Source organism: Microcoleus sp. B7-D4 (genome assembly GCF_036705125.1).
Classification (GTDB): domain Bacteria; phylum Cyanobacteriota; class Cyanobacteriia; order Cyanobacteriales; family Microcoleaceae; genus Microcoleus.
Genome location: NZ_JAUBTT010000013.1, coordinates 1 through 57,671, shown reverse-complemented (window position 1 = coordinate 57,671; position 57,671 = coordinate 1). Strand labels below are relative to the sequence as shown.

The following is a 57,671-nucleotide window of genomic DNA, read 5'->3' as shown; positions in this document are numbered from 1 at the left end:
GTTAAGTTCGTTATCTGGGTCAATGTCGAGGGTCAAAAGGTCGTTGCTGGGGACGAGTTCGTTATCTTCGAGGATGGCGGTGTATATGCGAATATGGCGGGTTGTTGACTTGAGCTGCATGAGTTCTTATGTGTAAAGATTTTTTGCTGAATTAATTGTAATGGGTCACAGACCTTTGCAGGAGAGTAGGTCGCCTGTTGTGCGATCGATCGGGATATCTCACTCCCCCTCCGACTTCAAGGCAAAGACTTGGAATCGGTAGTTTTGAGACCTACTTAATTCAAGACTAAAAACAAAAGCTTTCGTAAAGTATAATAATGCAGAATTGGCATAGGAGGACAACGTGGAAGGCAAGAGATTTATTCACTCCCTGCAACTGCAAAACTTCCTTTCCTATGGAAGTGAGGGGGAAAAAATTGAACTGCAACCCCTGAATGTATTGATCGGTACTAACGCATCCGGCAAATCTAACTTAATTGAAGCGATGGGAGTGTTGAAGGCAACACCTACCGACTTACTTGCTCCGATTCGTCAAGGAGGTGGTATCAGCGATTTTCTGTGGAAAGGTGAAAAAGGTACTCCCACAGCAAAAATTGAGGCTATTTTAGATTACCCAGAACGAACGATGCCACTGCGCTATCAAATTAGTTTTACCGCAGTCGGTCAGAGACTTGAAGTAGTGGACGAAGCTATAGAAGATATGGCACCGCGCCATAGTTCTGAAAGCGGGCCATTTTTCTATTACCGTTATAGCGATCGGGGTCGCCCTGTTATCAATGTTATAGAGGACAACGAGCAACAAACAAGAAAGCTGCGGAATCTGCGACGAGAAGATATCATTCCCGATCAATCTATCTTATCTCAAAGAAAAGATCCCGAACAATATCCAGAACTCTCATATCTGGGAAATAAATTTGCCGACATTGGTTTATATCGTAACTGGCAGACAGGGAGAGATGCAGTATTTAGAAAAGCTCAGCAAACTGACTTGCCAGAACATCCCCTCCTAGAAGATGGTGGCAACTTAGGACTGGTTTTAAATAACTTACAGTATCAATTAGGAAGTAGGCTGATTATTGAAAAATTACAACTGTTCTACGATGCAGCCGAAGAACTGAGTATCAAGATTTATGGCGGTACTGTCCAGATATTCATCCGCGAAACAGGATTAACTCAGCCAATTCCCGCAACTCGTTTATCAGACGGTACGCTGCGTTATTTATTCTTAATAGCTTTACTTCTAGATCCAACTCCCCCGCCACTTATTTGTATTGAAGAACCGGAGATTGGCTTGCATCCCGACATTCTGCCTGCTGTTGCTGAAATGTTGATCGAAGCCTCACAGCGCACACAATTGATTGTGACAACCCATTCCGATGCTTTAGTGTCGGCTCTGAGCCCTGAGTCAGTGTTAATATGCGATCGGGATGATAGAGGAAGTCACCTGAGCCGTCTCGATCCCGAACGACTGAAAAAATGGCTGGAGAATTACAGTTTGGGAGACCTTTGGCGGATGGGAGAAATCGGGGGCAACCGATGGTAAAAGAGGTTCGCATTTACATCGAAGGCGGCGGCGATGGCAAGAATACAAAGCAATTACTTCGAGGAGGATTTAGCTTTTTTTTCAAAGAACTTGTGGAGGTTGCCCGCAGCAATAAAATTAAGTGGAATATCACTGTTTGCGGTTCCCGGAATAATGCTTTCAGGGATTTCAAGAATGCTTTGGCAGATCACCCAAATGCTTTTATCATCCTTTTAGTTGACTCAGAAGCCCCTGTAAAGCAGCCGCCTTGGGAGCATTTGAAGTCGAGGGATAAGTGGGATTCGCCGCCTGGGGTTGATGAGACTCATTGCTATCTCATGGTTCAAGCAATGGAAGCTTGGTTGATAGCTGATATTGATACTTTAAAAAGATTTTACGGGCAGGGATTTAAAGAAAATGCGATTCCTAAAAATATTAATGTAGAGACGATTGAAAAGGATTTGTTAGAACCAAGTCTGAAAGCAGCTAGCCGCGACACAAAATCGAAAGGCGAATATCAAAAGATACAGCACGCTTCCAAGCTGTTAGAAATGTTGGATGTTGACAAGGTTCGCAAGGCTTCTTCAGAGTGCGATCGTATTTTTACCACTCTCACCAAACTCATGGAGGATTGAAGCGATGAAAGTAGCCAAGGGCGCGAAGCAAGACAGGGAGAAAGGGAGGGTGGGCGATCGTCAATTTCTCGGAATTCCGAAATTTTTCAGTTGTTCGGCAGTCCAATTTTTGTAATATTCAGTTTTCTCTAAAGCATCGGAAGCTGGCTTCAGCTTAGAATTTACTTGAACAGTGAAGCCCGGATAGGGCATCCTCCTAGTATGAAGCCCGTCAATATTAAAATCTTCTTCGGGATGGATGTGAAAAGCCAGCAAGCCCAACTCTGAAATCTGATTATTCAATTTGTCTATCAATTCTTTAGTTTCTGGCGCACTAATTGCAGTTTTTTCAGGATTAATTACTACCATTATTTCAAATTCCGAATTGTAAAATTCATAAATGGATTTCATTATGGCAGAATCGCGATCGAACTCAGTCAGTGCAGAAAACCGCTCGATTTTGAATAAAATTTGATTTGCCAAGCGTGCCTTTTTAGCGAAGGGACAAATCGGTAAATCGCTGAAAACTGGATGCGGCAACTCGACAAACTCGGTCATCCATCTGAGGGTAGATTCTATAATTTCCGTGTCAGATTCATTCATGGAAAATCTATGTATTTGATCTTTAATACTAATCATAATCTATTTCTAAAGCGATGCACACCCCACTCTTGGTATCAATTTAAGACTGAAAGCCATAATAAATGTCACTTCTATCAAAGTCTCGATCCCCCTAAATCCCCCTTAAGAAGGGGAGTAGGGGTTGACTTTGAGAATGCTCTTGTCCCCCCCTTGTTAAGGGGGGCTAGGGGGGATCTCCGGGTCAAGAAAACACGCCCTGCTCCTGCCATTTCTAAGGACTCAATTGGTTACTACAAACATTAATTTATTCGTGAATTGTGCCATCTGGCATAATTGCACCTGCGAGTTTTGCCTTTTCCAGATTTACCGCCCCACTTAGATTCGCTCCCTTTAGGTTGGCTTTTTCTAGGTTTGTATTATCCAACTTTGCCCCGCGCAAGTCTGCCGAAGTTAAGTCGGCTCCACTAAAATTTCCAAAACTAAGGTTAGCCCCACACAGATTTCCTTCACTTAATATTGCTCCGCTTAGATTACATTGTTGAAGAGTTCCACCAACCAGATTAACTTTGCTCAGATTAGCACCACTAAAATTTGCATAACGTGTTTCTGCATTTTTCAGATTCGCTCCACTCAAATCTGCCGCAGTTAGGTTAGCACCCTCTAAATTTGCCTGCATCAGGTTGGCTCCTATCAGGTTTGCTGCCGTTAAGTTGGCACTACTCAAATTTGCTTCGCTTAAGTTGGTTTTATTCAAATTAGCTTGCAGGAGTTTTGCACCCTGCAAATTTGCCTTAGTTAGATTTGCACCACTCAAGTTAGCTTCACTCAGGTTGACATAACTCAAGTTACGACGAGCTAGGTTTGCTTCTTTCAGTGAAACATTAGGAGCAATTAAGCAAGCACCTGCTTTAACAGGGTCAAAGCCTCTGGGGAAGACAGTCTGTGCGTTGTAAAGAGCTTGTTGAAGTTTTGATCCTTCGAGGTTTGCCCCTTCAAGGTTTGCCATTAATAGGTTAGTATCACTTAAGTTTGCATTACTCAAATCAGCCTTCATCAATTTTGATTCCCTCAAATTCAACCCTGTTAAGTTTGCTTTACTGAGGTTTGCCCTGGTGAAGTTGGCCCCCGATACGGAATGAACACTACTGAGATTTACCCCACTCAAATTAGCTTCACTTAGATTTGAGCATTGCAGATTTACTTCACTTAAATTTGCATTTATGAATTTTGCTTTCTCTAAGTTGGCTGAGGTGAGATTGGCTGTGTGAAGGTTTGCATGACATAAATTTGCCTCACTCAGGTTAGCGACTGATAAGTCTACTCCAGCGAGTTCTGCACCGCTGAGATTAGCGCCACTCCAGTTAACTTTGGTCAGGGATTTGCCGCTCAGATTTACTCCGGCTAGATTAACTCCCGTAAAATCTCGTTCTCCCTGATTATACCGTTGTAAAAATTCCTCAGCACCGATCGCTGGTTCCAGATTTTCTAGTGCAGAATTATCTATTTTTTCCTCTTCCTGAGATTGCACAGTATCCGCATTTACAGGAGTAGCCATCGGCTGTTCTACCGCTTCGCTAGATACTGGAATCGGTGTCTCCTCGATCGCCTCTTCGCGCAATAACCGATCCACGCGATCGCTAAACCGCCTCACAACCTCAGCATCATCAACCTTCTCAGCAGCATTCGAGCTTTTCTCAACCGCATTCTCAACATAATACTTGTCTACAAAACTTTGCAACCCAGCATTATATCCCTGTCCTACCGCCTGAAACCTCCATTCGCCATTCTTCTTATACAAACGTCCAAATTCTAAAGCTGTTTCTTGGGAAAAAATCTGATTTAAATTGTACCGAACCAATTCGCTAACAGTTTCTTGGCTGTAAAGCCGGATAAAAGCATTTGTAACTTGACTAAAACTTTGATTCTTTTCCTGCCCCTCGTGAATAGTCACAACAAACACAATTTCCTGAATAGCCGAATTGATTTTACTCAAATCCACATAAACCGTCTCATCATCTCCGTCTATTTGCCCAGTCGCGCTGTCTCCCGAATGTCGCACCGCACCGTCCGGCGATGTCAGATTGTTGTAAAATACAAAATACTTTTCATCAGGAATCCGACCGTCCGCCGCTAACATAAAAACAGATGCGTCAATGTCGCAGTTTTGTGCTGTCTGGCTGACTTGCCACCCCAGGGCGATCGCAATTTTACTGAAATCAGGAGTTTCTTTAGAAAGATTGAACCTTTCACCCTTAGTTAATTCGATACTCATATGCGATAATTCCCTTACCTCATAAATGGTATTAATTATCTCATCTATGTTAACCCGATCGCAAATTGGATTTTATCTCGAAGACATCGAAACCCCAATTGGCAGAACCGTAAATTTAACCCTTACCGGACTAATTCTCCTATCTTCGACCAGCTTCATCGCCGAAACTTACCCGATTTCGGAATCTGTTAGAATTAATTTGCAAACTCTCGATACCGTCCTTTTAATCGTTTTTGCAGTTGAGTATTTATTGCGACTATGGTGTGCCGAAAATCGAGTTAAATTTATTTTTAGTTTTTTTTCAATTATTGATTTGCTGGCAATCTTACCATTTTTACTGGGATTTGTCAACGTTAGTTTTATCCGAATTTTTCGCTGGTTTAGAATTCTCCGACTCATCCGCTTTCTGGAATTGAAAATTTCTATTTTCCGCATCAGCAGCGAAGATGGGGTGATTTTTGCTCGGATTTTGTTTACTTTGCTGGCAATAATTTTTGTTTATTCTGGTTTGATTTATCAAGTCGAACATCCGACAAATCCCGAAAGTTTTGGAACTTTTTTGGATGCTGTTTATTTCTCGGTTGTCACGATGACCACGGTGGGATTTGGGGATGTTACTCCGATTTCGGAATCCGGTCGTTTTCTGACTATTTTGATGATTTTGACGGGAATTGCTCTGATTCCTTGGCAATTGGGGGATTTGATTAAACAATTAGTTAAAAGTGCTAATCACGGAGAAGCTGTTTGTAAAGGTTGCGGTTGGTCTGTACACGATGCTAATGCTAGATTTTGTAAAATGTGCGGCAGTCAATTAGAGAATGGTTGACTGTTGACTGTTGACTACTGCCTCACCCTAGATAATTCATCCGTGTATCCGTGTCAAAATCCGTGTAGTGCTTTCCTTCTTTAAGCCAAGGGTAACAAAATTTCAAATTGAGTGCCCCTGCCTAACTCCGATCGCATTCTGAATGCACCGCCGTGTTTGCCCGTCACTATTTGATAGCTAACTGCTAAACTGGTTTCTTTGAGGGCGCGTTTTTCCGTAGAGAATGATTCTATGATTTTTTTGTACTTGCTAGGTGACATTCCAGGCCCGTTATCTGATATGCAAATCGAAACCCAGCGAACATGAAGTTTGTCTAAATCCGGCGCCGGTTCGGGACAGCAGACTTGAGTTGTGATTTCAATTTTAGGCTGGCGATCGGCGTCTTTGGGTCCTCCACCTTTGAACTCTTTCGCCAATTCTTGACCGACTGCTTCGTTAATTAATGTATGAATAGAATTGGTTAAGATATTCATAAATACTTGGTTTAGCTGTCCTGCATAGCATGGGACTGGTGGCAGGTAGCCGTAGTTTTTCACTACTTGGATTTCCCTAGTCAAACGACTTTTGAGCAGCAAAAGTATGCTGTCTATGTTGGCGTGCAAGTCGGTGGGTTTCGGATAAATATCGTCGATGTGGCAGAAGTTTTGCAAACTGGTTGCCAACTTGCTCAAACGTTCTGCACCTGATTTGATGCTGGCAACAGTTCGGAGAAAATCGCTTTGCAAAAAGTCATAGTCGATCTCTTCTTTGAGCCGTGCTATTTCCGGCGGTGGGTCAGTACAGTATGCGTCGTAAACTGAGAGCAATTCCATCAAGTTTTTGCTGTAGTCGCTGACGTAGGTTAAATTCCCCCAGATAAAGCCTACCGGATCTAAAATTTCGTGGGCGACTCCGTTGACTAAACGGCCTAAACTAGCCATTTTTTCGCTTTGAATCATTTGAGTTTGGGCTCTTTCGTAGCGCACTTGAGTTTCTATGCCACGAATTTGCCAGTACGCGATGTTGAGTGCGTTAGGGTCTAAGAGTCGGTAAGATTGGGAGTCTATTTGGACGACGATCGGTTCTGCCTGCAATTCGGGCGATCGACGCAGAGCTTGTGGGGCTGCTGCCAAAATAGTTGTACTCTCTGCAACCAATAATATTTCGACGCGAGCGTAACTGTAGAGAACTTTTAGTGGCAGGTGCAAAAATAGCTCAGGGCCTTGGGGTTTGAGCAAATATTCCAGCAGTTGCCTGCGAGATATCATGCCAGCAAACTCTCCTGCTTCCATCAAGACGACTCCCGGCACTAGGGGATGCTGTTCAAACATTTCGGCAACTGCCACGGCCAAGCAGCTCGATTTAACCTGAAATTCATACAGGGGCAAATCCCAGAGGGTAGACTCTAGGGAAAGGTCTTGATGACTGCCTTCGGAGAGTGAAGGGCCAATGAGTTTGGAACTGAATTTATTTGCCACTGGAACTTTTAGTTGCCGAAACGCTGGGAAATTGATACTCCCCAGGGCTGAAGCCACGGGGATTCTTGAATGAATCCGAAAACTCTCAAAGGCGTTATCAAAGCACCTCTATACGCTCAAAACAACTACCACTACAAAGGGTATTGCAATTGCGCTTACTTTTAAATTGTGTTTGCTTTCATAATCCATCACAATGCCAGATAGGTACGCTTCACACTCTGCCATTACTTGTCAGTTATACAGGCTTACTACTCCTTAAGGAGTGTGGTGGCTCACTGTGCCGGGATTTCTCCGATACTAGAGTGTTTCAACACGTAGATGGTTGTTTTACTTACAATCTAATTCTAACAATACTCCGGACAGTTTTTGGAACGATACTACAAGCTTACGCGGGGCAAGGAGCCTAAAAAAGTCGAATTAAATGTAAGTCAGGCGTGGAGCTGACATTGATTTAATTATCCACAGGGGCTGCGAAGTCAAGCGAGTATAAGCCATTGGGCCCTATAAAAACTGTCCGGACTATTGATTCTCAAACAACCTTTCAATCAGTTGTATAAAGAAATATTGAAGGCGGTTGAAACCGAAGCCGACTTCCTCCCCGTGTCTAAAGCCAGGGGCTTCCGTCTCGTTCTTCGGTGAATTGAGAACCTACTACTAAGCTAGCCTATCACTTCACTTTTCTGAGCGAACAACCGAGAATATTCTTGAGTTAATCATGTTGTGCCAACTAGAGGCAGGAGAATTTCAAATTCAGTGTTCTTACCTGGTTGCGATCGCATTCTCAGTTCGCCACCGTGCTTTTCTGTGACGATTTGATTGCAGATAGCCAGCCCCATACCGGTGCCTTTGCCTGCTGGTTTAGTGGTAAAAAAGGTGTCAAATATCTGCTGGTGATTTTCTGGGGGAATGCCGGGCCCGTTATCGGCAATGCAAATTGCCACCCGCTTGCCGTGTTCGGTTTCTATAACTTTAGTGGTAATTTCGATTTGGGGCTGCCAGTTGTCCCGGCACGGGGTGTGTGTTTCTCGATCGGCTGCGTACTCTGTCAGGGCGTCTAGAGCATTAACTAACAAATTCAAAAACACCTGACTCAACTGTCCGGAGTAGCCACTAACTAGCGGCAGTTCGCCGTAATTCTTAACCACTTCTATGCTGTTTTTAAAGCGGTTTTTCAAAATTAACAGCGTCATCTCCACGCATTCGTGAAGGTCTGTCTGGGCTGGTTTTGTCTCGTCCATGTGAGAGAAGTGGTGCAGCCCGTTAACTATTTTTAGCAATTGCGAGGCTCCCAACTCCATCCCTTCTAAGGTTATCGGCAAATCTTCTTGTAAAAACTCAAATTCAATTTCTTTTTTAAGGGTCTCAATTCGGGGACACGGTGTCGAATATTCTTCTTCATAAACCGACATTAGCTGAAGCAAGTTTTCAAAATATGACAGCAGAAAAGTTAAATTTCCCCAAATACAGTTCAGCGGATTTCTGATTTCGTGGGCTACTTCTGCTACAATCCTCCCCAAACTCGCCATTTTTTCTGTTTGGATGAGTTTGGCTTGGGTTTGTTTGTGGAGTAATTTATTTGTTAATTGGTGAATTCTTGATTGAGCGACCATTAATTGGTGTACGTCTAACAGCTTGTAGGTCTGGGGGGCTATTTCCACTACTACCGGTTCGTAAATTAATTCGGCTGATCTGTAAAGACATTCCTGGGCTGCTTCTACTATTAATTTACTGGCGGGAAGTACGAGTTCCTCTGGCCTGGCAAACTTGTACAGCACCTCTATTGGTCGCTTGAAAAACATTTCTACTCCGTAGCGGCAGTTAACTTTTTCAAAAAATAGACGCCTGGATATTATGCCGACAAAATTCCCCCCATCTGTCAAAATGACGCCGGGAAGCATGGAATTTTCTTCAAAAGCCTGGGCTACTTCTTTTGCCTGTTGAGTTATTTCAATTTGGCAGTTGGAGAGGGGCAGGTCTAGGAGAGTTGATTCTAAGGAGATGTTCCAAGTACAAAATTCAGGTATATGCAACACTGATAACTCCGAGCTAGTCTCACGCACAGCAAACATAGATGAAACCCCTGTTAAATATTGTATTAATGGACAACTTAAGTTGCTATTAATTCGTAACTGGTAATTGGTAGCGGTAGTTGCTAATTTGTCAAATTACAAGAGCACCCGATGGGAAAACCCGATCGCAGTAGCATTGTCTGCTAAAGATTTTGTTTCTAAGTCAATATTAAACGATCTAAGCTTTTGTGTAACTTACGGAGTAGGCACTTTAAACTTTTTACCATGATATACCTGCGATCGCCTGTTTTCCGAAAATTTTTAATATTTATAACTAATTATTGTGATAAATTATACCATTTTTCCAGTGATAAAAGGGAATTGCAGAACATCTCGCGGGTTATCAGTGAATATACGGGCATCCTGTGATGGTTCGAGGGCCCGGATTAGCCATTGTCCAAGGGGCTTGCAGGCTCCAATTGTCAAGACTAGGGCCCAGCCCAAAGGAAGTTCGGCAACAGATTCGCTTTCTTCGGATGTAACTGAGATGTTGCACCATTCTCAACAAGCTTTTTATGAACACGCTTTCGGGCCTGTTCCACAAGAAAATTCACTCTTTGTGGAACAGGCCCGAAAGCCTGTTAAGCGATAATGGTGCAAGATGTGAGATGTAACTGATATCTTGCACCATTCTCAATTAGCCGTAGGGGCGGGTTCGCCAACAGCCTTAAAGCTTGTAAATAGGTTCTATAAACCCGCCCGACCCCACGAAAAATCCTCTTATTGATATTGCTGCAAGATGTGAGATGTAACCGAATGTAACGGATGGAAGGCTTTAGTTATCTAGGAGAGAAGGAAGAAGCAATGTTCCCCAAGGGTTTGTGGAATTAAGAACATCCTAACCGTCGGCCACAGTTCCTCTACCACTCAAAAGAAATCCAACTTTAGGCAACTTCCGAGGGAGCATCTCATATTTGTAAAAACACTTCTTCTGGCTCCTTCCTTCTTCTGGCTCCTTCCTTCTTCCTCTTTCCTTCTGCCTCCTGCCTCCTGCCTCTTTCCTTCTTCCTCTTTCCTTCTGCCTCCTGCCTCAAAACTCCAATTTCTAGCGGAGGGCTGCAAAGGTGAGATGCTCCCACTTCCGAACCTCAATAGTCATCAGTTTTTTGCAATCTGCAATCTGCAATCTGCAATCTGCAATCGTCTTAGGGTTCCACCTCCGGCCAGAGGCGTTCTAGCTGATACCGCCAAGCGGCGAGAGTATTTTCGCGAGACTCTCGCCCTAGTTCCATTTCACCCATCAATCCCTCTGCGTAGAAACGGTCTAAAGTCTGAAGGGTAGTTTCGACAGACTGTCCCTGCATCTTCGCAGCTTTGATGATTTGACGGATGCGGTTTTCTATCAAACCGTCGAAAAAGTCAGACAAACCTCTCTCTTGCAAAGCCAGCAGTCTGGCGACGGCGGCTGAGAAATCGGCAGCCGCGAGTGTGGCACAACTGTGCTGAAATACTCCCCACAAAACGTTTTGATGTAAGGCGTAGCGAGTTTCGAGGGTGGTGTCAAAGTTAGCTTCTAGCAGTTTATCAAGAAATGGTTGAGCTTCCTGGGCATCGGCGATCGGCAGCAAAATCCGCAGCCAACTCCCGTCTTCTGAAAGGAGGACTAACAGGCGAAAATTGGGGGTTTCTACTTGCCAAGAAGTGGCAGCAGGCATCTCAACAGTGTCACCAAATAAGTCTTTAAGGGTATTGCTAATTTCTTCGGGAGTCATAATGATTTTAGATTTTAGATTTTAGATTTTAGATTTTAGATTAGTCACCAGTGATTAGTCAGCAGTGCGATCTCAAATCTCAAATTGGTTTATGGTAGCCAGCGGGGGTGATAGCCGGCAAAGGGAAGTTCTTCTGGCTGTACTTTGGCGGGAGAACCGTCTGCAGGTATTTCTACTAAGGGTAGCAGCCAGAGGCGGCTGGTGGCGATCGACTGTCCACTATCGTTGCGGGGACTGTCTGCTGCTGAGGGAGTTGCTGCTGTGACTGATTGGTCGAAAATTAATGCCAGCCCGTCGGGAGATAAACTGATTTGGGTATCTAATTGGTTGGGCAAAATCAGCAGCGGTTTGATGGTTCCTACCAAACGAGTACCCTCTTTTTTGAGGTCGATGGTGGCGATGAAAGGCTGTTCTTTGTAGCTTTCTGTTTTGAGGCGTTGGGCTAACAAACAGTAGAGACGCTGAACTTGGTTGTTTTGGTTTTTGCGGGGGTCGAAATAAACGGCCATAATGCTGCCGGGAATACGCAATATTTCTTGTTCTACACCTTGGTTATCTAAGATGAAAAGCGATCGAGTAAAGTCGCTGTTGTATTTAACATAGGCGGCGGCGGAGTTGTCGCGGGCCATGCCCAATACTTGTTCGTATTTTGGCAAAAATTCTACTGGGTCTGCTTCCGGTTTGAGGGGGACGATCGCTAATCCTTGTTTTTGAGATATTACCATCGATTTGCTGTCGGGGCGAATCATAAAATCTCCGCCTTGTTCATTTTCCAAGCGTCGGGGCGGCACTTTTTCTTCCACAATCCAAGGACTGAAATCGCCGGGATTGCGGCGGTTGACGCGCTGGACAACTATGATTTTTCCGTCGGCTGAGAGGTCGAATTTGAGGTTTTGGTAATCTTTGGAGTCTAAGATTTTGTCGATTCTACCGGCTGGGTATTTTTGTTGATTTCCTGATCCCGATTGGGGGTTAAGGCCGGTGGTGACTGTGAATAGTTCTTGATTTAGGGTGCCGCGAGTACGGGCGATCGATCGATCTGTGGCGGAGAATAAAATGCGATCGCTCTCAGGATACGGTTTAAAATCGGTAACGACTAAATCTTTGGGAGTCAGCGGTATCGGTTTCGAGTCGCTGCTGGTGAGATTGACTAGCATTAATCTGCTTTCTGTTTCGCCTTGGACGCCGATGTAAGCAAAAGCTCGATCGCGGCTGCGAAAGGAACTGCTAAACGGTTGCATTAGCGTTCCTTTATTTTGGTTTTTTTCTCCGAAATACTTGTCGGTTGCTCCAGCGAGTTTTAATGTGTAGGTAACGCCGTAGGGTGCTGGATCTTTGAGGGTGTAAGCCATGCGCTTTCCAGCCCAACTAAATTTACCGGGGAGGGGGGGTTCTAGCTTTAAGTTTTCCTCGACGGTGGACTGGTTCATCGGGCGAAAGAATGTGAGGATAAAGCCGGTATCTTCGGCGCCGATTTGTTTGTTTTCCCAGGTAAATTCTCGCACTCTGGGTGCCGTGCGATCGCCGCTAAGCAGCAGCAGCCCTATTAAGACGCTCAGCACTAGCATGAGGAAGATGGCCGTGCGGTCGATCGGCTGTTTGAATGGCCCAATAGCGAAGGGTGAAGGATTAATTTTTTTCTTAAAAATACTCACCAATCTTTCTCTCCTACTTTCTGCTGAAAATTAACTGCCCAATTTTACCTGTTAAATTTTACACTTATGGTCCCATTCCTAACACTCAAAAAGCCATTTTTTTACCACAGTAAATTGCTGCAACGAGTTATTTTCCGTAACAAACCTAGTTTTTGAAACTTGTGGTGCCTCCAGGACTGAATGCAACTTAAGATATTAACTAGGTTGGACACGCGGCACTTTCAACAGGTTTGTTTACTGAAACAGCGGATTGATTGGGATTAAATCCATCGGTGATATTTTATCGATCGGCAGATCCAAACCAAAAGCCACTCTACACCAAATTAGAATAGCTAGCACCCCTACAAACAGTGCTGTTAATTGAATATCCTGCCAAAAACAAGTTAGTCCTTCTCGCCACAAACCGTAGTTAGTTACTGCATAGGTAGGAAGGTCGCCGAGAGCTATAGCAATCACCGCACCTAAATTACCTTTTAAGTGATATCCCAGCGGTATACTTATACATAGATTCACTAAAGTCAGCAGATTGCCCATAGCTTGGTACTGAGACTTTCCTACGGCTAACAGACAAGAACCCATCATATTGTAGAGTGTGGTGTGCCAGATACCTAAAGCCAAGATAGGCATCATCCAAGATGCCGCCGCATACTCTTTCCGATACAGTATTAAAATTAACTGATCTCCGAAGCTCACAAAAATTGCTAAACCTACCGCTAACGGTATTAGAAGTAGCTTGCGGTTTTTCAGTATCTTGGCGCGCAACTCCTCCCGTGGCAACTCTGCTAGCAGAGAAATTGAGGGAAAAATCACCTTGCCGCTAAGGGCGAGGATTACTTGGCGCGGCATATCGCCGAGAGTAAAAGCGATGCCGTAAATGCCCAACATTGTTAAAGTAAATATTTTACCGAGGATGAGTCTATCGGCTTGAGAACACAAGAAAGACAAAGCCGTAGACAAAAATATCCATTTACCATAAGAAAATACTTCTTTAGCTGCTTCTTTATCCCAAGCAAAACGGTTTGACTTGCCAGGAATTAAAAAATGGCTCCATACTAACTCGACCAAACTATTAGTAAAGACCCCGGCGAGGATCGCCCAGATGCTGCGATCAAACCAGGCCCAGACAAGCATCGCTGTAGTAGAAGCGATCTGTAGGCCCAACTCAAAAAATACTACTCTCTTGACTGCCATCTGCCGGTTGAGGCTGGATGTAGCAGTCGAGTTGAACCCTCCTATCACGCAAGTTATACCTATTACTGGAATCAACCACAGGAGACGGTCATCTCCATAAAAAATAGCAACAGGCTTGGTAATTATAATCAAACAAATCCAAACGAAAAAGCTGCGAATGACTTGCAGTGTCCAAACGGTATTGAGAAATTGAGGATCTTCCCCGCGCTTATTTTGGATGATGCTTGGGCCTAGACCTATGTCTGAAAATAAGTTGATCCCTACGATGAAAACGTAGGCTAGACCTACCAGACCAAATAGTTCGGGCAAAAGCAGACGCGTCAGGATTAGGTTGCTGCCAAATCGGATAATTTGACTGCTTCCATAGCTGACGATCGTCCAGGCTGCACCTTTGATTGCTAATTTTTTTCCTGATGACATATACTCAGAATTTATTTACTAATGACGAGTGTAGTTGCTGAATTTGTTTTTGGCAACTCCTACAGGATGGTGTTGCCACTTTTATAGCTGACTGTACCTTGTCTTAATTTGCATAGGGAGGACGGGTCTGGGGTGTCCATCTCACCACAATAAAGGTAAAATTTAATCTCATACTTACTCCACATCTAATAATCATAAGGGTTTTTGGGCTCAGGAATTGGTTTGAGGGAGGATGCTTGAATGATTAATTTGCGCTTGCCTTGCAGTTCTTCTACGATCGTTTCTCCTTCTATTTCTAGCCAACTGTCTGGGGCAAAGGTGGTGCGGCTTTGACCGATCAGTAATTTTACCGGCAACCCGATCGGATAGGCGTCGGCCGCGCAGCAGGTAATGATAAAACGCCCGATCCACATATATTGTTCTGCTATGTTGGGGGGATGAATTACAAATCCTTGAACTTTGACTTTTTGACCTCTGTATATATCCGGTTCGGGGTTGAAATTTAACAGCCGCACCCATTCGACGAGCGATCGCTTTTCTGGTTTTGTATTATTGCGAAATTCTTGGGGTTGCAGTCTGGTGATGGGCAGGGATTCGGTGAGGCCTCGTTCTAATGCTGTCTGGCTGGTAAATGTGCGTGGCGTTGTTAGTAAACCTATTAATGCGACGCTCAACATTAAGGTGCTGCCGATACTGGGGGGAAACAAAGTAACGTGTTCAACTTCTGTAATTCTGAGAGAGTTATTTGCTGGTGATGTCCGCGATTGCTTTGTGGTGCGATCGAGTTTTAAGAGTTCCCAAGCTTTTAAACCGCCAATAACCATTAAGCCGATTCCTCCCGCTAGAGTCAAGCCAAAGTAATTGGGGTGAATGAGAATGCTTAATTTGCCGGTGATCCAATATTTAAGAAGCAGTATTCCCCAGGCTAAGATAGCTAGGGCGTCCAGCCAGGGGCTAATTTTTTTAAGATTCATTAGTTATTAGTCATTGGTCATTGGTCATTAGTCATTAGTTATTAGTCATTAGTCATTGGTCATTAGTTATTAGTCATTGGGCATTAGTTATTAGTCATTGGTCATTAGTCATTAGTCATTGGGAATCTATCGTTAGTTGTCAGTCCGGTTCAATTTATTATTAACCTAAATGCAAGTTGACAGCAAGGGTCATTAAAAAGGTTAACTGAGCGGCCAAGACAATTAAGTAAACTACTGCTCGACCTTTAAAAATTGACAACATTAAACCGATGCCTTTGAGGTCAATCATCGGGCCGAAAACGAGAAAGGCTAACAGCGAACCGCTGGTAAATGTGGAAGCAAAAGACAGGGCAAAAAAGGCATCTACTGTAGAACAAATCGATACGACTGTGGCTAATAGCAGCATGGCTAGAATCGAGGAAACGGGGCCTTGGCCGAGGTTGAGAATTAGTTCGCGGGGTGCGCCAACTTGAATGATGGCTGCGATCGCACTTCCGATTACCAACACTCCTCCCAATTCGCGCAACTCCTGTACCATAGTATCTAAGAGCAGGCGCAAACGCTCTTTAGAAACGCGGTGGAACATGGAGGGACGTTTCGAGGTTTTTTCTGTTTTGCCTGTTTGTAATGGCTTCCAGTCGTCTTGTAGCAAAGATTCGATCGGCACCACCCCCCCCGGCTGACCGAGCATAAATGTTCCCGACTGCAACAGCAGCGGAGTGTTAGCTTCGACGAGTTCTTTTTCGGAAAACTCTGGTTTTGGCAAGGGGATTGCGCGGGCTACAGAAGGTTGCAGCAGAGGCCGCAAGTCTTTTTGGGCGCTGAACACCCAGCCGATAATTGTGGCTATAAACAGAGAAAATACCACCCGCAAAACTACAATTTCTGGCTGATCGCGAAATGCCGTCCAAGTCGCCCAAATTACCACGGGGTTGATGGTGGGGGCCGCCAGCAAAAAGCCGATCGCCGCTGGTGCGGGAACTCCCTGCATCAGTAACCTGCGGGCTACGGGCACGTTACCGCACTCGCACACGGGAAACAAAAAGCCGATCGAACTGCCCATCAAAGCCGCCAGCAGCGGGTTTGATGGGATGCGCGATACGAGTTTGCGTTCGTCTACAAAGCCCAGCAGCAAACCTGAGAATAAAACTCCCAGCAGCAGAAAAGGTATTGCCTCTACTAACAAGCTGAGAAACAGGGTGAAAGCATTATTTAACTGATTCGTCAGGGCGGGTTGCATCGATCACCTACTGGTAGATTGCTATTTAGCTATACGTCTTTGGTAGAACTGCTTGTATATCATACCAAAGCATAGCACTAAGTTAAGATCCCGTTAATTATTTTTGCCTTTTTTTTGCTGGATTTTGTAGATATTATATTTTAATCAATGCTGATGCCTTGAATGATTGGGAATGGTTAAACTTGTTTTAATTTGAATGAATTTCTATTCATATCCGCCTCGTACAGCCAATCAATAATTGACCGAAATTATCCAGGATACAAGCCCCCGAATTTATCCCTGGGGTCAATGCTTCAATTCTAAAATCTAAAATCTAAAATCTAAAATCTAAAATCTAAAATCTAAAATCGATTGACTCTGCCAACCGTCGCCGATTTGATGGATCTTTCGGTTAACAATGGTTGATTGTAGAACAACTGCTAAGGCAGATTTGGCAGATTGCGGGCGAGGATAACTCTTTTATATAACGATCGCTATAAAATTGCTTTGTAGCGATGACTTTAGTTTTCACGACAAACCTATAGGGGACGCACTGGCAGGTGTGCCGCTGGCTGGCCGTTACGGGGGGTTGCGAGTACCGGATCGGGGAGATGGGATGAAATCGCCTCAAATGCCCTAGCTTGCAAGGCGTCCCGCCATCGCGATTGCAAGCTAAAACTCAGGGACGCGATCGCCCTAGCTTTGTGCTTTTAACTTGTCTGCTGACGGGCTACATCGTGTTGGCGATCGGGCAATTCCGATTTTCTTCTATTATCAATCAATTATATTTCTCAGCCTAATAATTTATTAACAAAAGGTTAAGACGATAACTTAAGGTTAATGAATAGTTAAATAGTTAAACCAAGCGTTAATACCGCTCAAGTCAGTATAAAATAAAGTCAGGTATAATTACCAGGGCGCATTTATCTCGGTGATCCTCAATCTTGCCTAATACTTTAAGTGGTAAAATTTTCCTTGCTACAGTCAGTTTTTTGTGTAATTTAAAATGCAGTTTGCCAGGGGGATGCCGGTCAAAACACTCAACAAGTCACCTGTTGACCTTTGGTAGCTGAATGTCGCTGGCAAATAGAACCCAAAAAAGCGTGCTGATAAATTTATGTTGAATACCTCCTGCGTAGAAAGACCCGTCCAACCCATCTCCGAGGCTGACCTAGGAGAACTTTGTTTAGACTCTACTCTCCAACAATTGTCGCTTTACGATTTTCAGGTAGAAGCTACGGATTGGGGAATGCGAATTTCCCAGATGTTAGAAGCTAATCCGCTGTTACCGGGAGTCATTGTCACCCATCAAGGTGAATTTGCCGGTATGATTTCCCGGCGGAGATTTTTAGAATTTATCAGCCGTCCTTTTGGGCGAGAATTATTTTTAAAGCGACCTGTGAGGGCTTTGTACCGCTTTGCCGAAACTGAGAGTTTAATTTTTCCCAGCAATACTTTAATTGTGGATGCAGCGAGGAAGTCGCTGTTGCGATCTAAAGAACTGCTTTACGAACCGATTGTGGTTCAAGTTTCGCCTCAAACTTATAGTTTGCTAGACGTGCACGAACTGCTAGTAGCCCAATCCAACATTCATGAACTAGCAACAAAATTGCTGAGGCAGCAAACTCAATCTCAACTAATTCAAACAGAAAAACTAGCAAGTTTGGGACAGATGGTAGCTGGAGTCGCCCACGAAATTAGAAATCCCGTCACCTGCATCAGCGGAAATCTCGGCTTTTTGTCCAACTACTCGAAAGACATCATGGATTTGCTGTCTGCTTACGAAGACATTGTGGGTGACAGCGAAAAAATTGGCGAACTCAAAAAACACATAGAATTTGATTTCTTGCAAGAAGATTGGGTGGAAATTCTCAAAAGTATGAAAGTTTCATCGCAGAGGCTGACCGAACTCGTCACCAGCCTGCACACCTTTTCTCACATGGACGAAACCCACTTGAAGCAAGCTAACATCCACGAATGTATTGACAGTACGCTGCTAATTATGAAAAACCGTCTGAAGTACGGGTTTAATGTAGTTAAAAACTATGGTGATTTGCCTTTAGTCAAGTGTTACTCTGGTCAGTTGAGCCAGGTATTTATGAATATCATCAGCAATGCGATCGACGCTTTGGAAGAGGCAAAAGCAGAAAAAGATTTTATGCCGGCGATTACTATTGAAACCGAGGTAATAGAGAGTTCTGACGGAGACTGCGTGAATTCGGAATTACTTCAAAATTATGTTATGGGCGATGGCGTCCCGCCCCGCAAGCTACGACAAAATGCCAAACAGCTATCATCCGCCAGCCAAAACGGCGACTTCAGCCTAGAAGCAGCGGAAAAAAATCAAAATAACGCTTGGATAGCCATCCGAATTGCCGATAACGGGCCGGGAATACCGCCAGAAATTCAGCGGCGGATTTTTGAGACATTTTTCACCACTAAACCGGCGGGGAAAGGTACCGGTTTGGGGTTGGCAATTACCCATCAAATTGTTACGGAAAAGCATAAAGGCAAGTTGAATTTGCATTCAACGCCCGGTACCGGTACTGAATTTGAAATTTTGTTGCCATTGATTTGAAGCAATAAGTCATATCACATCTCTCTTCTCTTTATCTGCGTGAATCTGCCTCAATCCCTTGTCATCTGCGGTTAATACATTCTCTTTTTTTAACCGCAGATACAGGCAGATTAACACCGATTAACGCAGATGAATTATATCAATTCCGGTTGCACCATCGGTGATTGTTGACTGTTGACTGTTGACTAATGACTAATGACTAATGACTACTGACTAATGACTAATGACTCTTTTTAAGCTCTTAGCTGCACTGGCATTACCAAGAATGTAGCATTGACTCCGCCCAAAGGCTGGAAAATTACTGGGGCTAAAGCACCGTTTAATTGCAGTTGAATTTCTGGGGATTGAGCAGTTTTCAAAATGTCAATTAAGTATTTCACGTTGAAAGCAATATCTATGCTATCTCCCGAAATCTGTGCGGGCATTGACTCTTTGCCACAGCCGACATCTTTAGCATCTACAGACAAAGTAATTTCCTGATTTTCCTCGTCGATGCTGCATTTGAGAATATTATTTTTTTGGTCGGCAAAAACGGCAATTCTTTCTACTGCTGCTAAGAACGATCGCCTTTCTAAGGTAATTTGTCGCTCAAAAGACGGCGGAATCAACTGCCGGTATGCGGGATATTGCCCTTCCAAGGTGCGGGTTGTCAGCCGCTGGTCTGCCCATTCAAACACTACTTGACCGTGTTCAAAATGCAGCGTGACAGGTTCAGTCCACTGCCGCATCACCAGCATTCTTTCTACTTCCCGCAATGCTTTAGCGGGGACTGTCACCTCAAATTCTTCTTGGGTTTCTTCGCCTTCAGATTTTTCATTGGCAGTTTGAACTACTGCCAATCTGTGGCCGTCTGTAGCTGCAAACTCCAGGCAATCTTGCAATACCTTTAAATGCACGCCTGCAAGTACCTGTTTTGCCTCGTCGGGGCTAGTAGCAAATAAAGTTCCTTTGAGTCCTTCTATCAAGGCTTCCGGTGGCAATTTAAGGATTGTTCCGCCTTCTATTGCAGGCAATTCAGGGAATTCTTCCGGGCCCATGCCTCTAACTTGGTAGCTGCCAGAACTGCAAGTGAGATATGCTACGGTGTCCCCCGCTTCGTCTTCTAGAGTAATCTCTCCATCTGGGAGTCTCGAAACAATATCGTTAAGCAATTTAGCGGGTATGGTAAAACTGCCGCCGCCAGTCACTTCTGCTGCGAAGCTGGTACGAATGCCTAAACTGAGATCGAAAGCTGTCAAGCTAACCCGCTGATTTTCCTCATCCGCTACTAAGAGCACGTTGGCGAGTACCGGATGTGTCGGGCGGGAGGGAACGGCCCGACTTACCAACGAGAGGTTGGCGTTGAGGTCACTTTGGGTGCAAACCAATTTCATGGTACGAAGGTTAATTAACCGGATTTGAAACAGAAACAAATGGTATCACAGAAAGCCGGCGGGTCGGTTTTTCTCTGTCAGGGCTTAAGCCTGGGCGCTTATTCCCGGTTTCTACGCAAAATTTTGTCTGTAAAAACGAGAAATCTTCCAAGAAACCGGGTTTCTGAGGTTCGCGCGCGTCGTGAACTATCTGTGTAGGGTGCGAAGGGCTCACCAGTTTTTTTTAGTTTATTGAATTATTTTTGTATCGATCGCCCTGTGGAAACTGTGGAAAAAAAAGCTAACTGCTTGCTGGGCGTCACTTATAGGTAATAAATACCTGTGGAAAACTTGTGGAAAAGCTGGTGCGGTCGATCGCCCATTTTTGTGCAAAAGCTGTTTCGGGCGATCGAGTAAAGTTTTCCACAAACGGAAGGCAACTTTTCCACAGGTTTTTCCACAGGCAAGATTGTCTATTATGGGAATTGTTGACTGTTGACTGTTGACTGTTGACTGTTGACTGTTGACTGTTAACTGTTAACTGTTGACTGCGTGGAGTGATGACAACTGACAACTGACAACTGACAACTGACAACTGACAACTGACAACTGACAACTGACAACTGACAACTGACAACTGACTTGTTCTCAACTTTTGCGGCTGACAACATTAATTCGATCGCTCAACTGACGCAAAGTTTGAGCCAAATTCGGGTCAGTGTTCCGCAACTGAGCAATTTTGTCGCAACTGTAAAGCACAGTCGTGTGATCTTTGCCGCCAAACACTTCACCAACTTTCGGCAAACTCAAACCAGTATGCTGCCGAATTAAATACATCCCTATTTGACGGGCGAGACTAATTTCTCGCCGCCGGGAAATTCCTTTCAAATCTTCAACAGAAACATCAAACTCCTCAGCCACAACTGCAATTACTGCATCTGGCGTTGCCTCTACGCTTTCAGTTTGCGGATTCAAAACGGGGGCGATATTTTCCACGGTCATCGGCAAACCAGTAATTGAAAGATATGCTACCGCCCGAATCAAAGCTCCTTCCAATTCCCGCACGTTGGAAGTGTAACTAGAAGCAATGTATTCAATCACATCTCGCGGCAGTCGCATATTTTCATACTCGGCTTTTTTCTGCAAAATTGCCATCCGAGTTTCCAAGTCGGGCAATTGAATGTCGGCAATTAATCCCATCGAAAATCGGGAACACAAACGCTCTTGCAGGCGGGGGATTTGCTGTGGCGGACGGTCAGAAGCTAAAACTACTTGGTTTCCCGCTTCGTGCAAAGTATTAAAAGTGTGAAAAAATTCTTCTTGAGTGTATTCTTTCCCTTCAATAAATTGGATGTCATCTATTAATAAAACATCGGCAGCGCGATAATGATCGCGGAAAGTTTGCATACTGTCTTTGCGAATGGCTGCGATTAAATCGTTAGTAAATTTCTCAGTAGAAACGTAAAAAATCTTGGCGTTGGGGTCAATTTCCAAGCGATAATGACCGATCGCCTGCATCAAATGAGTTTTGCCCAAACCAACGCCACCGCACAAAAATAGGGGATTGAATTCTCGGCCCGGAGACTCGGCTACCGCGAGGGAAGCCGCGTGAGCCATGCGGTTGTTGGAACCGACGACAAAGCGGGAAAATAAGTATTTTGGGTTTAAATTGGCGGGTTTGGGGGGGTGAAGCGAGTGGCTTTCCATATCGGCGATGGGGGAGGGCCAAATTATGGCGGAGTCACTGCTGCCACCTGTTTCGTTTCCTCCGGCAATGGTCAAGTAAATGTCTACGGGATAGCCGAGAATTTCTGCGACTGCATCGGCAAGGATTTCTCTGTAATATTTTTGCAACCAATTGCGAGCAAAGGGGTTGGGGGCGCTGACAATCAAACAGTTATTTTCGAGTTGTTCGGCCCTAGCAGTTTTGATCCACGTCTCAAAGCTAGGTCTGCTCAGTTGTACCTGGAGACGTTCAAGTATCTGATTCCACAGACTTTCGAGGGGAATGTCCACTGCTCACCTCTGCCGATCGGCATTCAAGATATTAATTCTACTCTAGAGAGTTTAGAGAGTTTAGTCGTCAGATGCTAAAGTTTAAGGGAGTCTGCCGTAGCACGGGCGAGGGCCCGACGCCATCGCCCAAAAATTTGGCGGCTCTGCAGTCCGGCGCCAGGTATCGGGGAGCGGATCAGCAAATATTTAGATGTGGCAGGAAAGCCTTAAAACATGGCCATGAAGAGTTCTACTGGCAAATTTTGGAAGCAACCGGCAATTTACATATTGCTGCTGGTAACGGGAGCCGGGGCCGCCATGTTGGGCGATCGTCTGACGGTTTCTCAATTTCGTGGAAATTCTGGCGATTCTGGACAAAGGGCGCTGGAACCGAAATTGCAACTGCCTCCTAATACAAAGGATCAAGCTAGGAAAGTCTTGCCGCCGGCTTCCTTGTCCGGCGACGGGACTAATGTGAATTTTATTGTGGCGGCGGTGGCAAAAGTTGGGCCGGCAGTGGTTCGGATCGATGCTTCGCGCCGGGTGAAAGCGGGAAATAGAGGGCTGTCGCCGGAAGATTTTTTTGGCAGAGAACCGAATTCGGGCGGCCGGGGCGGGATCGAACGGGGCACTGGTTCGGGTTTTGTCATCGGTGCCGACGGCCTGATTCTCACTAACGCTCACGTTGTAGAGGGAGCCGATACGGTAAATGTAACTCTCAAGGACGGCCGCAGCTTTCAGGGGCGGGTGTTGGGGGCTGATAAGGTGACGGATGTGGCTGTGGTGAAGATTGAGGCGAATAATGTGCCTGTGGCGACGATCGGCAATTCGGATAAGCTGTTGCCTGGGGAATGGGCGATCGCGATCGGCAATCCTTTGGGTTTGGACAATTCCGTAACTGCGGGGATTATTAGCGCTACGGGACGATCGAGCTCTGATGTCGGCGTACCTGACAAGCGGATCGGTTTTATTCAAACAGACGCTGCAATTAATCCGGGGAATTCCGGCGGCCCGCTGCTGAATGCTTCGGGCCAAGTTATTGGCATGAATACGGCGATTATTCAAGGTGCTCAAGGGTTGGGGTTTGCGATTCCCATTCAGGCGGCGCAACAGGTGGCGAAGGAACTGATTACGACGGGGAAAGTCGAACACGCTTATTTGGGTATTGAAATGGCGACGCTGACTCCAGAGGTTAAGCAGCAAATTAACAGCAATGCTACCAGCAGCCTGCGAGTTGCAGTCGATCGGGGTGTGGCTATTGTTAGTGTAGTTCCTAATTCTCCCGCAGCAGCAGCCGGTTTGCGGGCTGGAGATGTGATTCAAAAAATTAATAATCAGCCGATTATTCAGTCGGAAGCTGTTCAGGAGTTCGTGCAAAATGCTAAGGTTGGCGGGCTGTTGCAAATGGAAATCAACCGCAACGGGCAAATAGTTAATTTGACTGTTAAACCGGGGAGTTTGCCGGTTCAAAAAGTTGGATAAGAAGGAAAGCACGACACGGATTTGGACACGGATACACGGATTAATTATTGAGTGAGTAAGTTATATTTTGTTCCTCCACCCAACCGACAAAACTGTAACAACAAATAACCAATAACGACTAACCAATAACTATGGCAGAAATCTTACAAATCTCACAATTAGGAAATCCCGTGCTGCGCCGCCGATCGCAAGTTGTCGAGAATATTAAGGACGATCGCATTCAACAGTTGATTGACAGCTTAATATTTACAGTACAGCAGGCAAACGGAGTGGGGATTGCCGCCCCTCAAGCCGCTCAGTCCGATCGCCTGTTCATCGTCGCATCCCGCCCCAACCTGCGGTATCCCCAAGCACCCCACATGGAACCCACAGCGATGATTAATCCCCGGATTGTGGCTGCATCAACAGAGACAGTCAAAGACTGGGAAGGCTGTTTGAGCATTCCGGGGATTCGGGGATTAGTGCCGAGAAGTAGGGCGATCGAGATAGAATACACCAGTAGAGACGGCAAACTCCACCGACAAGAATTGACAGACTTTGTGGCCCGAATTTTTCAACACGAACACGACCATTTAGATGGAATCGTGTTTTTAGACAGGGTGGAAAATACCCACGAACTAATCACAGAGGATGAGTATCAGCAGCAATTTGTCAAGCTACTTTAACCAAAAGCATTCAGCGTACAGGCCCCCGATTCATCCGCAGGGTCGCTTTCTTCAATTATCCAATCTAAAATCCAAAATCTAAAATCTAAAATCGATAGATGAGTACCAAAAGGAAATTGTCAACTTACTATAACACTTGATATAATTGCTAGTAGTAACGCCAGTGATGTTGTGAATAGGAGGGCAAATGTCTATCAATTTGGAAAAAGGCGGGAGAATCAATCTCTCTAAAGAAGCACCGGGGCTAAAAAATGCCGGGATTGGTCTGGGATGGGATACCAATGCTACAGACACAGGCGCAGCATTTGACTTAGATGCTTCCGTGTTTATGTTGGGGGCTAATGCAAAAATTCCCAGCGAAAAATACTTTGTTTTTTACAACAGCAAAGAGTCGCCGGACGGTTCTGTAATACATCTGGGAGATAGCAGAACCGGAGAAGGATTTGGTGATGATGAAACCGTTACAGTCGATTTAACCAAAGTCGATCCGGCGGTGCAAGAAATTGTGTTTGTGGTAACAATCGACCAAGCAGAATCGAGAAGGCAAAACTTCGGTCAAGTGCGGAATGCTTTTATCAGGATTTACGACACCACTACTAACACAGAAGTCATGAAGTACGATTTGGATGAGGATTTTTCTCGGGAAACTGCCATCGAATTTGGCCGACTTTACAAGAAAGATGGCGAGTGGAGGTTCCAAGCAGTGGGACAAGGCTACAATTCCGGCTTGCAAAGCTTTGTAGATAAGTATGCCGCATAAAATGTCGATCGCTCCTAGCTAAATAAATCGAGGGGAAATTCGGAAGCAGGAATGTTTCCCTCGATTTTAAGCAATCAGACTCATGAGGTGACAAACCAGATGGGAATTCAATTAAAGAAGGGCGAAAGATTTAATCTTTCTAAAACATCTCCACTATAAACCATACAAAATCACAAAACTATGGCTATCAACTTAACCAAAGGACAATCAATAGTTCTCAGCAAAAGCGAATACGACTTGTCCAAACTCACAATGGGTTTGGGCTGGGATGTTGCACAAGCTAAAAAAGGTCTTTTCGGGCGAAGCAGCGGTGCAAATTTTGACTTAGATTCCTACGCTATGCTGCTGGGAGAAAATGGCAAAATAAAGAACTACAAAGAGGATGTAATTTATTACTCTCATTTGGAGTCAAAGGACAAAACAGTTGTTCACTCAGGCGACAATCTCACGGGGGCTGGAGAGGGAGACGACGAACAAATAGTGGTGAAACTGAGTTCTTTGCCAGCAGAATATCACAAAATTATTTTGGGCGTAAATATTTACGATGGAAAAGAGAGAAAACAGCATTTTGGCCTGGTAGAAAATGCTTTTGTGAGGGCTGTAGATGCCGCCGGGAAAGAAATCGCTCGCTATCGCTTGTCAAATGACCCATCTTATGAAGGAAAATTAAATATGTTGATGGGAGAAGTTTATCGAGAAGGCGGCGAGTGGAAGTTTAAGGCTTTGGGAAATCCTTTGGCTGAGGATATGAACGGTGTTGTCGGTTCATTTATGCGGTGATATCAAATCTGTTAAATTCAGGCTTGTAGGGGCGGGTTCACCCAAACTACCTGTCAATAATTGACAATCTATATAAACCCGCCCCCTCCCAACCCGCCATCAAAATGCACATTTTCCGCATTAAAGAAACATCAAGGTTGATGTAGGTTATCTGTGGTGGTGGGGCGGGTTTATAGAGACTGTTTGTTTGAGTTAGATATTGTTTGTAAAACCCCCCCTACAAAAAATTACGAATCAATCTTTAACAGGTCGCATTGTCGGGAACATCACCGCATCTCGGATGCTTTGAGTATTAGTTAAAAGCATCACCAATCTGTCTACGCCGATACCCATTCCCGCACAATTAGGCATTCCCAAAGATAGCGCTTGAATAAAGTCTTCATCCATTGGATGCGCTTCGTCATCGCCGGCATTTTTCTGCGCCAACTGTTCCTCAAACCGCTTTCTTTGCTCTTTCGGATCGTTCAATTCTGAGAATCCATTCGAGTATTCTGTACCGTTGATAAATAGCTCGAAACGTTCTACAAATCCGGGCTTGCGGCGATGTCCTTTTGCTAAGGGACTGACTTCGACAGGATAGTCGATGATGAATGTAGGTTGAATTAGTTTAGGAACAACTAATTTGTCAAAAACTGCATACAGCACGTAGCCTAAACTCTGTTGTTCTAACTTAGACAGGTGCAATTCTAGCTTGGTTGCAGAGGATATCGCACTTTCCAAGTCCAAACTGTCAAAATCCAGCCCAAACTCGTCTCTGACAGCTTCTACCATCGTTTTCACTTGCCAGTGTTTGCCGCTGAAACCGGGATATTTTTCGCTGTAGTCGAACTTGCGTTCTAAACTAATCGTTGCCCCCTGATTTTCAATTTCTTTGACATCCCCAAATACCGCCGCTGCTGCGAAACATATCACGTCTTCGACAACTCCTAAAATGTCGAAAACATCAGCATAAGCTTGGTAAACTTCTAAAGAGGTAAACTCAGGATTGTGGGTGCTGTCAATGCCCTCATTTCTAAATGCTTTCCCTAGTTCAAATACTCGCTCGAAACCGCCGCAAATTGCCCTTTTCAAGAATAATTCGGGAGCGACTCGCAAATACAAATCTACCTCTAAAGCATTGTGGTGAGTGATGAATGGCTTAGCAGCAGCACCGCCGTAAATAGCTTGCAGTGTCGGGGTTTCTATTTCGTAAAAATTGGCTTGCCAGAGATAGGAACGGATGCTTTGAACGATGCGGCTGCGGAGCATAAAACGGTTGAGCGCATCTTGGTTGCTTGCCAAATCCATTTCGCGGTGACGGCGGCAAACTTCGGGGTCGTTAATTCCATAATAAGAATCGGGAAATTGAATGGTAGCTTTTGATAAAAGCTTTAATTCCCTCACTAAAATAGAAAGTTCTCCCCTGGGGGTGCGGCAGCCGATACCTTCGACGCCGACAAAATCGCCGACATCGAGCAATTTTTTAATTTGTTCAAAGCTCAAACCGACTTCGCCGGTGACGATTGCTTTCTCGATTTTGAGTTGAATTTTGTCTGTGGCGTCTTTTAAATCGATGAAACCAATTTTGCCGCTGTCTCGCTTGGAAGTGATGCGGCCGGCTAATCGCAGGGGAATTTCTTCGGGGTCAATTTCTCCGTTTTGGAGTTCTTTTCCCGGCTGACTAAATATTTCGCGAACTTGCTTGGCTGTGTGCGATCGCGCGTAGGATTCACTGGGATACGGTTCTATGCCTTGCGATCGCAGTTCGTCTACTTTTTGACTGCGGACTTCGGCTTCACTGAGAGTCATTAGTTATTGCCTGATTAAAATTACAAATATCTGACATCTTGCACTATTCTGGCGATCGTGCGATCGGGCGTTGCTCAAAGCAACGCCCCACAAGAAAATTCACTCTTTGTGGAACAGGCATCTTGCCTGTTCGCCATCGAGCTGCAAAATGTCAGAAACACCAAACTCTATCATAACTGGTCAACATAGACCAATTTGTCAGATAATCTAGACACACTGGCGATCGACAGATGCGGAAGGTCAGTAAGGTTTTAATCCTGACGGAAGTCTTCTATCCTCTCCATCCCTCCTACTCCCTCTCCCCAACAGTCAACAGTCAACAGTCAGCAGACAACAATTTGCGATCGACTGCACAAAGCGGCCGAAACATTAAAAAATTAAGTTGTCTGTCGATCGCAACAGGTGAGATGATATGTAGTGCAGCCTCACGGCAGTTCCACAGAAACTGAACAGCAGAAACGCGAGCGATCGAACTCGACTCATCGCTCCTCTGTCAGAATCGACCACACACACTCTCTCTTACATATAAAAACCAGAATTATGGCTGTTGCAACCCAATCACTCGAAGAACTCTGCATCAACTCTATCCGCTTTCTGGCCATCGATGCGGTAGAAAAAGCAAAATCAGGACACCCGGGACTGCCTATGGGCGCTGCCCCTATGGCCTTCGTGCTGTGGGATCGGTTCATGCGGTTCAACCCCAAAAACCCCAAGTGGTTTAATCGCGATCGCTTCGTCCTCTCCGCCGGCCACGGCTGTATGCTACAGTACGCCCTCCTGTACTTGACCGGCTACGATAGCGTCACCCTCGACGACATCAAGCAATTTCGCCAGTGGGAATCCAGAACCCCCGGACACCCCGAAAACTTCATGACCGAAGGCGTAGAAGTTACCACCGGCCCCCTGGGACAAGGAATTGCTAATGGCGTCGGTTTGGCAATGGCAGAAGCTCACCTCGCTGCTAAGTTTAACAAGCCCGACCACACCATTGTTGACCACTACACCTATGTAATTTTGGGTGACGGCTGCCACATGGAAGGCGTTTCTGCCGAAGCTTGTTCTTTGGCTGGACACCTCGGACTCGGCAAATTAATTGCCTTGTACGATGACAATCACATTTCTATTGAAGGCGACACAAGCTTGGCCTTTACTGAAGATGTGGGCAAGCGTTTTGAAGCTTACAACTGGCACGTTATTACAGTAGACAATACCGCTCTAGACGAAGATACTAACCTAGAAGCAGTTCACAAAGCTATTGAAGAAGCCAAAAAAGTCACGGACAAACCGTCCATGATTAAAGTCCGCACCGTCATTGGTTACGGTTCTCCCAACAAGCGCAATTCCTACAGTGCTCACGGTGCTGCTTTGGGTGCCGATGAAGTGAAAGCAACTCGCGATTTCTTGAAGTGGGAACACGCACCGTTTGAGATTCCTGAAGATGCTTTGTCACACTTCCGCAAAGCAGTCGATCGCGGTGCTCAAGCTGAGCAAGAATGGCAGAAAGCTTTTGATGCTTATAAAGCAGCATATCCTGCAGAAGCTGCAGAATATGAGCGCAGCGTTGCCGGCAAACTTCCTGAAGGTTGGGATAAAGTTTTGCCGACATACAACCCGGAAGATAAGGCAGATTCGACTCGGAATCATTCTGGAAAATGTTTGAATGCTTTGGCAGGTGTGCTACCTGAATTGATCGGCGGTTCCGCTGACTTGGCATCTTCTAACATGACTTTGCTTAAGGGTGAAAAAGACTTCCAAAAAGGTCAATACGAAGGACGTAACCTGCGCTTTGGTGTGCGGGAACACGGCATGGGTGCGATCGCCAACGGTATGCTTCTGCATGGCGGTTTAATTCCTTACTGCGCTACTTTCTTGGTATTTGCTGACTATATGCGGGGAGCAATTCGCCTCTCTGCACTATCGGAAGCTGGAGTTATTTATGTAATGACTCACGACTCCGTAGCCTTGGGCGAAGACGGCCCCACTCACCAACCCGTGGAAACCATCGCTTCTCTGCGAGTAATTCCCGATTTGTTGGTAATGCGCCCTGCGGATGGTAACGAAACATCCGGCGCTTACAAAGTGGCAGTTGAAAGCCGCACTCGCCCAACTTTAATGGCTTTGTCGCGCCAAAATCTGCCCAACTTGGCTGGAAGTTCGATCGAAGGAACAGCCAAAGGCGCTTACATTTTGTCCGACGACGGCGGCACTCCCGACATCATTTTAATCGGCACCGGCGGCGAAACATACCTCTGCGTTGATGCCGCTGAAAAATTGCGCGCTGCAGGTAATAAAGTGCGCGTAGTTTCGATGCCTTGCTGGGAATTGTTCGACTTACAAGATGCCGCTTACCGCGAATCTGTACTGCCGAAAGCTGTTACTAAACGGTTGGCAGTTGAAGCAGCTTGTAGCTTCGGCTGGGGACGTTATTTGGGTGCCGAAGGCGACAGCATCAGCATCGACACATTCGGCGCTTCAGCACCGGGCCCCGTTGCTTTAGAAAAGTTTGGCTACACCGTTGATAATGTGGTAGCTAAGGCTCAGGCGCTGTTGGGTTAATAGCAGCAGCATAATTTTGGGTGGGGCGGGCTTCTGGCTCGCCCCATTTTTTATAGAAGAAGGAAGTTCGGCAACGGATTCTGTAACGGATGTAACAGATGTAACGGATTGATGGAAGAAGGCTTTAGTTATTTAGAAGATAAGGAAGAAGAAAGGAAAAGCTAAAATCTCAAATCTCAAATCGGCATCTAGGGTTTCACTTCGTCATACCTCACATCTTGCACCATTGTCAGGAACAGGCAAGATGCCTGTTCCACAAGAAAATTCATCTCTTGTGGAACAGGCATCTTGCCTGTTCATAAAAGGATTGAGAATGGTGCAACATATGAGTTATACCCAACCTAGAGCTCGATACAGCTCGCGAATCATTGAGAATTGCTATATTAAGACTTACGGAAGAAAAACCAGTTTCTACAACAATATTCGGTTTGGCAACGAGGCATTTATGAAGAAACCGGGTTTTTAGCCCCCCGTGCCTCCAGAACAGTATATTTCAGAGAGTTAAGATAAGTTATAAGTTATTGCCTTAAATTACTCCTTCCCCATTTGCCATTCCGTTTATGATTTGGAATTTTTTAAATCAGTTGTTATTCACCGGCAATTATATTCCTCAAGGCTACTGTTACCTTTGGCAGCGAGAGCTAGTCGCGCTCCACATAGTGTCAGACTCTATAATTGCCCTGGCCTACTATTCAATACCCCTCTCGTTAATTTATTATTTTATCGGTCAGCGAAAAGACTTGCCCTTCCGCAACATCTTTTGGCTGCTTGCAGCCTTTATTATCTCTTGCGGCACTACTCATATAATGGAAGTTTGGACGCTTTGGCATCCTGTTTATTGGGTTTCTGGCAGTCTGAAAATTATTACCGCCGCAATTTCTGGTTACACCGCATTTGCATTAATTCCTTTAGTTCCCCAAGCATTAACTCTCCTGAGTCCAACTCAATTAGGGATGATCGATTCAATACTGCAAAAAGAAATAATTGAACGCCGAGAAACGGAAGCTCGCTATCAAACTTTAACTGAAGCTTCGCCGGTAGGAATATTTTATGCAGATGCTGGAGGAGACTGCTTGTATGTCAACGAGCGCTGGTGTCAAATTTCGGGAATTACCTGTGATGAAGCTTTGGGCAAAGGGTGGTTGCAAGGCATTCATCCAGACGACCGCGAGCGGGTTTTTTCTGAATGGTATAGCGCCGCGCAGGAGAAATTGCCGTTTAAATCTGAGTACCGCTTTCAAGGCATTAATCACACTCAAATCAGTTGGGTATTCGGTCAATCTGTCGGTCAAATTGGAGAAAATGGGGAGGTTAAAAATTATGTTTGTACTATTACTGATATTACAGAACGCAAGCAGGTAGAAGAGGAAAATCGACGGCTCAATGAAACTCTGGAGCATCGAGTTGCTGAGCGCACGGCTCAAATCGAAATTTCTAACCACAAATTGCAAAAAGAAATAGCATACCGCGAAAAAATTGCTTTCACTTTGTTGGAATTGACGCAACTGCAAAATGCAATTCTTAATAGCGCTAACTACACAATTATTTCTACAGATCCCGACGGTACAATTAAAACATTTAATCGGGCGGCAGAGCAACTATTAGGTTATTCGCTAGAAGAAGTGGTGGGGAAAGTCACGGTAGAAATAATTCACGATCCTCTGGAGGTCGCTCAAAGAGCTGAAGTTCTTTCTCAAGAATTGGGAGTGAAAATAGAGCCGGGAATTGAAGCCTTTGTTGCCTTGCCGCGCCGGAAAATCGCTGACGAAAATGAATGGACTTACATTCGCAAAGATGGTTCGCGGTTTCCGGTACTGCTGTCGGTGACTGCCTTATTTGATAGTAACGGAAATATTAACGGTTTTTTGGGTATCGGTCAGGATATTAGCGATCGCAAACAAGCTGAAAAAGAGCTGCGTGACCTCACCAGTGCCATGCAAAATGCGGTGGAAGGCATTTCACGGCTAGATACTGAGGGGCGCTACGTGAAGGTTAACCGAGCTTACGCTCATAAATGCGGTTACGAACCGGAACAAATGCTGGGCATGAAATGGCTGCCCACCGTACATCCGGACGATGTTGAGATGATGCTCTCAGCTTATCAGGAAATGCTAATTTCTGGCCAAGTAGAAGTTGAAGCTAGAGGAGTCCGAAAAAATAGCTCGTTTTTTTACAAGCAATTAACGATGGTAAAAGCTTGCGACGCACAAGGGATATTTAACGGCCACCACTGTTTTATGAAAGATATCACTGAGCGCAAACTAACTGAAACTGCTTTGCAGGAAAGCGAATTCAAGTACAGGCAAATAGTTGAATTAGCAAAAGAAGGTATTTGGGTAATTGACAGAAATGGCCTCACGACTTACGTGAACAACGCAATGGCGCGAATGCTCGGCTATAGTGAAGTAGAAATGTTCGGGCGGTCGATTTTTGATTTCATGGACGAACCGGAAAAACCACAAGCTATTGATAATGTCGATCGGCGCAAGCAAGGTATTGCTGAACAACACGAATTTAAATTCAAAACCAAGGACGGCAAAGATATTTGGACTGATATGTCTACCAGTTCAGTCATGGACTCCCAGGGTAATCTGCTGTCTTGTTGCGCCTTGGTTTACAACATTACAAGCCGCAAAGAAGCAGAGCAGCAACTGCTGCAACTGACAGAAGATTTGAAGCGTTCCAACGAGGAATTAGAACAATTTGCTTATGTGGCTTCCCACGATTTGCAAGAACCGCTCCGAGCCATTACCAGTTACACTCAATTGCTGGCCCAGCGCTATCAAGGAAATTTGGACGATCGCGCAGATAAGTATATTCATTATATTGTCGATGGCGCCACCAGAATGCAGCAGCTAATTAACGATTTGTTGGCGTATTCGCGCCTGGGAACGAGGGGTCAGGAGTTTGAGCAGGCGGACTGCAAGGCTGTGGTTAAGCAAACTATGTGCAATTTGCAAATTGCGATCGCCGAAACAAAAGCTGTAATCACCTGCGACGCGATGCCAACTGTGATGGCGGATGAATTTCAACTGGTGCAATTATTCCAAAATTTGCTCGCCAACAGCATCAAATTTTGTCGCCAAGATATCCCGTTGATTCATATCGCTGCCTGCCGGCAAGAGAGCGAATGGGTGTTCAGTGTCCGCGATAACGGCATTGGCATCGATCCGCAGTATGCCGATCGCATTTTCATCATTTTTCAACGCCTGCACTCCCGTCGCCAATATTCCGGCACAGGCATAGGTTTGGCGATGTGCAAGCGCATTGTTGAACGCCACGGCGGTCGCATCTGGGTGGAATCTCAAGAGGGAAAAGGAGCGACTTTTTACTTCACTATTCCTATAATTAGTACCTGAATCCTCAAAATTCAATTTTGTTTTTATACTCAAAAGGATACGCCGGTTATGAGCGATCGAAGCACTGTTAGACCTATAGAGATTCTGCTGATTGAGGATTCTCCCAGCGATGCCGATTTGGCAATAGAAGTCCTCAGTCAGGGTAAAATATTGAATAACTTGCATTTTGTGGAGGATGGAGTCGAAGCAATCAAGTTTTTGCGCCGAAAAGAACCCTATCTCAGGGTACCTCGTCCCGATTTGATTTTGCTCGATTTGCATCTGCCCAAAAAAAGCGGTATTGAAGTGCTAGAAGAAATTAAAACTGACCCAGCCTTAAAATTAATTCCTGTAGTGATTCTCAGCACTTCAGCAGCTCCCGAAGATATTTTTAAGTCCTACTCCCTCCACGCCAACTGTTACATAACAAAACCGGTAGACTTCGTTGAATTTACTAAAGTAGTGAGGTTAATTGAGGACTTCTGGCTGGCAGTCGTCAAACTTCCTCTAAATTAAACGAACAAATGCTTTGCTTATAGCCTTTCTCAGAAAGATGAGGTACTCATGGGCATAGGGCATAGGGCATAGGGCATAGGCCTCCGTGGGCATAGGGCATACCTCACCACGCTTGAGAACCGCTATATGAGCGATCTAAAATTTTTAGCCTAGGGAAATTCTGCTGGTGGATGATTTGCTCAGCGAGGCTGAAGGGACTTTATAAAAGCTGGCGACCAGCAAATTTTTAAGAATTTGCATAAGAGTAGAAGATATGGTATCAGGAAGAAAATTATTGAATAAAAAAGGCTTGTCGGTTCGCGTTTTCCTCCCTATTTAATTCGGGTTAACTGAATTTTCCCTCAAAAAACGGTGATAAATATGGATAAAAATCTACTCAGCACTCAAGTTAAAAATGATTCCGGTGGTAATTATGACAACCTCAGCAGCCGATGAAGAGATGCTCAAGTTTTATGCCCTGTCAGCCCGGTGCTACATCACTAAGCCTATCGATTTTAGTCAAGTCGCTAAGCTGGTGAGATGGATTGAGGATTGGTGGCTGGTGGTGGTGACAGTTCCCAAATAATAATTTTCAAGTTGAAAATGGTAAGGGAAAGCCAAAAAGTTTAACCTAAAATTGGTAGAGTAAAAATTTTACAGTCAAAAACGTCTAAGCTATGTGGATTAAGATTCTGTTAGTAGAAGACAATCCTGCTGATGCTGATTTGCTTGCAGAACTGTTAGAAGTATCTGTGGGCGTCCAGTGGGAACTGGTGTCTGTTGAGTTCCTGCATGAGGCGATCGCCCAACTGTGTAAAGAATCCTTTGATGTAGTTTTGCTCGACCTTTCTTTGCCGGACAGCCGCGGTTTGGAAACGCTAACTCGCCTGCGGGAAGTTGCTCCTGATGTGCCAATGGTGGTAATGACAGGCTTGGACGATGAGGCGATCGCCCTAGAATCAGTTCGCTTGGGAGCTCAAGACTATATTGTTAAAGGCCAAATTACTACTCAATTATTAGTGCGGACGATCCGCTACGCGATCGAACGATCTCAAACATTTCAAATGCTGCGGGAAAGCGAGCGCCGCTTTCGGGCGATTTTTGACTCGTCGTTTCAGTTAACCAAGCTGCTGACTCCCCAAGGAATTGTGCTGGAAGTGAACGAGACAGCCCTCGATTTTGCCGGATTGCGATCGGAGGATATTGTGGGCCGCCCGATTTGGGAAATGGCGATTTGGGCCCAGTCGCCACAGGTTTCCGAACAATTGCAATGCGCGATCGGCAAAGCAAGTCGTGGCGAGTTTTTCCGCAGCGAAATCGACTTGTTAGGCAAAAGTGACCAAATTATGACAGTTGATTTCTCACTGAAACCGGTTAAAAATGAAACAGGACAAGTTTTGCTGCTGATTGCCGAAGCCCGTGACATTAGCGATCGCAAACGAGCAGAAGCGGAAATTCTCAAAGCCCTGGCACGAGAAAAGGAACTTTCACAACTGCGAGCTAAATTTGTCACAATGGTTTCCCACGAGTTCCGCACACCTTTGACAACCATCCAATTTTCGGCGGGATTGCTGCAAGATTACAGCTCTCAGTGGCCCCAAGAGAAAAAATCTACTCATTTTGTGCGGATTCAATTAGCAATTAAACGCATGACAGAGTTATTAGAAGATATCCTCGTAATTGGCAAAATCGAAGCCAATACCTTGCAGTTTCAACCGGTTTCCTTAAACCTCGAAAAATTTTGCCGTCAACTGGTAGAAGAGCAGCAGCTCAACGACAGCAATCAACACCCGATCGCCTTTCAATATGAAGGCGGCAACTGCGAGGCTCAAATGGATGAAAAACTGCTGCAGCAAATCTTGGGAAATGTCCTCTCAAATGCCATCAAATATTCCCCCGTCGGCAGTACAGTTTCCTTGCACCTCAACTGTCTAAACAAAGAAGCTGTTTTCCAAGTTCAAGACCAGGGCATCGGCATTCCCCAGGCCGATCGAGAGCGGATATTAGAAACTTTTTACCGATCTCCCAATGTCGGCACTATTTCGGGAACAGGTCTCGGTTTAGCAATTGTGAAGAGGGCTGTGGAACTTCACGGCGGCCAACTTGCGATCGACAGCCAAGAAGGAAAAGGCACAACTTTCACTATTACCTTGCCTCTAATTTGCCCTCCCAGTCAATAACAACTGAATTATCAACTATACATATCCGCGATTTAACGATTAATTAAGCGCCTAACTAACAAACTTATCAAGTGTCTGAACCCAGATTTTTCCAACCAACTACTAACTAAAAGGAGCTATCACCGTGGCTAAGATTTTGGTAATAGAAGACGAAGAAGCGATTAGAGAAAATATTTTAGAGTTGCTGGAAGCCGAGAATTTTGAAGGAATAGGAGCGATTAACGGCAAAGTCGGCATCAAATTGGCGATCGAAAAAATCCCGGATTTAATTTTGTGCGACATGATGATGCCGGAAGTAGACGGTCACGGCGTCATCAAAGCTTTGCGATCCGAACCCTTGACTGCCACAATTCCGTTTATTTTCCTCACAGCCAAAGCCGATAAAGTTGACGTTCGCAGGGGCATGGAACTGGGAGCGGACGATTACATTACTAAGCCCTGTACGCCGCAAGAACTGCTAAAAGCCATTGCTATTAGACTGGAAAAACAAAAAACAATTAGCCGACAATCTCAAAAGACGCTAGACGAATTACGCACTAATATTAGTATGTCGCTGCCCCACGAATTGCGGACTCCTTTGAATGCAATTCTGGGTTTTTCTGAGCTAATTCTGTCAGAATATCATGTCTTAGAGGAATCAGATATCTTAGAGATGATCGGTCAAATTCAAACTTCGGGTCATCGCTTGTATCGGCTAATTCAGAACTTTTTGCTGTATGCAGAACTGGAGATAGCAGCCACAAATCCCGAACGGCTCAAGGAGATGCGAAACAGCGAATTTAGCTGTGTAAAATCTTTGCTGAGTCAAAAAGCGCGGCAGCAAGCAAAACACGCGAATAGAACAGACGATTTACAATTAAACTTGCAAGATTCGTCGGTTGCTATTGATTCTGTCAGACTCGCAAAAATTGTTGAAGAACTATTGGACAATGCCTTCAAATTTTCTTTAGAAGGAACGCCTGTTTTATTAAGCAGTTTGGTCGAAAATCAGACTTTTATTCTGTCTGTCAAAGACCAAGGCCGCGGCCTGACTGCCGATCAGATTGCACAGCTAGAAGCTTACAGGCAGTTCGATCGCAAACTTTACCAACAAGCAGGTTTGGGATTGGGCCTGGCTATTGTTCAACGCCTTGTAGAATTGCACGGAGGGGAATTTAAAATAGAAAGTTTGCCACAGCAAGAAACCATAGTTTGCGTTTCCCTGCCTGTCTAAACAATGATTATTCCAGTTTCAAAAAAGAATACAACTGTAGGCAAACTCCCAACCCTTATGGAATAAATCATTGCCAATTCTCAAATCTAAACTCTAATATCATGTCCGGTCGATTACCATTCATCAGGTAGGGGCGGGTTCACCACAATATCTGCCAATAATTGACAATCTCAAAAACCCGCCTGGCCGGGATATTATGGTCAATCGATCGGACATGATATAAAATGGTATTATGCAGGAGCGATCGCTCCTTTCAGACACCGCTCCATATAAATTTGAGCTACCTTATCATGAGGGTTGATTTCCAAGCAGGCCGAAAACCATCTTTTAGCTTCGACACAGTTGTCACTATTGTAGAGTACCAAAGCTTGCTCAAAGATTGTCTTGGTCTCTAACTTTTTCTGTCGTAACTCTGGCGGATCGGCCGCAAATACTTCATAAAGTGTTACCATTCGCGATTTGCCTTTAACTGTTACGCGATCGATCAACCTCAAATCATAAATATCGTTCAACTGTATAAAAGTATTGTGAGTAATTAACATCGAAACTCCATACTCTTTCGTCAAAGTTTCCACGCGGGAGGCTAAGTTTACCGCATCGCTAATCACCGTGCTGTCCATCCGACTTTGGCCGCCAACCGTGCCTAACATCAAAGAACCCGTATTGATTCCTATGCCAATTTGCAGCGGCGGGCGATCGACCTGATTACGACTAATATTATACTCGTTAAGCTCTTCTAGCATTGCAATTCCAGCTTTCACAGCATCGTCCGCACTGCCATTAAACAGCGCCATAATCGCATCGCCAATGTATTTATCAATAAAACCAAAATTGTCAGTAATTGCCGGTTCCATCCGCGACAAATAACCATTAATAAATTGAAAATTCTCTTCGGGACTCATCCTTTCCGAAAGAGAAGTGAAATCGCGGATATCTGAAAATAGCACCGACATTTCTTTCTGCACCTGATCGCCTAATTTGACTTCCAGAATACTTTCATATCCCAGAAAGTGGAGAAATTCGTGCGGTACAAACCGCCCGTAAGCATCTGTTAATTTTTCTTCTGCTGCTAAAGCTTTTTGCAAATCGTCTGTGAATTGGCGGCGCTCGGTTTCTACCTCTAGACGTTCCGTGATGTCTTGAAAAGCGGCGATAGCGTAAACTATGTTTTTCCGTTCGTCGTAGATTGGAGTCGCCCAAACCTCGATCGGCACAATCCGATCTGACCCACGAATTTCTAGCTCGTCCATACGCACAAATTCTCCCCGCAACGCCCGAACAATCGGTTGGCTATCCCTCGGATACAATTGATTAGTTCCAGCGTCGTAAAAATGATAAGCTTCAGGAAATTGCTCAGTAGCCCCATCAAAAATTAAACCTTCGGCTAGTATCCTTTCGCCCCAAGAATTCATGTAAAAAGGTTTACCATTACCATCGACAACAAATAGTCCCACCGGCATCGCTTCCAGGAATTGAGTCAATCGGCTTTCGTTTTCTGACAGTGCCTCATTTAACTTTTCTTGGGCCGCCAAAGCTTTTTCTAAATCATTAGTAAACCTGATTCGTTCCACTTCCACCTGTCTTTGCAAACTAATATCCTTAGCAAAACCCTGATAGTAAAGCACTTCACCGTTAGCATCATAAACGGTGCGCGCATACTCAGAAATCCAGATAATGCTGCCATCTCGACAGTAAACCTGAGACTCAAACTCACACAGAGTACCGTGCTGTTTCATCAGCGCCAGAAACTCTTGACGGCGGTTCGGTTCCACGTACAATTGCTGCTGAATATCATTAATACTTTCTATCAATTCTGACGCAGAATCGTAGCCGTAAATTTCCGCCAGAGCAGGATTCGCACTGAGAAAATGTCCGTCCGGCGTCGTCTGAAAAATACCTTCTAGAGCATTTTCAAATATCCCGCGATACTTCTCTTCAGCTTGAATTAGCGCCTCTTCAGCTTCCTTGCGTTCACTTATGTCACTAAAAGCAATAATCGCATAGGAAATGTCGCCTGTAGAATCATAAATTGGAGTTGCCCAACTCTCTACAGGAATAATCTTATTAGCTGTACGAATTTCTACACCCTCAGTCCGCACATTTTCGCCCCTAAGCGCCCGCATAATTGGCAATTCTTCCACGGGGCATCTCTGATTAGTCCCGGCTTTATAGAATTGATAAATTGCTGCTTTTTGCTCTGAATTAATATGCGGCACAGTGCCTTTGCCAAATACATCCCGCGCTTTCTGGTTAGCGTAGAAAGATTGCCCGTTTGCATCAAGTACACATACGCCCAATGGCATAGCTTCTAGATATTGCGTCAAGCGACTTTCGTTTTCATGGAGTTTGGCAATCAGCATCGCCTGCTTGCGGTTTAATTTTACCAACTCCTCATTCATTTCCTGAAGTTCTCTTTGTTTTTCAGCTAATTTTTTATCTTGAAAATATCTATATATAGCCTCAGTGACAGTTAATTTTAAGTCATCACATTGCCAAGGTTTAGGTATATATCGGTACAATTTAGCATAGTTAATAGCATTGGCTACCGCCTCCAAATCTGCCTGCCCCGTCAGCATAATCTTGAGACAGTTAGGCGAGATAGCATGAACTCTGCTTAATAGTTCGTCTCCTTTCATACTAGGCATGATATGATCCGAAATCACCAAAGGAACTTCATACTGTTCTGCTAAAAGTTCTGACAGCAACTCTAAAGCTTCTTCGCCACTTTGGGCCGTTTCAATTAAATATTTATCTTCAAAGGCTTTTAGCAGGTCTATTTCCAGACTATCAAGTATAGTCTGCTCATCATCGACACAAATAATGACTGGTTTTTTCATAAATTTGCTAGACCAGACTTAATTGCTTCAATTAATTCTTGATTTTGCCAAGGTTTTTCTATGAAAGCATGAAGATTTGCTTGAGCTTTTGTGCGTTCGATTGCTTCTTTGTCTGCTTGTCCTGTCAGCATTACTTTCACAATTTGCGGATATTTTTGATGAATTTTAATCAGCAACTCATCTCCTTTCATTCCGGGCATCAACCAATCAGAGACAATTACTAAAATCTTAACATCAGCTTCACATAGCTCTTCAATAATTTCCAGGGCTTCGGCAGCACTTTCAGCAAATTCGCAAAGATATTTACCGTTAAATGCCTGTTGCAGTTCAATTTCCAGACTTTCCAACACCCCTACTTCATCGTCCACACACAAAATTGCTGATTTAGACATCGCTAGTTTCCTTATTTAGTGTGGCAGGGTGAACCCTCATGGCTGCACACCGTTTTCCAAATTCTACATTCTGCGTGGCTAGACTGCAAATTTTCGCCCCAGACTTCGCTCTGCGGCGCTTTACCTACTCAGTTAAATTAATCGGCAAAGACACGGTAAATGCTGTTTTACCTGGCCTCGACTCCACATCAATTTTACCCTGATGTTTTTCAATTATTTTTTTCACAATATCCAATCCCAACCCGCTGCCTTCTCCCGCAGGTTTGGTAGTAAAAAACGGCTCAAAAATTTTCCGAATAATCTCTGGTTGAATTCCCTTACCGCTGTCAATAATTTTGACCAACACGCTGGTATCTTGTTGTACCGCGTCAATTGTTAAAGTTCCTTGATTGTCCATCGCTTGTAAGGCATTGTGAATTAAATTTGTCCAAACTTGATTGAGTTCGTCGGGATAACACAGTACCACAGGCAATTGATCTTGATAGTTTCTGATGACTTCCACACCCTGCTTGATGTGGTTTTGATAAAGAGTTAATACAGTTTCAATTCCGTCCGTAATATTCACTTGTATTTTTTCCCCATTTACATCGTAACGCGCATAATTTTTTAGAGCAAAGACGACTTTTGCAGCGCGTTCAGTAGCGGTAGCGATGGTTCGGGCGCTTCTGTGAATGCTAGCAAACTCGTAGGCTGTTTTTATAATATTTTCGCTGTCAGGATCTTTGAGCAACGACAAGAATTCTTGCAGATTTCCTTGCAATCCGATATTGATTAAAATGCTAGCAATGCTGTCCGCATTGTCAATGCCTTCCGACTCTAGTTCCTGCTTCACGCCTTTTTTCAATACCCGTTTTTCTCGCGTAGATAAAGAGTAATTTTGTTGACTAGAACTGTACATCAAGCGCAAGAAATCGTGCTGGCGTTCGGCTGACAGTTCTTTAAAAAAAACTGGCAAACTTTCGAGATTGTTATCCAAAAAGCTGGTAATATTTCCAATAGACGACCGAATTGCCCCCAGCGGCGTATTAATTTCGTGAGCAATGCCGGCAATTAGTTGCCCTAATGCCGCCATTTTTTCTGATTGCACTAATTGATTCTGAGTAGCTTGCAGTTGGTCTAAAGTAACTGTAAGTTCATTATTTTTTTGTTGGAGTCTTTTTCGCAACTGGCACATTGCTAAATGGGTTTCTACCCTAACTAGAACCTCTTCCACCTGAAAGGGCTTGGTAATATAATCTACCCCGCCCACTGCAAAGGCTTTGACCTTATCAAGTACGTCATTAATCGCGCTAATAAAAATCACCGGAATGTCGCAAGTTCCTTCATCAGCTTTGAGCTTTTCGCAAACTTCATATCCATTCATTTCGGGCATCATAATATCCAGCAAAATCAAATCTGGAGGCATACCTTTTGCCGCCGAAAGGGCTAAGTCGCCACTAGGTACCGGGCGCACTTTATAACCCTTGCTATTCAAAATTCCGGCTAGCAGCCGCAAATTAGCTGGGGTGTCGTCAACTACTAAAATATTACCGCGATCGGTGCTAGGAATGTCGTTATTCATGTGATATTGCTTCCGAAATTAAATTTAAAACTTTGTCGTACTCAAAATTTTCTATACAAGTTGCGATCGCACCAGCCGTTACTGCATCCTTTAATCGAATTTGCTCTATCAAGGTATTAATTAACTCCATATCTGCATTCAGTATAGCTAGCTTTAAATCAGCTACCAGTGAATCAGGCAAGTTTACGAAATCAGTCGCACTCATAGCGCGATCGCCCTCTTTGATTGCCGATAAATCCGTTTGATCCGCATCTTCATAAATATAGCGCACTCCGATATGTTTGTGCATAGCATCAAAAATATCGGCTTCCCGGAAAGGCTTCCTCATAAAAGCATCGCAGCCCGCCGATAAAATAACTGCCCGTTCTTCCTCCAAAACGCTCGCTGTCAGCGCAATAATAGGTGTAGCTTGACCTTTAATAGTACCTTTAATGTATTGCGTAGCTTCGTAGCCGTCCATCACAGGCATTCTCATGTCCATCCAAATGAGATGCGGTTCCCAACTATCGCAAATCTCAATAGCTTCTTGACCGTTAGTAGCTTCTTTTAGTTCAAAACCCAGAGGAGACAGGATTTTAATTAACAGTTGGCGGTTCAGCGGTTTATCGTCTACTATCAAAATTCGATAGGTCTGTTGGTTGGGAACCAGGGCAATAACATTCCTGCTCGGTTTTGGGCTTTCAATATCAGTCGCCTCGACCGCAATAACTTGAATGTCAAACTTAAAATTAGTTCCCTTACCCACAGCAGAACAGACGCTCATTTCGCCGCCCATTAATTCTACAAATTTGCGACTGATGGGCAATCCCAAGCCGGTACCTTCTTGCGAATCTTTGCCTGTCTTGGTTTGCACGAAGGGTTCAAAAAGATCGTCTAATTCATTGGTAGCAATACCGGGTCCAGTATCCTCGACTTCAAAATGAAGAAAGAAGGAAGAGGTAGAAGCTGAATCGTCATTTTTGGTGGCAATGATCGGGTTGTTCGACGGACTGAATTGAGAGATTTTGATACCATTGATGGCGGAGATTTCAGTATCATTTGATACTTCAGATGGATAAAAAAATCCCCCTTCTGCCTGCTGATTTCTGCCTAGTGACTGCTTGCTAACTCTTACCGCTACACTGCCTTCATCGGTAAATTTAAGAGAGTTATTGAGCAGATTAATTAAGATTTGCCGCAATTTTAAATCGTCCGTTTCTACGTATTGTGGCACTTCGGGACTGCGCTCAAAAACTAACTGCAGGTGCTTGTCATCTGCTTTGATTTGAAACATATCTTCCAAGTCGTTTAGCAGGCGGAAAAGGTCTAATTTTTTGGAATTTAGGGTGGTGCGCCCCGATTCAATTTTAGATAAATCGAGTACGTTATTAATCAGGGTGAGCAGGTGTTCTCCGCTGCTGCTAATTATGCTAATATTTTCTTGATCTTCTGGGGAGAGAGTTTGGCTGCGAGTCATCAGTTGGGAAAAGCCGAGAATTGCATTGAGAGGCGATCGCAATTCGTGGCTCATATTAGCAAGAAAAGTGCTTTTAGCTTGGTTCGCTACTTCCGCTTTGTCTTTCGCTACAGCCAATTCTGCCGTCCGCTCTTGCACTCGCTGTTCTAAAGTTTCAAAAGATTGTTGCAGTTGTTGAGCCATGCTGTTAAATGATTTCGCTAATTCCCCTAATTCGTCAGAACGTTCGCTTTCTACTGTTTTGTCCCATTCACCTTTAGCAATATTTTTGGCTGCTATATTTAAGCTCAAAATAGGATTTGTTACCCACTGAGAAGTCAGAATGCCAATCGCCACAGCTACTCCTAAAGCTGCGAAACACAGCAAAATCGCTGTGCGGGTATTAGCATCGATTTCTTTGGTGAAATCTGCTTCGGGAACAACTACGACAATCAGCCAGTCTAAACCTTTGCCGTCTTGAAACGGCAAGACTTTTAAAAATTGTCGCTTGTCATCTATGTCAAAGCTCAATAACTCGGATTTTTTAATTTGGTCTAATTTTTTAAACTTGGCAGTCAAATATTTAGCTGTCGCTTGAGTAAAAGGGTTGCTGCTTTCTTCCACTTTAAACAATTGTCTTTCATTACCTTTAGTGCGAAACGGTTTTTCTGTTGTGGAAGTTGCTAACAAAGTACCCTGGCGATCTATAATAAATGTTTGACCGGATTTGCCAACTTTGAGACTGTTGAGAAATCTCCCAAGATGGTCGAGACGCAAAGCAGCAAATAAGACTCCTTCTAGCTGATTTTTGTAGCTGTATACGGGTTGGATAGCGCTGATAAGTAATGTCGGTTCTAGTAAGGAAACAAAAACCGAACTCCAAGTAGGTTTGCCGACTTTGACGGCTTTTTGGTACGCAGGATGTTGCCGATGATCATAGTTTTTGGCAAGGGTGGTAATTGTAGTGCGATCGCCGAGAGCGTTCGTATTGTAAGAATTAAAATTAAACCCAGTAGATGGGTCTATCACATTAATCATTCGGGAGCCGTTAGAAAGTTGTTGACCGCATCTATAATCTCCATGCTTGTTGCCAACGGAGGTAAAATTGATATAGGGATATAATTGTACTTGGCGCCAAAGATATTTATCCCAAGCTGATAAGTTTTCCATCTTTAACAAGCCGAGCTTGACAGCATCCAGCTTGGTTTGATTGATTTGATGGGGAGTAGTCAGGTAAACTTGCAGGTTTTGCTCGACACGCAAACTCACCTCGCTCATTAACTGACTGGCAAGGTTATTAACTGCTTTTTGCCCGTTTCTAAAAGACAGATATCCTACGAGCCCCACGCCTCCCACTATTTGCAGTATAAATGGAACTATGAGAACAGTTCGCAGCGGTAATTTGTCTAAAATTTTAGAAACCATAAGATTGAGGGGTTTGGTGAACTTAGTCTAGAGCCGTATTTGCACAACCTGTCTTAACTGCAGCACCATTTATTTACTGCCGGTTAGCTAGGGGAAATTGATGCGGGCTATTTTAGCTATGGCAGGCGATCGACCCCGATCGAATGTGAACCTAATGTTTGCTCGATTAATGGCTATTATTTTACCCATTGTCGTATTATTGTTACCATTTAGGTAAAAGTTGCAGTCTCTGGCTGCGAGAACTGCCTGATATTCGATCGCACGGGCGAGTTTAATCCGCATGGGTCAAGCGGTTTGGAGGCCGGCCAGGAAATTTGCGATCGGCACTCGCCATTTTCCGCAAGACGTGTTATACTCTAAAAAGTCGAGGGCACGTAGCTCAGTGGATAGAGCATCAGGTTCCGGTCCTGAGGGTCGGGGGTTCAAATCCCTCCGTGCTCACTTTCTATGTCTTTTGTGGAGTAAGGGTTTCAGGTTAATTGTATTACCGATAGTCCTATTTTCCGCTCAAATTTCGCTCCCATCTGTTCCAAGTATCTCCAAAACCACCTCCATATCTGCCAAGTTTGCGCCGGACTTTTTGCGTCGCGCTTTCAACTGGTTGAGCAGGTCGGCTGGCTCTGGAAATTCTGCGACGGTCGGAGCGGAGTTTTCCAATCGCTCCGTGCTCATTTAAATTTATAGAGTCAGGAACTCAGGGCTAAAGCCACTGAGCTTGTAAGAAATTACAAGCTATTCTGACCAGCTTAAGTCTTAACTGACTACGTTATTTGAGTCACGACACCGGCGAATGCGAAGCTAGTTTTCCGCTCTGTCCGAAGCAATTAAACAGTCTTAAAGTCACGCTCGAAAGTGTTGCAGGTCTAAAAAGCTCTTATAACCTTGGCGAAGCTAACATTACCCGAAAGGGACTCGGAGACAACCATATCTCCATAGAGGGGCAACCATACCCCTCTAACCCCGCAAGGGGATTCAAGGCGATTGAAATCGCCGTGTCGTTTTCCACGAGCGGGCTGAAGCCACGCTCGTTTCCCACTTACCGAGTATTTTTTATGACTGATTTTGAGAGACCGGGGACAAATTTTTGTCCTCGGTGTCAATGTGATTTAAGCGTCAGTGTCAAAAATCGAATCGCCGCTGTAGTCGCAGGTTGCGGACTGATTCCGCCCCTGTTCCTTAGCACGGTAGAGTGCACGATCGGCGATCGCAATCAAGTCAGCCGATGATAGTTCCGCAATCGGAATCAAGTTGGCGATACCCATACTAATAGTAACTACATCGCTCACATCAGAGGTTTTGTGAGGAATATGCAAAGCTTGAATAGCAGCGTGAATCCGTTGGGCCACCGAACTCGCTCCTTCAATATCAGTATTAGGCAAAATGATGGCAAATTCTTCTCCGCCGTAACGCGCCACTAAATCCGCCGGACGGTACACCACCTCTTGCACAGTCTGAGCAAGTTTGAACAGACAATCATCCCCCATTTGATGACCGTAGCAATCATTATAACGTTTGAAATAATCGACATCAAATAACAAAAGAGAAATAGGTTTTTGTTCCCGGTATAGGCGCTGCCATTCATGCTCTAAGCGGTCATTAAAACAGCGGCGATTAGCAATTTGAGTCAACCCATCAATATTGACCACTTGTTCTAAGAGGTGAGTAGCGCGGGCTAGTTCTTCGTTAGAGAGTGCCAGTTGTTGATTAATTTCTCTCATGCGCGCTTGAGCCTGCTGCCTTTCTACCAATTCCTTCTGCAACTTCTGAAAAATATCCGCTTGTTTAATGGCGATCGCTAACTGATTAGCAATCTGTTTAACAAGGTCAATTTCAAATTCTTCCCATTGCCGAGGAGCAGAACATTGATGAATACATAACAACCCCCACAAATCTTGTCCATTGAGCAACGGCGCAACTAAATTAGCCCGAACCGGAAATTGTTTCCAAAGAGCGCGGTAACAGTGTTGAAGGTCAATATTATTGATATTTTCAACTACCTGCATTCTCCATTCTTGATATGAATCAGGATATGGTTCACCACCACACGGGTCGTTAAATTGATTTTTGCTTACCAATTTACATCCTTCGCCTACGGATTCTGAAACAAACTCACCATATCCAAAATTACTGTCAGGATAGAACTTAAATATGCCGACGCGCTCGGCATCAAGAAACACGCGAATCTCCTGGGAAGCAATCTCAAAAATTGTAGACAAATCAAGAGATTGACGGATGTGTTGAGTAATTTCTTGAAGTAATATCGCCTTGTCGTACTGTTTCCGCAGGGCGATTTCCGCTTGCTTTTGGGCGAGAATAGCTGCCTCGGCTGCTTTTTTTGCTTTAATAATTTCACCTTCGTACAGGATACGCTGGCGGATACAGATCAAGATGCAATCGTTGATGAAGCTTCCTCCCTTCTCTCGACGCACAGCGTTGATCAGCATGGGTATCTCACTACCCTCCTTCGACCTTAATGAGAAGTAAATTTCCTCTACTTTACCGTGGAGCTTCAACAGGGGGAAGAAATGGGTTTGATAGAAAATCCGGCTGGCGATCGGCAGAATGGATTCCATCTTCTGTCCCCGCAGTTCATCGGGTTCGTGTCCGAGTAATTGCACTAATGTGGCGTTGACCATTAGGATGGTACCATCGTCAGCAAACGAGAGGAATCCACAGGGTGACGTGTTTAGTAGCTCGTCTATCTGATAGGTCATGTTTGCCATACAACTCAGGTAGTATGAGGTACACTCAAATACTCCTTAATCATGTCGATCGTCTCTTGTGGATGACTCATGTGCGGGCAATGTCCCGTAGCTTTCATCAGCCGTAGCGTACTTTTAGGCAGGTGGCGGTGGAGATAATGCCCTACCTCGGTGGGAGCTACCATGTCCTCACTACATTGCAATATCAGTGAAGGTACTGAGGCCTTCGGTAAATCACTGCGATTGTCAGAGTAAAAAGTTACCTCGGCAAAGCGACTTGCAACTACCGGATCGGTGGAACAAAAACTTGCCTCAAGTTCCTCACTTAACTCTGGACGCTCCTCATTCTGCATCACCATTGGCGCCATAAAGCTTGCCCAACCAATGTAATTTTTCTCCATGATATCGAGGAGATCCTCAATATCTTTGCGCTCAAACCCTCCGTAATAATTCGGTAAATCATTCATGTAGCAGGGTGAAGGCCCTACGAAAATCAGGCGATTAAAGTAATTAGGAGCTTGAATTGAGGACAGAAGGCCGATCATACTGCTGACAGAATGACCGACAAAAATCACATCCGTCAACGCCAATTCTTCACAGATATCGAGGACATCCTGAACATAGCCATTGATGTGGCTGTACCGTTCAGGACTGTAGGCACTAATATCCGACTGTCCCGAACCTACATAATCAAATAGGAGGATTTTGTAGTCCTTCTCGAAGGCCGGTGTTACGAAACGCCACATATTTTGATCGCACCCAAATCCATGAGCAAACATTATGGTCTGGGTGCCTTGTCCAAACAATTTTATATTATTCCGTAAAAAAAATTTGTCAGTCATTTGAGCAACACGAGCATTAAATTGATTATAAGACTTTTGCGCGCTTTTATGAGGGAGGATTGCTTATCCCACATAGTGGTAGACAACAATTCAGGATGTCGGATTAATTGAGTGGCAACCTCAGCACTGACAGGCTGGCTAAACATATAACGGGAGCATCTCAATGAAAGCAGCCCTCCGCTAGAAATTGGAGTTAGGAGTCAGGAGTCAGGAGCCAGGAGAAAAGAGTCAGAAGGAAGAAGGAAGGAGCCAGAAGAAGTGTTTTTACAAATATGAGATGCTCCCCATATAACGCTGCCCGATTTCACAGCCGAGGCTTGTAACTATTGCCATTGCGCTGGGGTTTCAATTCCTTCGGCAATTGCGATCGGATTTAAGCGATGTACCATTGCAACTAGGGCTTTGGCAATTGAGCGAGCGATCGGATCGCTGGCTAAATCACACCCAAATAAGCGAGTAAATTTGAGCGACTTCACGGGAACATTTTTCAGATTGTTAAAAGCAGCATAGGGAGTCTCAAAATCATCGACAAAAATCCCCATACCATGCTCCGATAATTGGCTCAAAAGATTTTAGGTAATGTCAACATTAAGCATCATTACCGTTCCCGTAATCTATAGCTAGAGATATTTCGGTTTCTTTTCGGTGCGCTCAACAGTGCGATCGCTCTTAGCGATTAAAGTCGGTTGGGTGAGTTGACGTGCCGACAGATTCACCGCCATATTAGGAAGAATTAGTCCTGCTGCTAGCCACTGCTGATATTGCCAGCAAGCTTGCTCTAAAACCCATTTGCTCTTCGGGCAAAATCAATCCAGTTTTTTCGGCGATGGGAATACATCGATGGCGATGAATCCAACCTAGTTCAGGAGAATACCCTCCTACTATAAGTTTAACACGAGCAAGGCTACCTCTTTGCCAATATAGCTGAGGTTGATAGTACAGCAAGTATTGGCTTTCCAAGCACAATTCCAGAGATTTGCGATCGCCAAGGTAATGATTTTTGATAATAAAATTAGTCTTAATATCTTTGTAAAGGCAATCCCCCGTGGTTCCGCTAATCTAGGGGTAGTAGGGATAGGCACGACGCGGCACTAAGCTGCTAGGCCAGAAAGATTTTCTGGTATGTTCTAGAATCGGATTGGGACAGAATTTGATGATTTTTGAGATGTCATTGAAATATACAATTTAGAGGCACAACAGCTTACCCCTAGATTTTTACCACAACCTATTTAGTGGGATTGCTACAGCAAAATGCGCTGATGAAGAAGGCAATAAAAGCTCAGATTTTAGCACTTAAGAACCTCCCAAACATTGTTGCGGTTGCTATAAATGTTCACCAACTCCTCAAATTAAAAAAGTTGGGTTTCCTCGCTCAACCCAACCTACTTTTAACGACCAATCACTACTAACTCTCAAATATCCTCATCGTCTTGACCTTGCACACCCTGGAGAATCCGCGATAGCTCACTCTTCTCATTAATCGTAATCCGACTCGGAGAACCGCTGATAATCCGTTCGTAACCACTGAACGAATCTTTAATTTGCGGCCCTCTTTCAGTAATTGTGTATTCTCGAATTCCTTTGTCGTGCCACGAACCGCGCATCTTAAACACATTAATTGCCCGCGACATTTCTCCTCGAATCTCTACATACTGTAACATGATAATCGTGTCAGTAATCGTAGAAATATGGGAGTCCGTAATCGAATGAGAACCCATAAACTGGTCGCTTGTATTCGTGAAAAAGCCGGTTATTTCTTCCTGCTTCGCAAAACCTGTCACTCCGATCACAAATTGCCTGAAAGCATTATTGCTGACACCTCTAGCTAACGCCGACAGCGAGTCTATAGCAATTCGAGAAGGTTTGAACTCAGCAATTTCTGATTTAATACTCTGCAAGTGGTCTTCCAGACCCGCCGATTCCGGGTAAGTGCACAGCAGCTTCAACAGTCCTTTCTCTTCCATTTCCTCAAAATCAATTCCCCAAGAATAAGCATTGCGGAACAACTGGGCCCGCGACTCTTCATAGGCAAACAACAGCGCCCGATTGCCGTTCATACAAGCATTCTGCAAGAACTTGCTAACCAACAGCGTTTTGCCTGTTCCCGTTGCACCCGTAGCCAAAATAATCGAGTCTTTGAAGAAACCGCCACCGCACATCTCGTCGAGAGTTTTATCGCCCGAAGAAACCCGCACGTTTGAAGACTTTTGAGTTAATCGCATCGCCCCCAATGGGAAAATATTAATTCCGTCATTAGTCATAGTAAAAGGATATTCGCCCTTCATGTGAGTTGTACCGCGCAACTTCAAAATTTCGATGGTGCGGCGGCGGCGTTCTCCTTCCAATACGTTGCGAACAATCACCACATTATCCGACACAAACTCTTCCACCCCAAACCGAGCCACCGGGCCGTATTCTTCCACCCGTTCCGTAGTCATAACTGTAGTTGCTCCTACTTGTTTGAGGCGCGCAACTAAGCGAAAAATTTCTCGGCGCACCACCGATGCAGCGTCGTACTGCTGAAATACGGCTGTCACCGAATCTATAGAAACCCGCTTGGCTTTGTATTTGCGAATGGCGTACTGAATTCGCTCAATTAAGGCTGATAAATCAAAATTTCCTACGATATCTTGACCTTCCGGATCGGGGGAAGCGTCCAAAATAAATAGCTTGCCTTCCTCGATTAACTGTGCCAGATCCCAACCGAAACTGCAAGCATTTTTAATAATATCTGTCGGAGATTCTTCAAAAGTTACGAACACTCCCGCTTCGTCAAAATGGGTAATTCCGTTATAGAGAAATTGTACGGCAAATAAAGTTTTTCCCGTTCCTGACGTGCCGCTGACTAGGGTGGTTCTGCCGAGTGGCATTCCGCCGTGACTGATGTCATCGAAACCCTCAATCATCGTGCGAATTTTTTCAACTCCTGGCGTTACCAATCCTTTTCGTTGAACCGTTTGACTAATTTCATTCATGTCGATTTTTGTCAACTCTCAGTATTCTTTAGTTGTCACTCATTAACCGCCGATCATGAGTCTTTGTACCCAGCTTTTAGTTTTGGCTCTTGCTCAATAACTAATGACTGCTGACTGCTGACTAATGACCCCGCCCAAAAACCGATACCGTACCAGGTACTCCTGTCGTGGAAAGATAAAAATTTTAGACTTTTGTTCAACATCCCAGATTCATCTGTTGAGTAAATCTAAAATCTAAAATCGTTCGACGATCGCGGGACTCGACGCTTCGACGCTCGCCCTCGCCGAACGTTTCACGCCAAACAGAAGTCTCAAATCTAAAATCGACTGACTCTTACCTGATTATCTTATGAATTCATGTCTTCTTCGCGAAGTTCTTCATAGAGCAAATCTAATCCTATCAGAACTTTCTCGCGATCGGACAAATCGCCAATAATTTTTCGCACCGGCGGCGGCAGGATTTTTGCCAGCGTCGGGGTTGCCAATATTTTGTCCTCTTCTGCTAGCTGAGGATTTTTGAGAACATCTATGACTTTCAGCGCGTAGACTCCTTGAAATTCTTGTTCTAGGATGTCCTTTAGGGTTTTCAAAGCTCGCACTGAGTTGGGAGTATTCCCCGCAACGTACAGTTTCAGAACGTAGGTTTTCTTCAGAGGACTCATGAACTTTTTAAAATGTTGAGTATTAGTTGTCAGATGTTAGTTGTAGTTGTTATTTGTCTTAAATCCGCTGTTCTTTGTTATTTTATAATAATTGCAGCCTCGCGCTCGCGCGGCCGTTGGTCGGCTCCTTTCTTTTTTGTTAGATTCTACCTCCTACCTTTTCTTTCTTAAATTAGGCCGAATCCCTGCTACATTCTACCTTGAGATGTTTCTTTCGGAATCGATCGCCGATACATCTCGCACATATGAGCGATCGCGTCAATCAGGGTCAAACGGTAATCAAGCAATATTTCCTCGCTGCGTCCTTCTAATTTTAGCTGTTTAGCAAACTCGTCCATCAATTCCATGTGAATTTCTACAATTTGAGTCACGGGAACGTCAGCAAAAAAAGCCAAATTCACAAATTCATCTATTTGATTGTTGACCGCAGCATCTTGAGAAAAATAATTCAAAACGATGCCGCGATAACTTGACTTGAGTTGCTCCAAAAACTTTTGTTTCTCTGGGCCCGACAGATTTCTCAAAAAAATCTGGGAATTTCTTTTATAATACACACCTAAGTATCCTAATCGCTCCCGTAATTTTTCCGCCAGCCGCCGCTGCTGTCGGCTGAGCAAACTTTGAGCAGTCAATTGGGCTGTCGCATCGATTGTTACGGATTGGTAATTGACAGGAACCGGAGTTGAAAGCTTCAGAAATTGTGCGATCGCCCGATCGATACCTGCAGCTATTTCGCTCGCTCGAGCGATTGCCAGTTGCACCTCAGCAGGGTGATAAAAAAAAGCACAGCTTTCGTCTAGACTCTTGTTGGCGGTACTGGCTGCGGCCTCAAAACCATCTGAATATGGTGCTTCGGGCCTGCCATCTACCGGCGCGTGAGGCGAAAAAATTACAGCAGGCAAAAAGAGCGATCGTTCTTGCAGCTTGCCCAGAAGCGATCGCAGATCCCCATCCACCTCCAAAACCAAACAATCAAGGTGATAATTGTGCTTAAGGAACCCCAAAAGCTCTACTGCCGACTTAATGTGCGTTAAAGCATAGCGATCGCCTCTCAAAAGCTCGATCGCAGAGGCTGCGATTTCCTCAGAGCGGACAAAAATACCGATAGACAGTTGAGGAAGCAAAGCTGTAGGTGTACCACCTAAGTTGCCTGAAAGTGCTGGATCGCTCAGAGTTGATATCTCCTTTACAAAAAACTTAACATTTTAACAATCATCTCAACATTTATTTTAACCAATCTTAACCGCAAAATAAGTGATGCGCTTCTACAAGAGGAAGAATCAAAGTCTACTCCGTGGTTTTTGTGTCAAGCACCCTGAGCGTGATTTCTGCAATTAAGCTTAAGCCTTAAAATAATTGCTAGTCGCCTCAAATCAGGTGTAGGCATCGGACTCCCCGGTCTCGGTGCGGATACCGAGCCTGATAGCGAACTGATATAAAACAAATAAGATACAGAAATTCGCAGCTACATTGAGCATCAAAAATATTACTGCTCTCGCGAGCAGACTCTCAGGTTTGTTATGCCAGTCACCACCCCCAGTCTCAAAAATTTTATAGATCCAGTGCCGCTGTGCCTCCAAACGGGTGCGCTAGAATCGCTGCAGTCAATTTTCAGATCCTGCAACTGCGATCGAGTCGCAGTAGTCAACGAACAGTTACAGCCGCTGGGATTAGTGTACCTCCGCAGCCTTTGGGCTTGGGGAGCCGATCGCACAAACGACGGGCAGCAACCTTTGTCAGAAAGCCCGATCGCGATCGAACCAGTCAGGGCATTACCCGCCGCTATGAGCGTCAGCGAATTCTGGCAGTACCTGCAAACAGAGGAACAGAACACCCCAGCCCGGCCAAACCGTCAAACCGCAGGCATTTCATCAAACAACCCGATCGCCCTCACAGATGCCAGCGGTCAATTTTTAGGAATGCTAGACAGCCTGAGCCTGCTGCAATTCGCCGCACTTAACAGCAGCTCTCTCAGCAGCCTCCCAGAGCAGGCAACAGCCGTCAAAGAAATCGAATTAAAACCTGTTGCCGAAGCCATCGCCACGGCCCTAGGCGCTCAAGTGCGCTTTCTAGAAGCAGGATTGAAACCTTCGGAAAACCTGAACTCCCTAGTGGAACTGTTGGAAAAACTGCCCCTGCCCCTGAGATTGCAAACCCCTACCGCACAAATAGTCAGCCAAAACGCAGCGTGGCGGATTTTGCTGGGAGCAGGCCCAGAACCAGTTCCAGAACCAGCAGCAAATTTGGGTAAACACTCGCCCCGCAAACCAAGCCATTTAACAAGCGAATACAATAGCGTGCAGTTAGAGGCCATCACCAAAGAGTCCAGGAGCCTAGTAGGAGCAAGTAGATCGGACGATTCCCTGCGGGATAGCTTCGCCGCGCGTGATTCAACCGCAGCCGCCAGTTGCCCGCTGCCCCTGTACGCTGCCGCCTCCCCCTCAACCTTAACCGCTCCAGCTTGGTGCCCCACCGCCGGCAAACCAGACACCTACATTTGCGAGTGCCCCCTACAAAAAGGTCAAGAACGGATCTGGCAATTTGTCAAACAGCCGCTCTCAGACAAGCTAATTTTAGTAATGGGACAAGATGTCACCGAAGAACATTTAGTCGCCAAAGAACTAGCAGCGAAAAACGCAGATTTAATCCACCTCAACCGACTAAAAGACGAATTTTTATCCTGCATCAGCCACGAACTAAAAACCCCGCTCACCGCCGTCCTCGGTTTGTCCAGCCTCCTCAAAGATAAATTGATCGGAGAACTCAACGATCGCCAAACACGCTACGCCAAACTAATCCATAAAAGCGGGCGGCATTTGATGACAATAGTTAACGACATTTTAGACTTGACCCGGATGGAAACCGGGCAGCTAGAACTAATTCCCGAACCGGTCGAAATAGCATCAACCTGCCAAAGAGCCTTTGAACAAGCAAAACAACTGCAACAGCAAGAAGAAAAAAACCCTCCCGTTCCGAGCACAACGGACGGTACAGCAAACGCAGAACCATCCGCCCAAATAGAATTTACACTCGAAATAGAACCGGGACTGAGCCACTTAATTGCCGACGAACTGCGGCTGCGGCAAATGCTGGTTAACCTCCTTTCCAATGCCCTAAAATTCACCGAGCTTGGTGGCAAAATCGGATTGAAAGTAAATGTTTGGGAAGGCTGGATCGCATTCACAGTTTGGGACACTGGCATCGGCATCCCCACCGACAAACAGCACCTGATATTTCAGAAATTCCAACAGCTAGAAAGCCCCCTCACCAGGCGCTTTCAAGGAACCGGACTGGGACTGGTACTAACTCAACGCCTAGCTCGGCTCCACGGCGGAGACGTTTCGTTTATTTCCTCCGAAAACCAAGGCTCTCAATTTACCCTGCTGCTGCCACCAAATCCTCCGGGAAATAGGAGTGAAGAAGTCCCGGCACCGGGAGCCGCTGAGGAAGAATTATTAAAACCCCAATATCAGATTCCGATCGCCAATTCTCGCTCTCGTTTAGTATTAATAGTCGAAGCAGTTCCCAAATATATCGAAGATTTAACCAACGTCATCTCAGGTTTGGGCTACCAAGTAATAGTCGCCCGTTCCGGCACCGAAGCGCTGGAAAAAGCTCGCAGGTTCAGTCCCGAAGCGATTTTCCTCAACCCGCTGCTGCCACTGCTGTCGGGTTGGGACGTGCTGACGCTGCTCAAGAGTGACCCGGATACCCGATCGATTCCGGCGATCGTCACGGCCACCAGAGGCGAAAAAGAACGGGCCAGTGTCAACAGGGCCGAAGGCTTTTTGAGCTTGCCGGTGGAAGAACCCGCTTTGCGGCGGCTGCTGGGAGACTTGATCGGCAAAAGTAATGCTAGTAGCCCGAAAGTAAAAAGTCCTTTAACCGTGTTGTGGCTCAGCCCGCAAAACAGTTCGTCTCAAGGTTCCGCTTTACTGCTCAACCCCAACTACTGCCGGGTTTTAGAAGCAGACGACCTCGGCCAAGCAGAACTCGTGGCAAGAATTTGGCGGCCCGACGCGATCGTCTTGGATGGTACAAGTCAACTGCAAAACCCCTTAGCTTTTATCGAACAGTTAAGTCGGTCTCGAAATTTGGGTTCTCTCCCCTTGGTGACTTTAGACTCCCGAACTACGCAACTGGCAAATCAAGTCAAAGGATTGTCGGTATTTCCCTGTTTAGCCACTAGCAGTCCCGACGACGGTGAAAATTCACCAACCGGGTTAATACCAAGTGCTTTGTGGCAAGTAATTCAAGTTGCTGCGGGCATGAGTTGGAAGCCCAGCATTTTATTTGCCGACATTTCGACTTTACCCGATTTGCACTCCTCTTCTGGGGGGAACCCAACGGAAGAATTGGAACATGGCGATCGATCGACAAATGCCGAGATTCCCCTCCCCAATTCCCAGTTTTCTACTCCCAACTTTCAAGCTTTGATCCAGTACATCCACACCGCAGGATTTCGAGGGTCGATCGCTCCCTGCTGGACAGAAGTTTTGCAGCAGTTGCAATATCAAAGCGTTGACTTAGTTTTGCTGTGTTTGCGAGATGCCCCCTCAGAATCAACCGCTATGCTGCAGGCGCTATCCAACCTGCGCCAAATGGCAGTAAAACTGCCAATTTTAGTCTGGGATTATCGGTCTGCCGTAAATTCGGAATCCGAGTCGATCGACTTTCTACTGCAAGAAGTATCTGCCAAAATTTTGCCTTCTTCCTTATCGGCAGCACAATTGTTAGACAAAATTCAACAGGCTTTATTAACTCACTCAAGCTCGTAAAAATGAAGGATTTACCAGGTTTGTAGTGCGGAATTAACTCGTTTATAAATCCGTAAAAATAAACTATTATTTATGAGCTAAAACAGAATTTTGTAGAGCTTTAACTGACAACCGCGAAGCCTTATTTATTAACTGATTCAACTTTATAATAGCTCATAACTTAGCTTGTTTGTAGTGACCTTCTCAGTCGTCTCTAAAATAGTGAAGAAAAACGGCTATCCTGAGTGCAAACATAATTTGAGAAGTATTTAAATGAAAACCCAGAAGTGTTGCGAGTCAAGAAGCAATATCAGGGTAAGCTCATCTAATTTAGTATAAATTGTACTTGACAAAAAGACAAATATAAAAAATGTGGTATTTACGTATT

Annotated in this window: 45 protein-coding genes and 1 tRNA gene (1 of these 46 running past the window's edge); 18 read left to right on the top strand and 28 right to left on the bottom strand. The window is 44.8% G+C overall.

Annotation, left to right across the window (positions count from 1 at the left end; genetic code table 11):
• Positions 1-120 carry the beginning of an NAD(P)H-quinone oxidoreductase subunit M gene (locus QUB12_RS07595; RefSeq protein ID WP_332954908.1) on the bottom strand. Its footprint begins 225 nt before the window's first position, so only the first 120 of its 345 coding nucleotides appear in the window; it begins with the start codon at positions 118-120; the stop codon falls past the left edge of the window.
• Positions 121-343: 223 nt separating this feature from the next.
• Between QUB12_RS07595 and QUB12_RS07590 the strand changes: the two genes are divergently transcribed.
• Both QUB12_RS07590 and QUB12_RS07585 read left to right on the top strand, forming a co-directional pair.
• The gene (locus QUB12_RS07590; RefSeq protein ID WP_333306253.1) at positions 344-1,543 is read left to right on the top strand and encodes an AAA family ATPase; all 1,200 of its coding nucleotides are present in this window, start codon (positions 344-346) and stop codon (positions 1,541-1,543) included.
• A complete protein-coding gene (locus QUB12_RS07585) occupies positions 1,537-2,157 on the top strand; it encodes a DUF4276 family protein (RefSeq protein WP_333306251.1) in 621 nt (206 codons plus the stop codon). Before QUB12_RS07590 ends, QUB12_RS07585 begins: the two co-directional genes overlap by 7 nt.
• A 60-nt stretch (positions 2,158-2,217) precedes the next feature.
• Here the strand turns inward: QUB12_RS07585 and QUB12_RS07580 are convergent, their stop codons facing one another.
• Positions 2,218-2,739: a hypothetical protein gene (locus QUB12_RS07580; RefSeq protein WP_333144296.1), complete on the bottom strand. Its 522-nt coding sequence runs from the start codon at positions 2,737-2,739 to the stop codon at positions 2,218-2,220.
• Positions 2,740-3,022: 283 nt separating this feature from the next.
• Complete coding sequence (locus QUB12_RS07575; RefSeq protein WP_333306249.1) at positions 3,023-4,990, bottom strand: pentapeptide repeat-containing protein; 1,968 nt, start codon at positions 4,988-4,990, stop codon at positions 3,023-3,025.
• Between the two features lie 25 nt (positions 4,991-5,015).
• Here QUB12_RS07575 and QUB12_RS07570 point away from each other — a divergent pair, with 25 nt between their 5' ends.
• Positions 5,016-5,816: an ion transporter gene (locus QUB12_RS07570; RefSeq protein WP_333306248.1), complete on the top strand. Its 801-nt coding sequence runs from the start codon at positions 5,016-5,018 to the stop codon at positions 5,814-5,816.
• Between the two features lie 80 nt (positions 5,817-5,896).
• Here QUB12_RS07570 and QUB12_RS07565 read toward each other — a convergent pair whose 3' ends face one another.
• The 8 genes from QUB12_RS07565 to QUB12_RS07530 all read right to left on the bottom strand — a co-directional run bounded on the left by QUB12_RS07565 (position 5,897) and on the right by QUB12_RS07530 (position 16,534).
• Complete coding sequence (locus tag QUB12_RS07565) at positions 5,897-7,273, bottom strand: ATP-binding protein (protein WP_333306272.1); 1,377 nt, start codon at positions 7,271-7,273, stop codon at positions 5,897-5,899.
• 713 nt (positions 7,274-7,986) lie between these two features.
• Positions 7,987-9,342: an ATP-binding protein gene (locus QUB12_RS07560; RefSeq protein WP_333306246.1), complete on the bottom strand. Its 1,356-nt coding sequence runs from the start codon at positions 9,340-9,342 to the stop codon at positions 7,987-7,989.
• A gap of 908 nt (positions 9,343-10,250) precedes the next feature.
• On the bottom strand, positions 10,251-10,421 hold the full coding sequence (locus QUB12_RS07555) for a hypothetical protein (RefSeq protein ID WP_333306244.1): 171 nt from the start codon (positions 10,419-10,421) through the stop codon (positions 10,251-10,253).
• 66 nt (positions 10,422-10,487) lie between these two features.
• Positions 10,488-11,054, bottom strand: coding sequence for a hypothetical protein (locus QUB12_RS07550; RefSeq protein WP_333284312.1), 567 nt, complete (start codon positions 11,052-11,054; stop codon positions 10,488-10,490).
• 89 nt (positions 11,055-11,143) lie between these two features.
• Positions 11,144-12,709, bottom strand: coding sequence for a hypothetical protein (locus QUB12_RS07545; protein WP_333306242.1), 1,566 nt, complete (start codon positions 12,707-12,709; stop codon positions 11,144-11,146).
• Between the two features lie 234 nt (positions 12,710-12,943).
• Positions 12,944-14,320 carry an oligosaccharide flippase family protein gene (locus QUB12_RS07540; protein ID WP_333144289.1) on the bottom strand — a complete coding sequence of 459 codons (1,377 nt, stop codon included), beginning with the start codon at positions 14,318-14,320 and terminating at the stop codon, positions 12,944-12,946.
• A gap of 185 nt (positions 14,321-14,505) precedes the next feature.
• The gene (locus QUB12_RS07535; protein WP_333306239.1) at positions 14,506-15,294 is read right to left on the bottom strand and encodes a TIGR03943 family putative permease subunit; all 789 of its coding nucleotides are present in this window, start codon (positions 15,292-15,294) and stop codon (positions 14,506-14,508) included.
• Positions 15,295-15,454: 160 nt separating this feature from the next.
• On the bottom strand, positions 15,455-16,534 hold the full coding sequence (locus QUB12_RS07530) for a permease (RefSeq protein WP_333306237.1): 1,080 nt from the start codon (positions 16,532-16,534) through the stop codon (positions 15,455-15,457).
• Positions 16,535-17,178: 644 nt separating this feature from the next.
• Here QUB12_RS07530 and QUB12_RS07525 point away from each other — a divergent pair.
• Together QUB12_RS07525 and QUB12_RS07520 are read left to right on the top strand one after the other, a co-directional pair.
• Positions 17,179-17,313 carry a hypothetical protein gene (locus QUB12_RS07525; protein WP_333144286.1) on the top strand — a complete coding sequence of 45 codons (135 nt, stop codon included), beginning with the start codon at positions 17,179-17,181 and terminating at the stop codon, positions 17,311-17,313.
• 317 nt (positions 17,314-17,630) lie between these two features.
• Complete coding sequence (locus QUB12_RS07520; RefSeq protein WP_333144285.1) at positions 17,631-19,091, top strand: ATP-binding protein; 1,461 nt, start codon at positions 17,631-17,633, stop codon at positions 19,089-19,091.
• A 233-nt stretch (positions 19,092-19,324) separates the two neighbouring features.
• Here the strand turns inward: QUB12_RS07520 and dnaN are convergent, their stop codons facing one another.
• From dnaN to dnaA, 3 genes are all read right to left on the bottom strand, one after another.
• Positions 19,325-20,464 carry a DNA polymerase III subunit beta gene (dnaN, locus tag QUB12_RS07515; RefSeq protein ID WP_333144284.1) on the bottom strand — a complete coding sequence of 380 codons (1,140 nt, stop codon included), beginning with the start codon at positions 20,462-20,464 and terminating at the stop codon, positions 19,325-19,327.
• 298 nt (positions 20,465-20,762) lie between these two features.
• On the bottom strand, positions 20,763-21,080 hold the full coding sequence (locus QUB12_RS07510) for a hypothetical protein (RefSeq protein ID WP_333144283.1): 318 nt from the start codon (positions 21,078-21,080) through the stop codon (positions 20,763-20,765).
• 11 nt (positions 21,081-21,091) lie between these two features.
• On the bottom strand, positions 21,092-22,459 hold the full coding sequence (gene dnaA, locus QUB12_RS07505; RefSeq protein WP_333144282.1) for a chromosomal replication initiator protein DnaA: 1,368 nt from the start codon (positions 22,457-22,459) through the stop codon (positions 21,092-21,094).
• Between the two features lie 219 nt (positions 22,460-22,678).
• On the opposite strand from dnaA, the gene QUB12_RS07500 reads away from it, so the two are divergent.
• The 4 genes from QUB12_RS07500 (at position 22,679) to QUB12_RS07485 (ending at position 26,125) form a co-directional block, all read left to right on the top strand.
• The gene (locus QUB12_RS07500) at positions 22,679-23,920 is read left to right on the top strand and encodes an HhoA/HhoB/HtrA family serine endopeptidase (RefSeq protein WP_333306235.1); all 1,242 of its coding nucleotides are present in this window, start codon (positions 22,679-22,681) and stop codon (positions 23,918-23,920) included.
• A 131-nt stretch (positions 23,921-24,051) separates the two neighbouring features.
• Complete coding sequence (def, locus tag QUB12_RS07495) at positions 24,052-24,585, top strand: peptide deformylase (RefSeq protein ID WP_333144280.1); 534 nt, start codon at positions 24,052-24,054, stop codon at positions 24,583-24,585.
• 187 nt (positions 24,586-24,772) lie between these two features.
• Complete coding sequence (locus QUB12_RS07490) at positions 24,773-25,345, top strand: TerD family protein (RefSeq protein WP_333144279.1); 573 nt, start codon at positions 24,773-24,775, stop codon at positions 25,343-25,345.
• Positions 25,346-25,525: 180 nt separating this feature from the next.
• On the top strand, positions 25,526-26,125 hold the full coding sequence (locus QUB12_RS07485) for a TerD family protein (RefSeq protein ID WP_333205181.1): 600 nt from the start codon (positions 25,526-25,528) through the stop codon (positions 26,123-26,125).
• Between the two features lie 234 nt (positions 26,126-26,359).
• On the opposite strand, the gene lysS is transcribed toward QUB12_RS07485, so the two are convergent.
• Positions 26,360-27,913 carry a lysine--tRNA ligase gene (lysS, locus tag QUB12_RS07480; RefSeq protein ID WP_333306234.1) on the bottom strand — a complete coding sequence of 518 codons (1,554 nt, stop codon included), beginning with the start codon at positions 27,911-27,913 and terminating at the stop codon, positions 26,360-26,362.
• Between the two features lie 230 nt (positions 27,914-28,143).
• On the opposite strand from lysS, the gene QUB12_RS07475 reads away from it, so the two are divergent.
• The 7 genes from QUB12_RS07475 (at position 28,144) to QUB12_RS07445 (ending at position 37,695) form a co-directional block, all read left to right on the top strand.
• Entirely contained in the window at positions 28,144-28,362 is a 219-nt protein-coding gene (locus tag QUB12_RS07475) for a hypothetical protein (RefSeq protein ID WP_333306232.1), read from the top strand.
• 91 nt (positions 28,363-28,453) lie between these two features.
• Positions 28,454-30,469 carry a transketolase gene (gene tkt, locus QUB12_RS07470; RefSeq protein ID WP_333306230.1) on the top strand — a complete coding sequence of 672 codons (2,016 nt, stop codon included), beginning with the start codon at positions 28,454-28,456 and terminating at the stop codon, positions 30,467-30,469.
• 560 nt (positions 30,470-31,029) lie between these two features.
• Complete coding sequence (locus QUB12_RS07465; RefSeq protein WP_333306228.1) at positions 31,030-33,828, top strand: PAS domain S-box protein; 2,799 nt, start codon at positions 31,030-31,032, stop codon at positions 33,826-33,828.
• Positions 33,829-33,876: 48 nt separating this feature from the next.
• Positions 33,877-34,323: a response regulator gene (locus QUB12_RS07460; RefSeq protein ID WP_333306226.1), complete on the top strand. Its 447-nt coding sequence runs from the start codon at positions 33,877-33,879 to the stop codon at positions 34,321-34,323.
• A 412-nt stretch (positions 34,324-34,735) separates the two neighbouring features.
• Positions 34,736-34,888 carry a hypothetical protein gene (locus QUB12_RS07455; RefSeq protein WP_333155876.1) on the top strand — a complete coding sequence of 51 codons (153 nt, stop codon included), beginning with the start codon at positions 34,736-34,738 and terminating at the stop codon, positions 34,886-34,888.
• A gap of 91 nt (positions 34,889-34,979) precedes the next feature.
• The gene (locus QUB12_RS07450; protein WP_333306224.1) at positions 34,980-36,482 is read left to right on the top strand and encodes an ATP-binding protein; all 1,503 of its coding nucleotides are present in this window, start codon (positions 34,980-34,982) and stop codon (positions 36,480-36,482) included.
• A 124-nt stretch (positions 36,483-36,606) separates the two neighbouring features.
• Positions 36,607-37,695 (top strand): response regulator, encoded by a 1,089-nt coding sequence (locus tag QUB12_RS07445; RefSeq protein ID WP_333145592.1) that lies wholly within the window; start codon positions 36,607-36,609, stop codon positions 37,693-37,695.
• Between the two features lie 230 nt (positions 37,696-37,925).
• Here QUB12_RS07445 and QUB12_RS07440 read toward each other — a convergent pair whose 3' ends face one another.
• The 5 genes from QUB12_RS07440 to QUB12_RS07420 form a co-directional block, all read right to left on the bottom strand.
• Positions 37,926-40,532: a PAS domain S-box protein gene (locus tag QUB12_RS07440; RefSeq protein ID WP_333145589.1), complete on the bottom strand. Its 2,607-nt coding sequence runs from the start codon at positions 40,530-40,532 to the stop codon at positions 37,926-37,928.
• Positions 40,529-40,924 (bottom strand): response regulator, encoded by a 396-nt coding sequence (locus QUB12_RS07435; RefSeq protein WP_333103705.1) that lies wholly within the window; start codon positions 40,922-40,924, stop codon positions 40,529-40,531. The genes QUB12_RS07440 and QUB12_RS07435 overlap by 4 nt, the downstream gene beginning before the upstream one ends.
• Positions 40,925-41,048: 124 nt before the next feature.
• Positions 41,049-42,485, bottom strand: coding sequence for a response regulator (locus QUB12_RS07430; protein ID WP_333145587.1), 1,437 nt, complete (start codon positions 42,483-42,485; stop codon positions 41,049-41,051).
• Positions 42,478-45,345 (bottom strand): ATP-binding protein, encoded by a 2,868-nt coding sequence (locus QUB12_RS07425; protein ID WP_333306222.1) that lies wholly within the window; start codon positions 45,343-45,345, stop codon positions 42,478-42,480. Before QUB12_RS07425 ends, QUB12_RS07430 begins: the two co-directional genes overlap by 8 nt.
• An 87-nt stretch (positions 45,346-45,432) precedes the next feature.
• Positions 45,433-45,627, bottom strand: coding sequence for a hypothetical protein (locus tag QUB12_RS07420; protein WP_333306221.1), 195 nt, complete (start codon positions 45,625-45,627; stop codon positions 45,433-45,435).
• An 86-nt stretch (positions 45,628-45,713) separates the two neighbouring features.
• Between QUB12_RS07420 and QUB12_RS07415 the strand changes: the two genes are divergently transcribed.
• Positions 45,714-45,786: transfer RNA gene (locus QUB12_RS07415), tRNA-Arg, on the top strand.
• A gap of 66 nt (positions 45,787-45,852) precedes the next feature.
• Here QUB12_RS07415 and QUB12_RS07410 read toward each other — a convergent pair.
• The 8 genes from QUB12_RS07410 to QUB12_RS07375 all read right to left on the bottom strand — a co-directional run bounded on the left by QUB12_RS07410 (position 45,853) and on the right by QUB12_RS07375 (position 53,650).
• Positions 45,853-46,017: a hypothetical protein gene (locus QUB12_RS07410; protein ID WP_333103709.1), complete on the bottom strand. Its 165-nt coding sequence runs from the start codon at positions 46,015-46,017 to the stop codon at positions 45,853-45,855.
• 434 nt (positions 46,018-46,451) lie between these two features.
• Positions 46,452-48,068 (bottom strand): diguanylate cyclase domain-containing protein, encoded by a 1,617-nt coding sequence (locus tag QUB12_RS07405; protein ID WP_333306211.1) that lies wholly within the window; start codon positions 48,066-48,068, stop codon positions 46,452-46,454.
• A gap of 5 nt (positions 48,069-48,073) precedes the next feature.
• Complete coding sequence (locus tag QUB12_RS07400) at positions 48,074-48,889, bottom strand: alpha/beta hydrolase (protein ID WP_333306208.1); 816 nt, start codon at positions 48,887-48,889, stop codon at positions 48,074-48,076.
• A gap of 323 nt (positions 48,890-49,212) precedes the next feature.
• Positions 49,213-49,455 (bottom strand): EAL domain-containing protein, encoded by a 243-nt coding sequence (locus QUB12_RS07395; protein ID WP_333145575.1) that lies wholly within the window; start codon positions 49,453-49,455, stop codon positions 49,213-49,215.
• 157 nt (positions 49,456-49,612) lie between these two features.
• Positions 49,613-49,849: a hypothetical protein gene (locus QUB12_RS07390; protein WP_333306206.1), complete on the bottom strand. Its 237-nt coding sequence runs from the start codon at positions 49,847-49,849 to the stop codon at positions 49,613-49,615.
• A gap of 452 nt (positions 49,850-50,301) precedes the next feature.
• Positions 50,302-51,864 (bottom strand): circadian clock protein KaiC, encoded by a 1,563-nt coding sequence (gene kaiC / locus QUB12_RS07385; RefSeq protein ID WP_333145571.1) that lies wholly within the window; start codon positions 51,862-51,864, stop codon positions 50,302-50,304.
• 347 nt (positions 51,865-52,211) lie between these two features.
• Positions 52,212-52,526 (bottom strand): circadian clock protein KaiB, encoded by a 315-nt coding sequence (gene kaiB, locus QUB12_RS07380; RefSeq protein ID WP_236503428.1) that lies wholly within the window; start codon positions 52,524-52,526, stop codon positions 52,212-52,214.
• 188 nt (positions 52,527-52,714) lie between these two features.
• Complete coding sequence (locus tag QUB12_RS07375; RefSeq protein WP_333306204.1) at positions 52,715-53,650, bottom strand: circadian clock protein KaiA; 936 nt, start codon at positions 53,648-53,650, stop codon at positions 52,715-52,717.
• A gap of 396 nt (positions 53,651-54,046) precedes the next feature.
• On the opposite strand from QUB12_RS07375, the gene QUB12_RS07370 reads away from it, so the two are divergent.
• Positions 54,047-57,304 carry an ATP-binding protein gene (locus QUB12_RS07370; protein WP_333145565.1) on the top strand — a complete coding sequence of 1,086 codons (3,258 nt, stop codon included), beginning with the start codon at positions 54,047-54,049 and terminating at the stop codon, positions 57,302-57,304.
• Positions 57,305-57,671: the final 367 nt, after the last annotated feature.

Excerpts from the sequence above, each read along its gene's own strand:
- QUB12_RS07530 (WP_333306237.1), bottom strand. The coding sequence starts at position 16,534 with ATGCAACCCGCCCTGACGAATCAGTTAAATAATGCTTTCACCCTGTTT.
- lysS (WP_333306234.1), bottom strand. The coding sequence starts at position 27,913 with ATGACTCTCAGTGAAGCCGAAGTCCGCAGTCAAAAAGTAGACGAACTG.
- QUB12_RS07535 (WP_333306239.1), bottom strand. The coding sequence starts at position 15,294 with ATGAATCTTAAAAAAATTAGCCCCTGGCTGGACGCCCTAGCTATCTTA.
- dnaN (WP_333144284.1), bottom strand. The coding sequence starts at position 20,464 with ATGAAATTGGTTTGCACCCAAAGTGACCTCAACGCCAACCTCTCGTTG.
- QUB12_RS07425 (WP_333306222.1), bottom strand. The coding sequence starts at position 45,345 with ATGGTTTCTAAAATTTTAGACAAATTACCGCTGCGAACTGTTCTCATA.
- QUB12_RS07405 (WP_333306211.1), bottom strand. The coding sequence starts at position 48,068 with ATGGCAAACATGACCTATCAGATAGACGAGCTACTAAACACGTCACCC.
- QUB12_RS07420 (WP_333306221.1), bottom strand. The coding sequence starts at position 45,627 with ATGCGGATTAAACTCGCCCGTGCGATCGAATATCAGGCAGTTCTCGCA.
- QUB12_RS07440 (WP_333145589.1), bottom strand. The coding sequence starts at position 40,532 with ATGAAAAAACCAGTCATTATTTGTGTCGATGATGAGCAGACTATACTT.
- QUB12_RS07580 (WP_333144296.1), bottom strand. The coding sequence starts at position 2,739 with ATGAATGAATCTGACACGGAAATTATAGAATCTACCCTCAGATGGATG.
- QUB12_RS07430 (WP_333145587.1), bottom strand. The coding sequence starts at position 42,485 with ATGAATAACGACATTCCTAGCACCGATCGCGGTAATATTTTAGTAGTT.
- QUB12_RS07575 (WP_333306249.1), bottom strand. The coding sequence starts at position 4,990 with ATGAGTATCGAATTAACTAAGGGTGAAAGGTTCAATCTTTCTAAAGAA.
- QUB12_RS07560 (WP_333306246.1), bottom strand. The coding sequence starts at position 9,342 with ATGTTTGCTGTGCGTGAGACTAGCTCGGAGTTATCAGTGTTGCATATA.
- QUB12_RS07455 (WP_333155876.1), top strand. The coding sequence starts at position 34,736 with ATGACAACCTCAGCAGCCGATGAAGAGATGCTCAAGTTTTATGCCCTG.
- QUB12_RS07435 (WP_333103705.1), bottom strand. The coding sequence starts at position 40,924 with ATGTCTAAATCAGCAATTTTGTGTGTGGACGATGAAGTAGGGGTGTTG.
- QUB12_RS07450 (WP_333306224.1), top strand. The coding sequence starts at position 34,980 with ATGTGGATTAAGATTCTGTTAGTAGAAGACAATCCTGCTGATGCTGAT.
- QUB12_RS07540 (WP_333144289.1), bottom strand. The coding sequence starts at position 14,320 with ATGTCATCAGGAAAAAAATTAGCAATCAAAGGTGCAGCCTGGACGATC.
- tkt (WP_333306230.1), top strand. The coding sequence starts at position 28,454 with ATGGCTGTTGCAACCCAATCACTCGAAGAACTCTGCATCAACTCTATC.
- QUB12_RS07410 (WP_333103709.1), bottom strand. The coding sequence starts at position 46,017 with ATGAGCACGGAGCGATTGGAAAACTCCGCTCCGACCGTCGCAGAATTT.
- QUB12_RS07400 (WP_333306208.1), bottom strand. The coding sequence starts at position 48,889 with ATGACTGACAAATTTTTTTTACGGAATAATATAAAATTGTTTGGACAA.
- QUB12_RS07550 (WP_333284312.1), bottom strand. The coding sequence starts at position 11,054 with ATGACTCCCGAAGAAATTAGCAATACCCTTAAAGACTTATTTGGTGAC.
- QUB12_RS07465 (WP_333306228.1), top strand. The coding sequence starts at position 31,030 with ATGATTTGGAATTTTTTAAATCAGTTGTTATTCACCGGCAATTATATT.
- QUB12_RS07490 (WP_333144279.1), top strand. The coding sequence starts at position 24,773 with ATGTCTATCAATTTGGAAAAAGGCGGGAGAATCAATCTCTCTAAAGAA.
- kaiC (WP_333145571.1), bottom strand. The coding sequence starts at position 51,864 with ATGAATGAAATTAGTCAAACGGTTCAACGAAAAGGATTGGTAACGCCA.
- def (WP_333144280.1), top strand. The coding sequence starts at position 24,052 with ATGGCAGAAATCTTACAAATCTCACAATTAGGAAATCCCGTGCTGCGC.
- QUB12_RS07500 (WP_333306235.1), top strand. The coding sequence starts at position 22,679 with ATGAAGAGTTCTACTGGCAAATTTTGGAAGCAACCGGCAATTTACATA.
- QUB12_RS07475 (WP_333306232.1), top strand. The coding sequence starts at position 28,144 with ATGCGGAAGGTCAGTAAGGTTTTAATCCTGACGGAAGTCTTCTATCCT.
- QUB12_RS07485 (WP_333205181.1), top strand. The coding sequence starts at position 25,526 with ATGGCTATCAACTTAACCAAAGGACAATCAATAGTTCTCAGCAAAAGC.
- QUB12_RS07520 (WP_333144285.1), top strand. The coding sequence starts at position 17,631 with ATGTTGAATACCTCCTGCGTAGAAAGACCCGTCCAACCCATCTCCGAG.
- kaiB (WP_236503428.1), bottom strand. The coding sequence starts at position 52,526 with ATGAGTCCTCTGAAGAAAACCTACGTTCTGAAACTGTACGTTGCGGGG.
- QUB12_RS07370 (WP_333145565.1), top strand. The coding sequence starts at position 54,047 with ATGCCAGTCACCACCCCCAGTCTCAAAAATTTTATAGATCCAGTGCCG.
- QUB12_RS07570 (WP_333306248.1), top strand. The coding sequence starts at position 5,016 with ATGGTATTAATTATCTCATCTATGTTAACCCGATCGCAAATTGGATTT.
- QUB12_RS07460 (WP_333306226.1), top strand. The coding sequence starts at position 33,877 with ATGAGCGATCGAAGCACTGTTAGACCTATAGAGATTCTGCTGATTGAG.
- QUB12_RS07585 (WP_333306251.1), top strand. The coding sequence starts at position 1,537 with ATGGTAAAAGAGGTTCGCATTTACATCGAAGGCGGCGGCGATGGCAAG.